This is a genomic window from Streptomyces sp. TSRI0281, assembly GCF_001905125.1.
GTDB lineage: Bacteria > Actinomycetota > Actinomycetes > Streptomycetales > Streptomycetaceae > Streptomyces.
In genome coordinates this window covers 1-57,070 of sequence record NZ_LWLE01000005.1, presented here as the reverse complement: position 1 = coordinate 57,070, position 57,070 = coordinate 1, and the positions used below count along the sequence as shown (strand labels likewise).

General features: G+C 69.8%; 49 protein-coding genes and 3 pseudogenes (1 of these 52 cut by a window edge). 26 read left to right on the top strand and 26 right to left on the bottom strand.

Going from position 1 to position 57,070, the window contains the following annotated elements:
• The 6 genes from A6A29_RS11775 to A6A29_RS11750 all read right to left on the bottom strand — a co-directional run.
• Positions 1–1,341: the 5' portion of an FAD-dependent oxidoreductase gene (locus A6A29_RS11775; protein WP_073720141.1), read on the bottom strand. 882 nt of this gene lie to the left of the window's left edge; 1,341 of the gene's 2,223 nt are visible here — the first part of the coding sequence; its start codon is at positions 1,339–1,341; its stop codon lies beyond the left edge, outside the window.
• An 11-nt stretch (positions 1,342–1,352) separates the two neighbouring features.
• The gene (locus A6A29_RS11770) at positions 1,353–3,644 is read right to left on the bottom strand and encodes a hypothetical protein (RefSeq protein WP_073719991.1); all 2,292 of its coding nucleotides are present in this window, start codon (positions 3,642–3,644) and stop codon (positions 1,353–1,355) included.
• Positions 3,645–3,788: 144 nt separating this feature from the next.
• Entirely contained in the window at positions 3,789–4,667 is an 879-nt protein-coding gene (locus A6A29_RS11765) for a carbohydrate ABC transporter permease (RefSeq protein WP_073719990.1), read from the bottom strand.
• Entirely contained in the window at positions 4,664–5,614 is a 951-nt protein-coding gene (locus tag A6A29_RS11760; protein ID WP_198953048.1) for a carbohydrate ABC transporter permease, read from the bottom strand. Before A6A29_RS11760 ends, A6A29_RS11765 begins: the two co-directional genes overlap by 4 nt.
• Positions 5,615–5,621: 7 nt before the next feature.
• The gene (locus A6A29_RS11755; protein WP_158074385.1) at positions 5,622–6,962 is read right to left on the bottom strand and encodes an ABC transporter substrate-binding protein; all 1,341 of its coding nucleotides are present in this window, start codon (positions 6,960–6,962) and stop codon (positions 5,622–5,624) included.
• A gap of 114 nt (positions 6,963–7,076) precedes the next feature.
• A complete protein-coding gene (locus tag A6A29_RS11750) occupies positions 7,077–8,078 on the bottom strand; it encodes a LacI family DNA-binding transcriptional regulator (protein WP_073719988.1) in 1,002 nt (333 codons plus the stop codon).
• Between the two features lie 234 nt (positions 8,079–8,312).
• Between A6A29_RS11750 and A6A29_RS11745 the strand changes: the two genes are divergently transcribed.
• Both A6A29_RS11745 and A6A29_RS11740 read left to right on the top strand, forming a co-directional pair.
• Positions 8,313–9,455: a mandelate racemase/muconate lactonizing enzyme family protein gene (locus tag A6A29_RS11745; RefSeq protein ID WP_073719987.1), complete on the top strand. Its 1,143-nt coding sequence runs from the start codon at positions 8,313–8,315 to the stop codon at positions 9,453–9,455.
• A gap of 298 nt (positions 9,456–9,753) precedes the next feature.
• Positions 9,754–11,847: a DUF6351 family protein gene (locus A6A29_RS11740; RefSeq protein WP_073719986.1), complete on the top strand. Its 2,094-nt coding sequence runs from the start codon at positions 9,754–9,756 to the stop codon at positions 11,845–11,847.
• Positions 11,848–12,179: 332 nt separating this feature from the next.
• Here the strand turns inward: A6A29_RS11740 and A6A29_RS11735 are convergent, their stop codons facing one another.
• Positions 12,180–12,875, bottom strand: a complete 696-nt coding sequence (locus A6A29_RS11735; protein ID WP_073719985.1) for a TetR/AcrR family transcriptional regulator — start codon at positions 12,873–12,875, stop codon at positions 12,180–12,182.
• Between the two features lie 127 nt (positions 12,876–13,002).
• Here A6A29_RS11735 and A6A29_RS11730 point away from each other — a divergent pair, with 127 nt between their 5' ends.
• The 8 genes from A6A29_RS11730 to A6A29_RS11695 all read left to right on the top strand — a co-directional run bounded on the left by A6A29_RS11730 (position 13,003) and on the right by A6A29_RS11695 (position 22,934).
• Complete coding sequence (locus tag A6A29_RS11730) at positions 13,003–14,685, top strand: amidohydrolase (RefSeq protein WP_073719984.1); 1,683 nt, start codon at positions 13,003–13,005, stop codon at positions 14,683–14,685.
• Positions 14,686–14,874: 189 nt separating this feature from the next.
• Complete coding sequence (locus A6A29_RS11725) at positions 14,875–16,413, top strand: ABC transporter substrate-binding protein (protein WP_241838425.1); 1,539 nt, start codon at positions 14,875–14,877, stop codon at positions 16,411–16,413.
• A complete protein-coding gene (locus A6A29_RS11720; protein WP_073719983.1) occupies positions 16,410–17,378 on the top strand; it encodes an ABC transporter permease in 969 nt (322 codons plus the stop codon). The genes A6A29_RS11725 and A6A29_RS11720 overlap by 4 nt, the downstream gene beginning before the upstream one ends.
• Positions 17,375–18,238 (top strand): ABC transporter permease, encoded by an 864-nt coding sequence (locus A6A29_RS11715; RefSeq protein WP_073719982.1) that lies wholly within the window; start codon positions 17,375–17,377, stop codon positions 18,236–18,238. Before A6A29_RS11720 ends, A6A29_RS11715 begins: the two co-directional genes overlap by 4 nt.
• On the top strand, positions 18,238–19,269 hold the full coding sequence (locus A6A29_RS11710; protein WP_079182704.1) for an ABC transporter ATP-binding protein: 1,032 nt from the start codon (positions 18,238–18,240) through the stop codon (positions 19,267–19,269). Before A6A29_RS11715 ends, A6A29_RS11710 begins: the two co-directional genes overlap by 1 nt.
• Entirely contained in the window at positions 19,266–20,129 is an 864-nt protein-coding gene (locus A6A29_RS11705) for an ABC transporter ATP-binding protein (RefSeq protein ID WP_073719981.1), read from the top strand. Before A6A29_RS11710 ends, A6A29_RS11705 begins: the two co-directional genes overlap by 4 nt.
• A gap of 177 nt (positions 20,130–20,306) precedes the next feature.
• Positions 20,307–21,245 carry a TauD/TfdA family dioxygenase gene (locus tag A6A29_RS11700; protein ID WP_143196976.1) on the top strand — a complete coding sequence of 313 codons (939 nt, stop codon included), beginning with the start codon at positions 20,307–20,309 and terminating at the stop codon, positions 21,243–21,245.
• A gap of 309 nt (positions 21,246–21,554) precedes the next feature.
• Positions 21,555–22,934 carry a DUF6056 family protein gene (locus tag A6A29_RS11695; RefSeq protein WP_241838424.1) on the top strand — a complete coding sequence of 460 codons (1,380 nt, stop codon included), beginning with the start codon at positions 21,555–21,557 and terminating at the stop codon, positions 22,932–22,934.
• 40 nt (positions 22,935–22,974) lie between these two features.
• Here the strand turns inward: A6A29_RS11695 and A6A29_RS47990 are convergent, their stop codons facing one another.
• The gene (locus tag A6A29_RS47990; RefSeq protein WP_385727312.1) at positions 22,975–23,376 is read right to left on the bottom strand and encodes an FCD domain-containing protein; all 402 of its coding nucleotides are present in this window, start codon (positions 23,374–23,376) and stop codon (positions 22,975–22,977) included.
• 408 nt (positions 23,377–23,784) lie between these two features.
• Between A6A29_RS47990 and A6A29_RS11685 the strand changes: the two genes are divergently transcribed.
• The gene (locus tag A6A29_RS11685) at positions 23,785–26,523 is read left to right on the top strand and encodes a SpoIIE family protein phosphatase (protein WP_073719978.1); all 2,739 of its coding nucleotides are present in this window, start codon (positions 23,785–23,787) and stop codon (positions 26,521–26,523) included.
• A 39-nt stretch (positions 26,524–26,562) separates the two neighbouring features.
• Here the strand turns inward: A6A29_RS11685 and A6A29_RS11680 are convergent, their stop codons facing one another.
• Together A6A29_RS11680 and vph are read right to left on the bottom strand one after the other, a co-directional pair.
• A complete protein-coding gene (locus A6A29_RS11680) occupies positions 26,563–27,636 on the bottom strand; it encodes a DUF3533 domain-containing protein (protein WP_073719977.1) in 1,074 nt (357 codons plus the stop codon).
• A gap of 148 nt (positions 27,637–27,784) precedes the next feature.
• Positions 27,785–28,666 (bottom strand): viomycin phosphotransferase, encoded by an 882-nt coding sequence (vph, locus tag A6A29_RS11675; protein ID WP_274535797.1) that lies wholly within the window; start codon positions 28,664–28,666, stop codon positions 27,785–27,787.
• Positions 28,667–29,099: 433 nt separating this feature from the next.
• On the opposite strand from vph, the gene A6A29_RS46400 reads away from it, so the two are divergent.
• From A6A29_RS46400 to A6A29_RS11660, 3 genes are all read left to right on the top strand, one after another.
• Positions 29,100–29,600, top strand: a complete 501-nt coding sequence (locus A6A29_RS46400) for an alpha/beta fold hydrolase (protein WP_073719975.1) — start codon at positions 29,100–29,102, stop codon at positions 29,598–29,600.
• Positions 29,533–29,736, top strand: coding sequence for an alpha/beta hydrolase (locus tag A6A29_RS47985; protein ID WP_079182719.1), 204 nt, complete (start codon positions 29,533–29,535; stop codon positions 29,734–29,736). The genes A6A29_RS46400 and A6A29_RS47985 overlap by 68 nt, the downstream gene beginning before the upstream one ends.
• 172 nt (positions 29,737–29,908) lie before the next feature.
• Positions 29,909–30,601, top strand: coding sequence for an NAD(P)H-binding protein (locus tag A6A29_RS11660; protein WP_073720136.1), 693 nt, complete (start codon positions 29,909–29,911; stop codon positions 30,599–30,601).
• A 62-nt stretch (positions 30,602–30,663) separates the two neighbouring features.
• On the opposite strand, the gene A6A29_RS11655 is transcribed toward A6A29_RS11660, so the two are convergent.
• The gene (locus tag A6A29_RS11655) at positions 30,664–31,062 is read right to left on the bottom strand and encodes a VOC family protein (protein WP_073720135.1); all 399 of its coding nucleotides are present in this window, start codon (positions 31,060–31,062) and stop codon (positions 30,664–30,666) included.
• A 90-nt stretch (positions 31,063–31,152) separates the two neighbouring features.
• On the opposite strand from A6A29_RS11655, the gene A6A29_RS11650 reads away from it, so the two are divergent.
• On the top strand, positions 31,153–32,148 hold the full coding sequence (locus A6A29_RS11650) for a helix-turn-helix transcriptional regulator (protein ID WP_073719974.1): 996 nt from the start codon (positions 31,153–31,155) through the stop codon (positions 32,146–32,148).
• Positions 32,149–32,238: 90 nt separating this feature from the next.
• Here the strand turns inward: A6A29_RS11650 and A6A29_RS47980 are convergent.
• A pseudogene (locus A6A29_RS47980) lies at positions 32,239–32,463 on the bottom strand (DUF2316 family protein); the annotation flags it as partial.
• A 1,288-nt stretch (positions 32,464–33,751) separates the two neighbouring features.
• On the opposite strand from A6A29_RS47980, the gene A6A29_RS11635 reads away from it, so the two are divergent.
• Entirely contained in the window at positions 33,752–34,375 is a 624-nt protein-coding gene (locus A6A29_RS11635; RefSeq protein ID WP_241838423.1) for a hypothetical protein, read from the top strand.
• A 419-nt stretch (positions 34,376–34,794) separates the two neighbouring features.
• Positions 34,795–35,130 (top strand): hypothetical protein, encoded by a 336-nt coding sequence (locus A6A29_RS11630; protein WP_143196975.1) that lies wholly within the window; start codon positions 34,795–34,797, stop codon positions 35,128–35,130.
• A gap of 183 nt (positions 35,131–35,313) precedes the next feature.
• Here the strand turns inward: A6A29_RS11630 and A6A29_RS11625 are convergent, their stop codons facing one another.
• From A6A29_RS11625 to A6A29_RS11610, 4 genes are all read right to left on the bottom strand, one after another.
• Positions 35,314–35,976: a response regulator transcription factor gene (locus A6A29_RS11625; RefSeq protein ID WP_073719972.1), complete on the bottom strand. Its 663-nt coding sequence runs from the start codon at positions 35,974–35,976 to the stop codon at positions 35,314–35,316.
• Complete coding sequence (locus A6A29_RS11620) at positions 35,973–37,220, bottom strand: sensor histidine kinase (protein WP_079182703.1); 1,248 nt, start codon at positions 37,218–37,220, stop codon at positions 35,973–35,975. The genes A6A29_RS11625 and A6A29_RS11620 overlap by 4 nt, the downstream gene beginning before the upstream one ends.
• A 148-nt stretch (positions 37,221–37,368) precedes the next feature.
• Positions 37,369–38,193 (bottom strand): ABC transporter permease subunit, encoded by an 825-nt coding sequence (locus A6A29_RS11615; protein WP_241838422.1) that lies wholly within the window; start codon positions 38,191–38,193, stop codon positions 37,369–37,371.
• The gene (locus A6A29_RS11610) at positions 38,190–39,134 is read right to left on the bottom strand and encodes an ATP-binding cassette domain-containing protein (protein ID WP_073719971.1); all 945 of its coding nucleotides are present in this window, start codon (positions 39,132–39,134) and stop codon (positions 38,190–38,192) included. Before A6A29_RS11610 ends, A6A29_RS11615 begins: the two co-directional genes overlap by 4 nt.
• Before the next feature lie 357 nt (positions 39,135–39,491).
• Between A6A29_RS11610 and A6A29_RS11605 the strand changes: the two genes are divergently transcribed.
• The 4 genes and pseudogenes from A6A29_RS11605 to A6A29_RS47975 all read left to right on the top strand — a co-directional run.
• The gene (locus A6A29_RS11605) at positions 39,492–40,715 is read left to right on the top strand and encodes an alpha/beta hydrolase family protein (RefSeq protein ID WP_073719970.1); all 1,224 of its coding nucleotides are present in this window, start codon (positions 39,492–39,494) and stop codon (positions 40,713–40,715) included.
• 157 nt (positions 40,716–40,872) lie between these two features.
• Positions 40,873–42,015 carry a serine hydrolase domain-containing protein gene (locus A6A29_RS11600; RefSeq protein WP_073719969.1) on the top strand — a complete coding sequence of 381 codons (1,143 nt, stop codon included), beginning with the start codon at positions 40,873–40,875 and terminating at the stop codon, positions 42,013–42,015.
• 512 nt (positions 42,016–42,527) lie between these two features.
• Positions 42,528–43,088: a cysteine hydrolase family protein gene (locus A6A29_RS11595; protein WP_073720132.1), complete on the top strand. Its 561-nt coding sequence runs from the start codon at positions 42,528–42,530 to the stop codon at positions 43,086–43,088.
• 142 nt (positions 43,089–43,230) lie between these two features.
• Positions 43,231–43,353 (top strand): annotated as a pseudogene (locus A6A29_RS47975) (IS5/IS1182 family transposase); the annotation flags it as partial.
• A 19-nt stretch (positions 43,354–43,372) separates the two neighbouring features.
• On the opposite strand, the gene A6A29_RS11585 reads toward A6A29_RS47975, so the two are convergent.
• The 3 genes from A6A29_RS11585 to A6A29_RS11575 are packed head-to-tail and all read right to left on the bottom strand — an operon-like array spanning position 43,373 to position 44,380.
• The gene (locus A6A29_RS11585) at positions 43,373–43,699 is read right to left on the bottom strand and encodes a DUF1048 domain-containing protein (RefSeq protein WP_073719967.1); all 327 of its coding nucleotides are present in this window, start codon (positions 43,697–43,699) and stop codon (positions 43,373–43,375) included.
• A 1-nt stretch (position 43,700) separates the two neighbouring features.
• Positions 43,701–44,057 (bottom strand): DUF1048 domain-containing protein, encoded by a 357-nt coding sequence (locus A6A29_RS11580; protein ID WP_073719966.1) that lies wholly within the window; start codon positions 44,055–44,057, stop codon positions 43,701–43,703.
• Positions 44,054–44,380, bottom strand: coding sequence for a PadR family transcriptional regulator (locus A6A29_RS11575; RefSeq protein WP_073719965.1), 327 nt, complete (start codon positions 44,378–44,380; stop codon positions 44,054–44,056). The genes A6A29_RS11580 and A6A29_RS11575 overlap by 4 nt, the downstream gene beginning before the upstream one ends.
• A gap of 520 nt (positions 44,381–44,900) precedes the next feature.
• Here A6A29_RS11575 and A6A29_RS11570 point away from each other — a divergent pair.
• A complete protein-coding gene (locus A6A29_RS11570; RefSeq protein WP_073719964.1) occupies positions 44,901–46,124 on the top strand; it encodes an MFS transporter in 1,224 nt (407 codons plus the stop codon).
• A gap of 311 nt (positions 46,125–46,435) precedes the next feature.
• Here A6A29_RS11570 and A6A29_RS11565 read toward each other — a convergent pair whose 3' ends face one another.
• From A6A29_RS11565 to A6A29_RS11545, 5 genes are all read right to left on the bottom strand, one after another.
• Entirely contained in the window at positions 46,436–47,710 is a 1,275-nt protein-coding gene (locus A6A29_RS11565) for an MFS transporter (protein ID WP_073719963.1), read from the bottom strand.
• Positions 47,711–47,791: 81 nt separating this feature from the next.
• Positions 47,792–48,322 (bottom strand): carboxymuconolactone decarboxylase family protein, encoded by a 531-nt coding sequence (locus tag A6A29_RS11560; protein WP_073719962.1) that lies wholly within the window; start codon positions 48,320–48,322, stop codon positions 47,792–47,794.
• 111 nt (positions 48,323–48,433) lie between these two features.
• Positions 48,434–49,276, bottom strand: a complete 843-nt coding sequence (locus A6A29_RS11555) for a hypothetical protein (RefSeq protein WP_073719961.1) — start codon at positions 49,274–49,276, stop codon at positions 48,434–48,436.
• A 541-nt stretch (positions 49,277–49,817) separates the two neighbouring features.
• Positions 49,818–52,082, bottom strand: coding sequence for a heavy metal translocating P-type ATPase (locus A6A29_RS11550; protein ID WP_073719960.1), 2,265 nt, complete (start codon positions 52,080–52,082; stop codon positions 49,818–49,820).
• 81 nt (positions 52,083–52,163) lie between these two features.
• On the bottom strand, positions 52,164–52,442 hold the full coding sequence (locus A6A29_RS11545; RefSeq protein ID WP_073719959.1) for a heavy-metal-associated domain-containing protein: 279 nt from the start codon (positions 52,440–52,442) through the stop codon (positions 52,164–52,166).
• A gap of 181 nt (positions 52,443–52,623) precedes the next feature.
• Here A6A29_RS11545 and A6A29_RS11540 point away from each other — a divergent pair, with 181 nt between their 5' ends.
• The 3 genes from A6A29_RS11540 to A6A29_RS11530 all read left to right on the top strand — a co-directional run bounded on the left by A6A29_RS11540 (position 52,624) and on the right by A6A29_RS11530 (position 55,119).
• Positions 52,624–53,571, top strand: coding sequence for a hypothetical protein (locus A6A29_RS11540; RefSeq protein WP_073719958.1), 948 nt, complete (start codon positions 52,624–52,626; stop codon positions 53,569–53,571).
• Between the two features lie 245 nt (positions 53,572–53,816).
• Positions 53,817–54,098, top strand: a complete 282-nt coding sequence (locus tag A6A29_RS11535; RefSeq protein WP_073719957.1) for a metal-sensitive transcriptional regulator — start codon at positions 53,817–53,819, stop codon at positions 54,096–54,098.
• Positions 54,099–54,486: 388 nt separating this feature from the next.
• A complete protein-coding gene (locus A6A29_RS11530) occupies positions 54,487–55,119 on the top strand; it encodes a DUF1326 domain-containing protein (protein WP_073719956.1) in 633 nt (210 codons plus the stop codon).
• 124 nt (positions 55,120–55,243) lie between these two features.
• On the opposite strand, the gene A6A29_RS45205 is transcribed toward A6A29_RS11530, so the two are convergent.
• On the bottom strand, positions 55,244–55,489 hold the full coding sequence (locus tag A6A29_RS45205) for a hypothetical protein (RefSeq protein ID WP_158074384.1): 246 nt from the start codon (positions 55,487–55,489) through the stop codon (positions 55,244–55,246).
• 192 nt (positions 55,490–55,681) lie between these two features.
• On the opposite strand from A6A29_RS45205, the gene A6A29_RS11520 reads away from it, so the two are divergent.
• Positions 55,682–56,794 (top strand): DUF6183 family protein, encoded by a 1,113-nt coding sequence (locus A6A29_RS11520; protein WP_073719954.1) that lies wholly within the window; start codon positions 55,682–55,684, stop codon positions 56,792–56,794.
• Here the strand turns inward: A6A29_RS11520 and A6A29_RS46390 are convergent.
• Positions 56,791–57,070 (bottom strand): annotated as a pseudogene (locus A6A29_RS46390) (hypothetical protein); the annotation flags it as partial. The gene A6A29_RS11520 and the pseudogene A6A29_RS46390 sit on opposite strands and share 4 nt — an antisense overlap.

The window sequence follows — 57,070 nt, the reverse complement described above, 5'->3', positions numbered from 1 at the left end:
GGACGATGCCGTGGCCGTCGCCCGCAGCGCCAGGTCCTCCGGGTCCGTCGAGGCGAGGCCGATGAGCGAGGCATCCTGGCGCAGCAGCGCCCGGTGCAGCCGGGGTACGGGGAGTTCGCGCGGGGTGACCTCGCCGGTGGCGCAGAGTGCCGCCGCCGTGCCGGCCGCCTGGCCGATCGTGGCGCAGGTCGCCATGACCCGGGTCGAGCCGAAGGCGACATGGCTGGCGGAGATGTTGCGCCCGGCGAAGAGCAGGTTCTCGGTGTTCACCGAGTAGAGGCTGCGGTACGGGATGTGGTAAATGCCGTCCGCGTAGAGCTGTTTGGCACCTGCCTCGGTGGCGTACATGCCCTGCGGCGGGTGCAGGTCGATCGACCAGCCGCCGAAGGCGACCCGGTCGGCGAACTCGGTCTGGCCGAGGATGTCGCCCTGGTGCAGGACGTAGTCGCCGAGGAAGCGCCGGTACTCCCGTTTGCCGGGGATCGAGCCCACCCATTCCAGGGTCATGTTCTCCGCGTCGAACTCGCCGGAGTTCTTGATGTGGTCCCAGATGCCGTGGATCACCGACCACAGCTCGTCGCGGATGCGTTCGTTGTCGTGGACGGTGTCGAGCTCGCCGCCGAACTCGATCCACCAGTACGCGCAGCCGTTGTCGCCCGCCTTGATGATGCGGCGCTGCGGGATGGAGGTCCCGGTGATGTCCTTGGCGAAGTTCGGCGGCACGAACTTGACCGGGCGACCGGCGTCCTTCGTGTAGAAGAGGAGAGTCGAGCCCAGGGTGATGTCGTCGGCCGTCTCCGGAGCCCATGCCTCGTTGTACTCGGCGTGTGATTCCCGGCCGATGCGGTGGTGGGCGCCGGCCAGGTGGCCGATGAGGCCGTCTCCCGTGCAGTCGAGGAAGAGCGGGCTCTCGAAACGTATCCGCCGCTCCGAGCCCATCATCCAGCCGGTGACCGAGGTGATCCGCCGGGCCTCGTCCGGACCTTCGGCGTCGACCTCGCGCACGTCGGTGTTGAGGTAGAGCGTGATGCCGGGCTCGGCGCGCACGGCGTCCAGGACCACGGCATCCCAGTAGTAGGGGTTCCCGTCCGGGTTGCGGAACTGGTTCTCCACGAGCAGCTCGCCCATGATGCCGCCCTCACGGGCATGGTGGTTCTTGCCGTGGCCGGTCGCGCCGCACACCCAGACCCGGACCTCGCTGCTCGCGTTGCCGCCGAGGACCGGCCTGTTGTTGATCAGCGCGACGCTCCGGCCGAGCCGGGCCGCGGCGATCGCCGCGCAGACCCCGGCCAGGCCGCCGCCGACGACGGTGATGTCGTGCCGTGCGGTTTCATTCCTCATGTCGTACGTCACTACTTCCAGTCAGGATTGGCGGCGAGCCCGTAGTAGATGCGCGGGGCGCCGTCGAGGGTGAGGGTGATCTTGCCGCCGGCGGCCTTCAGGGAGCGTTCCTGGCCGATGCAGTTCAGCTCCCGCACCGTGCCGTTGACCGTCCCCGAGTGGGCGACGACCGGGGTCCTGGTCGTCCAGGTGTCGACCCAGGGCTCCGGCGAGGCGAACCACGGATCCTCACCGTGCTCGGAGTTGAGGATGTACCCGTCCTTGCGGCTCCAGAGGATCGACACCGGTCCGCCGGGAGTGGTGAAGAGGAGCCCCTTGATGTCCTTGTCCGCGAAGGTGAGATGCCGGACGAACTCGGCCTCGTCCAGGACCCGGGCGGCGGTCGCGAAGGCGAGGAGGGAGGGCTTGGCGCTGGTGTCGCGGTTCATCAGGCCGTAGTGGTACTCGGCGTTGGCCGGATCGGCCTCCTGGGGGTGGTAGAGCACCGAGTCGTGCAGCTGGTACCAGTTGACGGCACGTACCTTCTCGGCCTTGGCGAGAGCGAGTGTGAGCAGCGTGTTCTCGGCCGCGTGCCGGTAGGTGTCGCTCCACCAGGCGTTGGGCCGGGTCGGTGCGTATGCCTCCGTGAGCCACAGCTCCTTGTCGCCGCCGTACTCCTCAAGGACCTGGTTCGCCTTGCGCAGCGCCCCGAGGAAGTTCCAGTAGGAGCCGGCCGAGCCCTGCGTCCACTCCTCGGGCGGCGGCGCGAAGTCGGGCGTGAAATTGCCGCGACCGGGGTGGAAGGCGAAGGCGTCGATGAGGTCCCAGCCGCCCGCGTCATGGAAGTTCTTCGTCCACACGTAGTCCATGCCGCCGAGGCCGGCGTTCATGACCTTCATCTGCGAGCCCGCCGCGTCGAGGCGCGTGGTGACCTGGCGCAGGCCGTCCCGGACATAGGCGTCGGCGCCGCGGCCCGACATCCAGGGCTGGTTGACCTCGTTGCTCACCTCGAAGTACGCGGCCTCGGCGTTCAGGGCCTTGGCGACATTCGTGTCGGCCCAGGCCGTGATCTGCTCCGGACTGCCGCCCACGGGGATGCCGGACAGCTCCACGTTGTGCCCGATGCCGTTGGCGTCCAGAGTCGCCGTGTCGATGCCCGGTGCGCCCGCGTAGGCGATGCGGATCCACTTGATGCCGAGCGTCTTGACCAGCCCGAGGACGGCCTCCTTGCTGGGCTTGAGCAGCCAGGGGTAGTTGGCGAGGCCGAACATCGACTCCTTGCCCGCCTTGTACGTGAACTCCGGGAGCACGCTCAGATTCGTGCGGGCCAGCGCCTTGTCACTTCCGCCGACCACCTCCACCCCGGTGAACACGATGTTCTGCGACGGCGAGGTCACGGGGAAGGAGGCGTCCCAGGCGGCGCCCGCCGCGAGGGTCTTGCAGAGCGTTCCACCGGCGATCTTCGTGCCGCCGAAGTCGCGCGCCCACCACGTCAGGGTCACCTTCCTGGCAGCGGCGGAGCCGTTGACGACCTGCGCCTTGAGCGTCATCGTCTGCCCGGCCGCCTTGTAGAGGTTGAACGGCTGGTCCGTCCACACCTCCACGCCGAGGGGCCTCTTGGCGGCGAGCGCTCCCGCCGCGCGCGGCCGCAGATCGCCGAGGACCAGATCGGCCTCGGTGACGGCGGTGTTCGCACCGGTCGAGGTGCCGGGGGAATGGACCCAGGTGGCGTTCGTGTTCGCGGGGTTGGTGGACGAGAGGCAGAAGAAGCCCTTCGATCCCGCCCAGGTCTCCACGTATACGCCGCCCGCGTTCACCTCGTACGGAATGCCGCCCCGGGCGTCCCGCTCCCAGACGGTCAGCGCTTCGTACGACTCCGCAGCGCTCGCTCCGTACACCGTGCGGGAGAACATGAAGCCGGTCGGGGTGAGCGTGCTGGAGCCGCCGACCTCCCACTTCATGTGCGCTTTGCGAGCAGTGACGTCGAAGGTGCCGCGCACCGTGACTCCGGACGTCCCGCTCGCCATCGTGTACGTGACCTGAATCGCGGGCCGCCCGTCGGGGAGCGTGATCCGGGCGGGCGTACCGCCGAAGGTGCGCTGCTGGCCGAGCGCGGAGTCCTTGAACATGAAGTGGTTGAGCAGGATGCGGTCGGTGCCCGCACCGTCCTGCACGAGGACGCTGCCGTCGCTGCGGCCGATCAGGGTGATGCCGTCGGCCTGGATGGTGACCGGGTCCGCGGCGTATGCGGGAACGGTCGGCAACAGCGCGGCGCCGGTGGCGACGGCCGTGCCCTGGATGAATCTGCGGCGGGCGACTGACATGGAGGTGCCCTTCTCTTGGTGGGGGTGTTCCAGATGCTCCGGATGTTCCGAAGCGGAAGCGGAAGCGGAAGCGGAAGCTGTGGCAGGGGAGCGGAGAGCTCGGCGTCGGCTCCGGCGGAACTCGACGCCCGGCTCCGGGGGATCTCAGCCCTTGACTCCGGTGAAGCCGAGCCCGGCGACGATGTACTTCTGGCAGACGACGAAGACGAGCACCGGCGGGGCGACGGCGAGCACCATCGCGGCGATCAGCTGGTCCTGCGGAGCCTGCGTGGCGAGCTGGGCGAGAGCGACGCTGATCGGCTGCTTCTCCGGGTCGGTGATGGCCACCAGCGGCCAGATGAAGTCCTTCCAGGAGTGCATCACCGCGAGCAGACTGATCACGGCGATCACCGGCTTGCTCATGGGCAGCACGATCTTGGTGAGCAGCTGCCAGGTATTCGCCCCGTCGACCCGCGCCGCGTCGAACAGCTCCTTCGGCAGGGCGTCGAAGAACTGCTTGGCGAGCAGCACCGTGAAGGCGTTCGTGCCGGCGGGCAGCCAGATCGCCCAGTAGGTGTCGCCCAGGTTGAGGTGGAGGAACGGTACATCGATCACGGTCATGAAGAGGCTGACCATGTTCACCGTGTACGGCACGAACATCGTGGCGAGGATCGCCCCGTAGATGACCTTGCCGAACTTCGGCCTGAGTACCGAGAGGGCGAAGCCCGCCGTGGCCGAGACGAAGAGCTGCACGAACCACGATCCGCCGACCACCAGGAAGGTGTTCATCAGATAGCGGCCGACACTCAGATCGGTGTACGCCGTCGCGAAGTTGCCCAGGGCCGGCCGGTCCGGCCACAGGGCCAGGGGCTGGGTGGTGAGCTCGGTGGGCGGTGAGACCGCGCCCTTGACCATCCAGTACAGCGGCCCGATGCCGATGAGCAGCAGCAGGATCAGGGTGAACACCTGGATGGAGCGCACTGCGGCGCGTACGCCGGGGCGTTGGCGGTCGTTGGTGGAGACGAAGGTGGTGAGCGTGGTCATGACGTGCTCCAGCTGCGGGTGGCCCGAAGATAGACCGCGGAGAGCAGGGCGAGGGCGAGCACCATCAGGAAGGAGAGCGCGGCGGCCTGGCCGTACTCGCCGTCCTGGAAGGCGTACCGGAAGATCAGCAGCAGGACCGTGAGGGTGGAGTTCTCGGGTCCGCCGCCGGTGAAGACGTACGGCTCGGTGAAGACCTGCACCGTGTTGATCAGCTGGACGAGCAGCAGCAGTCCGATGACGGAACGGAGCTGGGGCAGCATCACATGCCAGATCCGCCGCCAGATTCCGGCGCCGTCCATCTCGGCGGCCTCATAGAGTTCGCCGGGGATGCCGACCATGGCCGCGAGGTAGATCAGGACGGCGCCGCCCATGCCCGCCCAGGTGGACTCCAGGACCAGCGAGAGCATGGCGCTGTCGGAGGACTCCAGCCACGAGTACGGGCCGAGCCCGACCTTGCCGAGGACATTGTTGAAGAGCCCGCTCCCGGGATCGTAGAACCACTTCCAGAGCAGGATCGCCACGACGGGCGGGATGACCACCGGCAGATACACCAGGAATCGGTAGACGCCCGCGCCGCGCCGCACCGTCGACATGATCGCCGCCAGGATCAGTGGCGCCGGGAAGCCGATCAGCACGCCGAGGACCACGAAGAACAGGGTGTTCCCGACGGCGGTGCCGAGCAGTGGGTCGTCGAAGAGCGTACGGAAGTTGTCCAGGCCGACCCAGACCGCAGGATCGACGAGGTTGGTCTCCTGGAAGCTGAGCAGCATGCTGCGCACGATCGGCCACCAGGCGAAGAGCCCGAAGACCAGCAGCGCGGGGACGAGGAACAGCCAGGCCGTGAACTGTTTGCGGGCGCCGGTGCCACGCTGCCGCAGCGGCAGGGTGCGCGGCACGGGGTCCTTGGACACAGCGGCGGGGCGGCGGGACGGAGTGAGCAGGGCCATGGGCCGGCTACTTCTGGTCCGCGGCGAGCTTGGCATTGACGTCCTTCTCGGCCGAGGCGAGCAGGGAGTCGATGTCGGCGTCGCGCTTGGTGAGCACAGACTGGACCACCGGGTCGAGCGCGGTGTACAGCTTCTGTGCCTGGTACGGCGGCTCCGGCTTCAGCTTCAGCGTGGAGAGACCGTCGATGTACGGCTTGAAGTTCTGCAGCTTCACATTGACGTACGGCTTGATCGCGGCGTCGATCTCGGTCTGCCGCTTCTTGTCGAAGACCGGCAGCGTCGGCACGCCCACCGCGGACTTCGGGTCGGCGGAGAGCACCTTGGCCTGCTCGGCGGCCATGTCGGTGCTGTACTGCGGCTTGGCGTAGGCGAAGGTCAGCCAATCGACCGCGGCTGCCGCATGCTTCTTGTCCGCGGACTTCGGGACCATGTAGATGTCGCCGCCGGTGAGTGTGGCGTCGCCGCCGGACTGCGGCATCGGAGCCGCACCGAAGGCGTCGGTGTTCTCCATGCCGAACTGCATCTTCGCCAGTCGGTACGTCCCCGGGCTGCCCATGAACATGCCGACCTGCCCGGCCGCGAACTGCTTGATCACGTCGTTCTGATTGTTGAGGAGGGTCTTTCCGAGCGAGTCGTCCTTCCAGCGCATGTCCTTGAGCAGCCGCAGCGCCTTCTTCGTCGGCTCCCCGGTGAGCGTGGCGGTGTACGTGCCGCCCTGCTCCTTCTGCAGTTCGCCGCCGAAGGCGTACGTCAGCATCGCCAGCTGCCAGCCGCCCTGGTTGTCCTTGGACTCGTGGACGAAGCCCGCCTTGCCGGTGCTGTCGCTGATCTTCTTGGCGGCGGTGCGGACCTCCTCCCAGGTGGCCGGCGGTGTGTCGGGGTCGAGCCCGGCCTTCTCGAACAGCTCGCGGTTGTAGACCAGGCCCTGGGCGTAAGGATTCTGCGGCACGCCGTACACGTCGCCGGCGCTGTCGGTCAGCGGCTGGAGGACCTGGGGGTTGAACTCCTTGAAGTGCTCCCACTCCTTGAGCTGCCCGGTGATCGGCTGCACCTGCTTCTGCTGGATGAGCCGCTGCGGCTCGGTCAGCGGCACCTTGATGACGTCCTCGACATTGCCGCCGGACAGCTTCGCGGAGAACGTCAGCGGGTCGAAGACCGTGGTCGAGCCCTTGACCTTGATGCCCGGGTTGGCCTTCTCGAAGTCGGCCACCTGCTTCTTGAACAGGGCGAGCCCCGGCTTGTCGGTGGCCGGCGGCATGCCCTGCACCCGCAGTACGAGATCGCCGTCCCCGGCGGCGCTGCTCGGGGTGAGGGAGGAACAGCCCGCGAGGGTAGCGGTCAGCGCCATGCAGCCAAGTACGGTCGCACGACGGGAGTTTCTGGGCATAACGGCTCCAAGAAGGGCAGGAGTGGGTGCGGTGTAGTGCGGTGCTGTGTTCGCAGTGGTGGTGTGCGCCGTGGATCAGTGGGCGGGTGCGGGGCCCGTCGAGGCGCGGGGGATCAGGCGGGAGCCGATCTCCACGAAGGGGGAAGTGACCTCAAGTCCTTTCCCGGTGCGGCCTGCTTTGCTCGCGATCGTCTCGATCAGGAGGTCCCCCGCCCGCGTGGCGATCTCTTCGGGGTCGATCCTGATCGTGGTGAGGCTGGGGGTGGAGACGGAGGCGAGCAACGTGTCGTCGATGCCGATGACGCTGACATCGCGCGGCACGCTCATGCCGAGGTTGGCCATCTGGTGCAGCACGCCGAGGGCGACCAGGTCGTTGTGGGCGATCACGGCCGTCGCTTCGTGGGCGGCGACGAGGGTGGCGGCATGCACGCCCGTCTCGAACCGCGGCTCGTACGGTCCGAGCTCGGACAGGGAGAGATCGAGCGCTTCGAAGGACTCCTGGATGGATTTGCCGCGGCTCAGCTCGGCGCGGGACGCGTTGATGAAGACGCAGCGCCTATGACCGTACGCCTTCAGCTGTTCGGCGGCCTGCGCGATGCCGGCGGACAGAGAGATCCGAACCTCGGGGATGCCCGGTACGTGGCGGTTCACCACCACCAGTGGCATCCGGTCCGCGAGTTCGTGGAGCCGGTCCTCGGTGAGGGTGGAGGCCCACAGGATCAGGCCGTCGACCCGCTTCGACACGGCCGCGATGGCGGCCAGCTCGTCCGCCTCGCGCTCGTCGCTGTCGGCGACCAGGACCGTGTAGCCCAGGTGTCGGGCGCGGGCCTGCATCGCCTTGATGATCGGCGGGAAAAACGGGTTGGCGATGTCCGGGACGATCAGGCCGAGCGTTCCGGTGCCGCCGCCGCGCAGTGAACGGGCCGCCGGGTTGGGGGAGTAGCCGAGCTTGGTCGCGGCATCGAGGATGCGCTGCCGTGTCGTCGGCTGCACCTGGTCGGGTGCGGTGAACGCACGGGACACCGTCGACACCGAGACGCCTGCGGCGCTCGCCACCTCCCGGATCGTTACTGCCACGAACGGCCTCCTCGTCGTTGTGAGCCGGGGGACCCGGTCGTCTCGCATCGGAACCCTGCGAGTGCGGTTGATGTTTGCGAACGTTCCCATGGCGTGTCAAGAGATGTGTCCGGAGTATTTCATCGAGGGAAACCTTCTGTATGCACGGGTCTTGCGCTTCGGCCCGACTGCTGCCGATGATGTGCTCTCAAGAACGGCACTGAAATTGCGGGAACGTTTTCATAGAGGAGTGGAATGAAGATCACCGGCCTGGAAGTGCTGACTCTCCCCGACCACGGCGACAGCATGATGCTGGTCGTGGTCGACACCGACGAGGGCATCCACGGTCTGGGCGAGGTCGGCATCAGGTCGCGCCAGCGGGCGGTCGCGGGGGGTCTCGAACACCTCGCGGAGCTGATCGTCGGCGAGGACCCGCGACGGATCGAGCACCTCTGGCAGGTCATGTTCCGGCGCGGGTTCTTCCCCGCCGACCGCATACTCGGCGCCGCCATCGCAGCAGTGGACGTGGCCCTCTGGGACATCCGCGGCAAGGCGCTCGGCGTACCGGTGCATGAGCTCCTCGGCGGCCGGGTGCGTGATCACGTGCCCGCCTATGTGCATGTCGGCGACGGCTACCACGACCGCGCACGGTTCCTGGACCGCTGCCGCGACCTGGTCACCGAGGGCTGGCGCCATCTGCGGTTCGCCTCGCCGCACGACGAGGACGGCACGCTCGACGCCCGCCGCTGCCTGCGCGACTCGGTCGACCTCTTCCACCAGGTGCGGGACGCGGTCGGCGACGAGGTGGAGCTGATCCTCGACGTCCATACGCGTCTGGATCCGCCGGAGGCGCTGACCCTGTGCCGGGAGATCGAGGCGGCCCGCCCGTACTTCGTGGAGGACCCACTGCGCTGTGAGAACCCGGACAGCTACCGCATGCTGCGGGCCCGCACCGGCGTACCACTGGCCGCAGGTGAGCAGTACGGCTCCAAATGGGAGTTCAAGACCCTCATCGAGGGCGACCTCATCGACTACGCGCGCGTGGACATCGGGGTGGCGGCGGGCCTGACCGAGGCGAAGAAGATCGCGGCGATGGCGGAGACCCACCACATCAAGCTCGCCACCCACAACCCGCTCGGTCCGGTCACCGCCGCCTCCTCGCTCCAACTCAACCTGGCCTGCCCCAATGTGGCGATCCAGGAGCACCAGACCGATCCCGATCCGGCGATCGCCGCCCTCTTCACCGCGCGGCCGACGATCGTGCCGGGGCGGGTGGAGCTGAGCGAACTGCCCGGCATCGGCGTCGACATCGACCGGGAGGCTGCGCGCCGGTACCAGGCCACGGCGGACGAGCGCCCGCACCTGCGTACGGCGGACGGGGCGTTCACCAACTGGTAGCCGGGCAGGGCGGGCCGGCCGCGCCGGTCCACCCCTGCGGAATCCAGGGCCACCTACCACCCTTGTGGCCCATCCGGCGGAGAAGCACGACGCCGGACAGGGAGCAGGCCCTTCCGGCTACTGGCCGGGAGGCCGTACACCGTGACAACGGGACAGGTGCGTCACTGCCCCGGCGGGCGCACAGCCCGCGTCCGCACACTTAGCACGAATTCCGACTCCAGGAAGTGAGGCGATTTCCGTCGTGTCGTTCAGAGGAGCCGCGAGACCAGTCCAACTGGGCCTTGCCGGCATAGCGTTCATGGGCGTGCTGGTGGGCGCGTCGGCCACGCCGGCCGGCAGCCAGGAACTCGAGAAGCTGCAGGTGACGGCCGTGTCGTCGCGGCCCGGCACGGTATCGGGAGACGACGCCCTGATACGCGTGGAGGTGCCCGCCTCCATCCTGGTCGGCTCGGTCCGGGTCGAGGCGGACGGCCGGGACGTGACGTCGAGCTTCCGCCCCTTTGGTGACCACGCGCTGATGGGCGTGGTGAAGGAGCTGTCCAAGGGCGCCAACACACTCACGGCCAGGGCCCAGGGCGCGGACGCCGGACAGCTGGCCCTGAAGAACCACCCGATCACGGGGCCGATCTTCTCCGGGCCGCACGAGCAGCCGTTCGTCTGTGACACCGCCGAGTTCAAGACGGTCACCGGCGTCACCCTCGGGCAGCCGATCGACCAGGACTGCTCGGTCCAGACCCGCGTCGACTACGTGTATCGCACCACGGCCGGCAAGTTCGTGCCGCTGCCCGACGAGAGCGCCCGTCCCGCCGACCTGGCGACCGCCACGACGAGTGCGGGCAAGAAGGTGCCGTACATCGTCCGCGTGGAGACCGGCACCATCAACCGCGGCATCTACGAGACGGCCGTGCTGCACGACCCGAGTGAGGGCACCCCCGACCCGCTGCAACGTGGGCCGGGCTGGAACGGGCGCCTCGTGTACGGCTTCGGCGGCGGCTGCAACGGCGGCTGGTACGTCCAGGGCCGCAACACCGTCGGCATCATGAACGACGCGTATCTGAGCAAGGGCTACGGCGTCGCCTCGTCCTCGCTGAACGTCTTCGGCAACAACTGCAACGACGTGCTGGCCGCCGAGACCATGAGCATGGTCAAGGAACACTTCGTGGAGACGTACGGCGACCCGGCCTTCACCATCGGAAACGGCTGCTCCGGCGGCTCGTACCAGACCCACCAGATCGCCGACAACTACCCGGGTCTGCTGGACGGCATCCTCTCCGGCTGCAGCTTTCCCGACGTCGGCTTCGGGACGATTCAGACGCTGAGCGACGCCCAGCTCCTGAACCACTACTTCAAGGACGTCGCGCCGGACGCCTTCACCCAGGAACAGCAGAGGGCGGTCTCCGGGTTCGGTAAGTGGGAGAGCATCGGCAGCCTGGCCAGGGCCAGCGGCCGCATCGACCCCACGGTGTACTGTCCGGGGCAGCTGCCCGCGGCGCAGCGCTACAACCCCGTCACCAATCCGGACGGTGCCCGCTGCGATGTCTACAGCCACGCCGTGAACGTCTACGGCGAGGTGCCGGAGACCGGGAAGGCGCGCAGGCCGCTGGACAACACCGGTATCCAGTACGGACTTGAGGCCCTGAACAAGGGGTCCATCGACATCGGCCAGTTCATCGATCTGAACCGGCGCGTCGGTGGTCTCGACGACGATGCCAAGCCCGCCGCCGAGCGCACCGTCGCCGATCTCAAGGCGGTACGGCTCGCCTACCGCACGGGCCGCATGCTGAACGGCGGTGGCGGCCTCGCCGACGTTCCGATCATCGACTACCGCGACTACACGGACGACGCGGCGGCAGGCGACATGCACATGCGCTTCCACTCCTTCTCCACCCGGGCGCGCCTGGACAAGGCCAACGGAACCCACGCCAACCAGGTCATGCTCACCCGCTCCAGCGGGCACGGATTCACTCTCGCCGGGATGCTGTCCGACATGGACCAGTGGCTCACCGGCATCAAGGGCGACTCCGGCACCGACGCCCCCATCGACAAGATCGTCCGCAACCGGCCGCAGGGTCTCACGGACGCCTGCTGGACCCGTGGCATAGGGGCGAAGAAGATCACTGAGCCCCAGGTCGAGGGCATCAACAACACCGAGTGCAACACCCTCTACCCGGTGTGGACATCCCCGCGGATGGTCGCCGGAGCCGACGTGGCGAACGACATCGTCAAGTGCCGCAAGCGTCCCGTGGTCCGCACCGACTACCAAGTACCCGTGACCGACGCCCAGTTCGTGGATCTGCAGTCGATCTTCCGAACCGGTGTCTGCGACTGGTCCGTGCCCGGGGCGGGTCAGCAGGGCATCACCGGCACCTGGCAGTCCTTCGACCCGAAGTAACGGACCGCCGCGGGCGAGCCGGAGCGGGGGCAGGCTCTCGCTCCGGTGCCCGCGGTGGTGAGTCCCCGCGTTCGTCCGGGCCGTCACCTGGGGTGAGGAGAGCAGAGCGGGTCAAGAGCGGGGCCGGCGGGCGGATCATTTCGGTCCGGGCGCCGGCCCCGCCTCCGCTCCCCCGGACCCTGATGCGGGCTGAACTCCGGGATTCGGTGACGGTCGGCCGTTGCCCGCTCCCCGATCCGGCAGAAGGGGGGCGGGCAACGGCCGCGTCCATGACCGCCCCACGCGTGTTCCCTGAGGTGAGGTCCGCCGGGAGGGGTGCTCGGCGTGCTGTGCTACGCCTCGCGCAGGGCCTCGACCCGCTGCTCGATCGCGGAGATCAGGGCCTCGACCCTGACCTCGAAGATCCGTTCCTCCGTCACCTCGGCGAGCTCGGTGCTCAGGTGGGTGATGTTCGGGAATCCCCGCGCGTCGACCAGGCGGTACTCGCGGTCCCAGGAGGACTCGTCGGCCGCCCGGATGTCCGCGTCGAACAGCAGGTAGGCGGCGCGCTGGCCGACGAAGGCGAGGATAGAGTCGCCGACCATACGGTAGTGGACGGCTGCCTCGGCGCCCTGGAGTCCGGCTTCCATGACGGCTCCCAGGATGAGCTCGACGACCCGGAACTCGTTCGTCCGCCGGGTGGTACGGCTGGCCATGGCCGATCCCACCACCGGATATCTGAGGGCGACCTCCAGCGAGCCCACGGCGAGTGCCCGGATGCGCCCCTTCCAGTCGAGGCCCTCGGGGATGCCGTCGAGCACCTCTCCCAGCGTGCGGTCCGCGACGGACAGCAGCAGCTCGTCCTTGTCGCGGAAGTGCCGGTAGATCGCGGTCGGGTCGGTGCCGAGCTCCTCACCGAGGCGCCGGACGGTGAAGGCGTCCTCGCTTCCGCGAGCTGCGATGCGCAGGCTCGCCTCAATGATGGCCTCGGGCGTGAGCTGGCTGCCCGCACGCTTGTTCCGTGCGGGGGCGGCAGATGACTTCGGCATGATGCGGCCAGTGTATCGATCCGGAACCGGGCCAGCGCAACACCGTTGACAACAGCGTTGCGCTGCCGTTCACTCCTCCTCAACAACAAGCCAGCGGGTCCGCCCCGCCGAGCCGGAGGATGCGTTGATGGCGAACACCAGCCAGCGGGCCGACACCATATTCGTGGGAGGACGGGTCTTCACCGGGACCGGGCCGGCTCCGGTGGACGCGGCCGTCGCCGTCGGGGGCGGCCGGATCCTGGCCGTCGGCGACGCGACCACGGTCCGGTCGTTCGCGGGACGGGCCACGGAGGTCGTCGATCTCGCGGGCGGCCTGCTCGTCCCCGGCTTCCAGGATGCCCATGTCCACCCTGCGGTGGCCGGGGTCCAGATGCTCGGCTGCGACCTCAGCGACGAGCACACCGCCGACGGGTATCTGGCGGTGGTCGCCCGGCACGCCGAGAACCACCCCGACGCGTCCTGGATCCGGGGTGGCGGCTGGTCGATGGACAGCTTCCCCGGAGGTACGCCGACCCGCGGCATGCTCGACGCGGTGGTCCCCGACCGGCCCGTCATGCTCACCAATCGCGACGGCCACGGCGCCTGGGCCAACACCCGCGCGCTGGAACTCTCGGGCATCGACCGCCACACCCCCGACCCGGCGGACGGCAGGATCGAACGGGAGCCGGACGGAACCCCGGCAGGCACCCTCCAGGAAGGCGCCGTGGACCTGGTCGGCCGGCACCTGCCCGTCGCGACGGCGGACGAGGCGCACGCCGGACTGCTCGCCGCACAGGAGCACCTGTTCGCCCTCGGGGTGACCGGCTGGCAGGACGCCATGATCGGTGAATTCCCCGGTAACCCTGACAACTTCGACGTCTATCTGCGCGCGGCGCGCGAGGGTTCGCTGCGCGCCCGCGTCGTCGGCGCCCTGTGGTGGGACCGCGACCGCGGCCTCGATCAGCTCCCCGTACTGGAGGAGCGCCGACGTACCGGGCAGGTCGGCCGCTTCAACGCGACCAGCGTCAAGATCATGCAGGACGGCATCGCCGAGAACTTCACCGCCGGAATGCTGGAGCCCTACCTCGACCGCTGCGGCTGCCCCACCGCCAACTCCGGGCTGAGCTTCATCGAACCCGGCCTGCTCGCCGACGCGGTGTGCGCGCTCGACCGCTCGGGCTTCCAGGTCCACTTCCACGCGCTCGGTGACCGCGCCGTCCGCGAGGCCCTCGACGCGCTCGCCGCAGCCCGCGGTGCCAACGGCGTCAACGACAACCGGCACCACATGGCGCACCTCCAGGTCGTCCATCCCGATGACATCGGGCGCTTCGCGAGCCTGGGCGTCGCCGCGAACATCCAGGCACTGTGGGCCGCGCACGAACCGCAGATGGACGAGCTGACCATTCCGTTCCTCGGCCCCGAACGCGCCGCCCTGCAATACCCGTTCGGGGATCTGCGGCGCGCCGGAGCCCGACTGGTCGCGGGCAGCGACTGGTCGGTGAGCAGCCCCGACCCGCTGTGGGGCATTCACGTCGCCGTCAACCGGGCGGTACCCGTCGAGACGCCCAACGCCCCCGGCGGCCCCACGCCGTGCCCGCCGTTCCTCCCCGGACAGGCCCTGACCCTGAGCGAGGCGCTGACCGCGTACACCGCGGGCAGCGCCTGGGTGAACCATCTCGACGACATGACCGGAACCGTCGAGGCCGGGAAGTACGCGGACCTCGTCGTCCTCGACCGCGACCCCTTCGCGCACCCCGCCCCGGAGATCGCCGACACCCGGGTGAGCCGGACCTACGTCGAGGGGCAGCTCGTCCACTCCGCGACCGGCTGACCCCGACCGCGTACGTTCCCCAGCCACCCCAGACAGAGGTAGACGATGTCCGCAGCATCATCAGTCGAAGCCGGATCGCGGCGCGGGCCACGGAGAATCCGGCGCACCGCGGGGACCGCCCTCGCGACGGCCACCGTACTCATCACCGCCGCGTGCAGCGGCACCGCCCAGCCGGACCGGGGCGCCGGCGTGAGCACCGCCCACCGGCTCACCGACCGGACGCCCGCCCCCACCGGCGCACTGGACTCCTTCACCTGGTCGATCTACGCCGAGCCGACCTCGATCGACTACGCCTACGCGTTCGACTACCCGCCCAATCAGATCCTGTCCAACGTCTGCGAGAGCCTGCTGCGCTGGAACCCCGACCTGACGACCTCGCCGAACCTGGCGTCCTCGTACACCAATCCGACGCCCACCACCTGGGTCTACAAGATCCGTCCCGGTGTCCGCTTCCACGACGGGACGGTCCTCACCTCGAAGGACGTCGTCGCCTCGCTGCGCCGCCACCTCGACCCCGCGACGGGCAGCGCCTGGGCCAACTCGTTCCGCAATGTGGAGTCGGTGGCCGAGTCCGGGCCGCTGGAAGTCACCGTCAAGCTGACGAAGCCGGACTCGACCTTCAACAAGCAACTCGCCGCCGGACCCGGCACGGTCGAATCCGCCGCCACCCTGGTCCAGCAGGGCAAGGAGTACGGCAGCCCCCAAGGCGGTGTGAACTGCACCGGCCCCTTCTCGTTCTCCTCCTGGGCCCCGGGCCGGTCGCTGGTGCTCAAGAAGTTCGACGGCTACTGGAACCCGGCCCTCAAGGCACGGTCCGGCCAGGTCAAGTTCGTGTTCCTGAGCGATGCGACGACCCGGGTCAACGCACTCCAGAGCGGTGAGGTGGACGGCGGCTGGGCGGTCCCGTCCGACGCGTTCGGTCAACTCGGCTCCTCCCGGGCGGGAAAGCTCTACTTCGGCCGCAACACGACCGTCGCCGCCGAGGTGGTCGGCAACCTCAAGGGTCCCCTGGGCGATGCCCGGGTGCGCCAGGCCCTCCTCATGGCCATCGACCGCAAGGGCATCGTCGAGGCGGGAGCCGGCGGGGTCGGCGAGGTCGCCGATTCCCTGGTCACCGACAACCTCTGGAGCGAAGCGCCCGCCGGGACGCGCGAGGCCCTCCGCGCGAACCTGCCGACATACGCGTACGACCCGGCCAAGGCCAAGAAGCTCGCCGAGAAGGCCGGCGTGCGCGGCCGGCCGATCGTCATCTCGACCAGCCCGCTCGACTCCCAGACCACGATCATCACGCAGGCCGTCGCCCAGGCGGCCACGGCCATCGGGCTCAAGCCCCGTATCGACACCCTCTCCACGGAGAAGTACTCGACGCTCTTCACCGACCCGGCCGCCCGCAAGGGAACCGATCTCTTCCTCACCTTCTGGTACACGTCGATCACCGACCCGCTGGACATGTACAGCTCCCTGGAGACCGGCGCGTTCACCAACTACGGCGGCTGGTCCAACCCCCGCTTCGACGCGGCCGTCGACCGGGCCGTCGGAACCTACGACCCCGCCGCGCACGCCGCCGCCAACGCGGAGGCCCAGCAGATCGCCATGGAGGAACTGCCCTGGCTGCCCCTGTACACACAGCCCGTGAGCGTCTTCCTCGGCAAACGGATCACCGGCGTCCAGCCGTCGATCGCCTACCTGTACTACCCGTGGGCGGCCGAGATCGGGGCGAACGGATGACGACCGCAGTGACGCGGGCGCTACGGGTCCTGCGCAGGCTGGCCGGTATGGCCGGAACCCTCCTGATCACCTCGTTCCTGGTGTTCTCCTCGCTGTACCTCGTGCCCGGCGACCCGGCGAGCTTCCTGGTGCGCGGCCGTAGCGCGAGCCCGGAGGAACTCGCCCGGATCCGGCTGCAGTACGGCTTCGACGAGCCGTTCCTGGAGCGGTACGGGCACTGGCTGGAAGGCGTGTTCCACGGCGACTTCGGCCGGTCCTACCTCCTCCACCAGGACGTCGGCCCGGTCATCTGGTCACGCCTGCCGTCCTCCCTGCTGCTGGTTGCGGTATCGGCCCTGCTGATCGCGGTGGTGGGCGTCGCGGCCGGGATCATCGGGGCACTGCGGCGCGGCACGCGTACCGACGCGACCCTGATGCTGCTCGTGACGGTGGGGGCCGCCGCCCCCGCCTTCGTGGCCGCACTGCTGCTGAGGTCGGTGTTCGGGGTACGGCTCGGCTGGTTCCCCACCATCGGGAACGGCACCGGAGCCCTCGACAGCCTGTACCACGTGGTTCTTCCCTCGGTGGCCCTGTCCGTGACCTTCATGGCCCTGGTCACCCGCGTGACCAGGTCGGCGATGCTGGACGAACTGGGCCGTGAGCATGTGGAGGTCGCGCTGAGCCGCGGCACACCCCGCCGGACCGTGATCCGGCGTCATGTCCTGCGCAACGCGCTCGGCCCGATCGTCACGGTCTCCGGGCTGCTCGTCTCGGGAATGCTGGTCAGCACCTCGATCGTGGAGACCGCGTTCGGCATGTCGGGCGTGGGCTCTCTCCTCGTCCAGTCGGTCAACCAGATGGACTTCCAGGTCGTGCAGGCGATCGTGCTGCTCGTGGTGACCGCGTTCGTCGTGGTCAACGCACTGGTGGATCTGGTGCATCCGCTGATCGATCCGCGGGTGACCGCAGTGGGGAGCGCACGATGAGCGCACAGATCGCCGACGTGGTGCGCGGCCCGGTCACCCGGATCAGGTCGCTGGGCGGCAGCCGGCTGCAACACCTGTGCCTGCTGCTCCTGATCCTCTTCCTCCTGGTGTCCATGTTCGCACCCTGGCTGGCACCTCAGGACCCGGCCTTCGGTGACCTCGGCGCAAGCCTGCGGGGCCCGAGCGCCGAACACTGGCTCGGCACCGATCAGGGAGGGCACGACACCCTCTCGGCCCTCATCGAGGGGACCCGTACCAGTCTCGCCGGACCCCTCGCGGTGGTGCTGTTCTCCACCGTTACGGGCACAGCCATCGGTCTGTTCACCGCCTGGCGGGGCGGCTGGGCCGACACACTCATCGGCCGGATGCTGGACATCGTGTTCGCCTTCCCCGCACTGCTCGTCGCGATCCTCGCGGTGGCGGTCTTCGGCAAGGGGATGACCGCACCGGTGATCGCCATGGCCATCGCGTACATGCCGTACACCGCGCGCCTGGTGCGCGGCCTGGCCATGCAGGAGAAGGCCAGGCCCTACATCGCGGCCTACCGCGTGCAGGGGCACTCCGGGGTGTTCATCGCGGTCCGCAGACTGCTGCCGAACATCGGCCCGACCGTGCTCGCGCAGTCGACCGTCAACTTCGGCTACGCGCTGCTCGACCTCGCGGCCCTGTCCTTCCTGGGCCTGGGCGTGCAGCCACCTGCACCCGACTGGGGCGCGATGATCAACCAGAGCCAGGCCGCCGTTCTGCAGGGCGAGCCGCTGTCCGCGATCGTGCCCGCGACCGCGGTCGTGCTGGTCGTCGTCGCCTTCAACATCGTCGGGGAGAACATCGGCGACCGGCTCGCGGGGAGGGACTCCTGATGACACTGCTGGAGTACGAGGACCTGAGCGTCGAACTGCCCGGGATGGCCCGCCCGGTCCTCGACCGCGTCGGCCTGACGGTCTCGGCGGGCGAGGTGGTCGCCCTGGTCGGCGAATCCGGCTCCGGGAAGTCGGTCACGGCCCGAGCCGCACTCGGCCTCTTCCCGGCGGGCGCCGGCATCGAGGGACAGGTCCGTGTCGACGGCACCGACCTGGTCGGCGCCGATGCCGCGAGTCTGCGCACCGTACGTACGGCCGCCACATCCATGGTCTTCCAGGATCCCCGGGCGGCCATCAATCCGGTGCGCCGCATCGGGGACTTCCTCACCGAGTCGCTGCGCACGGGCCACCGCTGGCCCAAGGACCGGGCGAACGTCCGGGCCGTCGAACTGCTCACCGCGGTCGGTCTGCCGGACCCCGCCCGGCACCTGAACCAGTACCCGCACGAACTCTCCGGCGGAATGCTCCAGCGCGTCATGATCGCCGGCGCGCTCAGCACCGAACCCCGACTGCTGCTGTGCGACGAGCCGACCACGGCCCTCGACGTCTCCACCCAGGCCGAGATCATGGCCATCCTGGGAAGACTGCAACGTGAACGCGACCTGGGTCTGCTCCTCATCACCCACGACATCGAGCTCGCAGCCGCCGCCTGCGACCGCATCTACGTGATGTACGCCGGGCGGATCGTCGAGACGGCGCCCACGGCCGCACTCTTCGCCGCCCCCCGTCACCCGTACACCGCCGGTCTCCTCAGCTCGTCCCCGCCCCTTTCGGCGCCGGACGGTCCGGTCGCCCGCCTCACCCCGATCCCCGGAGCGCCGATGGGCCTCCTGGACTCCGCGCCCGGCTGCTCCTTCGCGGCCCGCTGCCATGCCGTCCGGCCCGGGCTGTGCGACCAGTCACCGCCGCCCCTGGAACGACACGGCCCGGCTCTGGTCGCCTGCCACCGCACCGACGAACTCACGGATACGCACGGGGCGGCCGACGCGGCGGCGGCCGGATCCCTCTCGCCGAACAAGGAGGACCGTTGACCACCGATCCCACACCCTCGGCGCGAACGCTGCTGGAGGTGAGCGGTCTGCGCAAGACCTACCGGAGGGGAGCGAAGGAGGTCGTCGCGGTCGAGGACCTGTCGTTCTCCGTACGGGCCGGCGGCGCACTCGGCATCGTCGGGGAGTCGGGTTCCGGCAAGACCACCACGGCCCGGATGCTGATCGGCCTCGAACGCCCGGACGCGGGACGGATCCTGGTCCAGGGCGAGCCGCTGGCCGCCACCGTACGCGGGAAGGACGCCCGGCTGGCACGGGCCAAGGCGGTCCAGATCGTCTTCCAGGACCCCTACCTCTCGCTGGACGCACGGATCAGCATCGGCGCGACCATCGACGGGGTGCTGCGCCTGCACGGGCTCCGGGACCGCGCGGCCCGGGCGGCCCGGACCGGGGAACTGCTGGCCCGGGTCCGCCTCGGCGACCGCGAGGCGGCCGCGCTGCCCCGCAGGCTCTCCGGCGGGCAGCGCCAACGTGCGGCGATCGCCAGGGCGTTGGCCGTCGAACCCACGGTGCTCGTGCTCGACGAAGCGGTGTCGGCCCTGGACGTGTCGGTACAGGCACAGGTGCTCAACCTGCTGTCGGACATCCGCCGCGACACCGGCATCGGCTTGGTCTTCGTCAGCCATGACCTGGCCGTCGTCCGGTACGTATGCGACGAGGCGCTCGTCCTGTACCGGGGGAGGACCATGGAACACCGGCCCGTCGCGGACCTGCTCGCGACACCCGGACATCCCTATACCCGGCTGTTGCTGGCATCCGTTCCCCGGCCGGGCTGGGACCCCGACTCGATCAGCCGCCGACGCCGGGAGCTCGATCCCCTGAAGTCGCACGGTCCGGGGTGACGGGGGCGGTGAGAACACGACGGCGCGGAAGGTGCCCCCACAAGTCGGCGGCGGGCCCATCCCATTCCGCTTGATGCCCGTCGGACGGGGGGAAGCTGTTACTGATCACACGATGCCGTCAGCTTGTTCCGGCCTGCGTCATGGGGAACGCCTGTGCGCAGGACGCAGGGGGTGTTCATGGAAGAAGAGTCCGTCGCTGCCGAACGAATTCACCTGTGGGACCGGGACACGCTGGAGGAAGACGCCTGGCTGATCCACCTGCCACCGTCCTGGCTCGCGAGCAGCCTCACCGTCACAGAGCTGACGGACACCGCCGTGCGAGCACCGGAAGATGCGAAGTCCTCACCAGGCTCTCACCCGTTCGAAGAACTGACGGGCCGACTTCTGTCGGCCCTGTGTGACGGGCCGGGACTGGCAGTTGTGCGTGGCCTTCCGCTGGACGGACTCAGCGATCGGGCCTGCGCGGACCTGTGCCGATCGGTCCTCTCCCTGGCGGGCACACCCCGCCCACCGGAGTCCGCCGCGCCGATGGACCATCTCCTCACCACCGTCCGAACCTCCCCGGTATCCGAGGGCGCTGACCGCGACGACCTGCCTCAGGATCCGGTGGAAGAAGCGGCACTGGCTCCGCACACCGACCGTGCGGGGCCATCCGGACCCCCACGCCTGCTCGCACTTCTCTGTGTCAGGCCGGCCTCGACGGGAGGCGAATCTCTGCTGGTCAGCGGTCATACTGTGCACGACCGGCTCTCGGCCGACCGCCCCGCGGTGCTGCCGACGCTCCACCGGGACTTCCATTTCGGCGCGGAACGGAACCTGGCACGCTCCGGGCCCGTCTTCACCCGAACCAACGGCCGGCTCACCGTGCGGTACAACAGGTACCAGATCGAACGCGGCCACCAGGCGGCTGGCGAGCCACTGACCGCAGCGCAGGTGGAAGCCCTCGACGCCTTCGACGAAGTGCTCGGCGACGAAAGCCTGTTCCTGCGCCTGCCCCTGCGCAGGGGAGACCTTCTCATGCTGGACAACAACACCGTTCTGCATGGCCGGACCTCCTTCACCGACCATTCCGATCCGCTCCGGCACCGTTGCCTGGCCCGCGCCTGGGCGGACTGAACCGCTCTCCGGCAGCACCCGTGGTGGCACCGAATGGGCGAAGCCGTCGGGCACTTCCCCGAACCGGCCCCAGGGATGCCGCCGCGGGAGCGGGCGGGCTGCTAGCAATGTTCCTGCGTCGGGGAAGCCGTGTTCCCGTGGCCGGCCCGGTTCGACCGCTCGTCCTGGCGGCCGGCACTTCCTGTGATCCCGATGCGGAAAGGGGCACCAGCCGTGGAGTGCGTGCAGGAGAGGTCCGATCAGGAGCGAAGTACGGAAGGTGCTCAGGACCGTAGTCCGAGGCGGTGGTGGGGGCCGCTCCCGGTCGGAGTGCTTTCGCTCCTGCCGATCCTCCTGCTCGCGGCAGCGGCCTGGGCCGGGCGCCGGGTCCGTCCCAGCGGTGACGACTGGTGCTTCCTGCCCGTGGTCCGGGAGGGCGGGCTGTCCGCGATCGTGGACACGTTCTACTCCATGGACAACGGGCGTGTCGTGAACGCGGTGCTGGTCTGGTCCTACGCGCGGTTCGGCGTGGCAGGCCACCAGTGGTTCGGTCCGGTCAGCGGTGTGCTGATCCTCTGCCTCCTCTGGGCGTTCATCGCCACGGTCCTGCCAAGAGCGCGACTGAGCGCCCCGCGGGGAGTCCCGCTCCTGGTGGCATCCATGGTGACGGCACTGTTCCTGCTCGGTTCCCCCAACACCTACAAGACGTTCTACTGGCCCGCGGCATCCGTTTCGCACACCGTGCCCCCCGTGCTCGCCTGTGCCGCGGCCATCCCCCTGCTGCGTGCCGCGTCGCGGCGGGGGAGGACCTTCGCCCTGCTGACGGTCTTTCTCGCGGGGCTGCTCCTGGGCCTGCTGTCGGAGGAGACCTCCGTCGTCGCCGTGGCCGTCCTGGGCGCTCTGCTGCTGATCAGCGGCCGGGTCCTGGCACCGGCGCGACGCCGCTTCGTCCGGTGCTGGTGCGCCGCCGGGATCGCGGCCGTCCTGATCTCCGGGCTGATCCTCTTCACATCGCCGGGTGCACGGCATCGCCGTGAGAAGCACGGCGCCGCCTCGATGCTCGACCCCGAATCGCTCCTCGCGTCCCTGCGAGGCTTCGCCGACATCGCCGTCGCGTGTGTCACGACGTGGCAGTACCTGGGCGCCGTCGCGGTCGGCATCCTCCTGGCGCTGCTGGACCGGCGTCCCCGAGGCCGGACCGCCCCCGCGAAGGACCTGGCGCTATGGGCCGGGGCGGGCATCTGCGCCCTGCTGGTCTCCGGCTACGTCTGTACGGTCATCACGTACCCCGCATTCGGACAGAGCGTCGCGACGTCCACGCGCCTGTGGAACGACTACCTCCTGCTGTATCTCCTGCTTCTCGTCCTCGTGGGAGTTCTTCTCGGTCGAGGGTGGCTGCGCCATGGGCAACGGATCGCACTGCCCCTGGCCACCGGGGCAGCGATGTGCGGCCTCGTCTGCCTTTCGCTCGCCATGTCGCTCGGCAGCCTCGACAGCGACATGGCGGCACGGGCACAGCAATGGGATGCCCAGGACAACTGGCTGCGCAGCCGATCCGCGGCCGGTGCCCAGGTTCTTCCGTACCAGCGGCTGCCCATCAGCAAAATGACCGAACCGTTCAGCCGTCGCATGGCCTGGCCCGCCTCCTGCGTCGCCGACTACTACGGCCTCACCGGCGTCACCCGAGCTGCCGGGCGCTCCTGGGAATGAGCACATCGGGCTGCGCTGTCGTGAGGTGCCGGGACGTACCTCAGGCCCCGTTCTCCTGCCTGAGCCGGCGCTGGAGGCTGAGGGTCAGATGTTCCGTCATGGCCTCGGCGGCGCGGTCGGCCTCCCCGCGCACAATGGCGCGCACGACACGCTCGTGTTCGGCCAGCGTCGGATCCTCGGCGATCAGATGTCCAGCGTCTTCATCTCGTCCGACGCCTGCCGGTGGTACGAGTCCGGCCCCGTCCGCGACGTCCTGATCAGGAACAACGCGTTCCTGCGCCCTGCGAGCCCGGTGATATTCGTCGAACCCACCGACCAGGTGACCGACGAGGCGGACGCGGTGCACCGCAACATCCGAGTCGAGGACAACGAGTTCAGGGCCGGTCGCCGCGGTCGACCGGAACGGCAAGGTCACCGCCAGGGCAGCCGGCACCGTCACCATCACCCCCATCATGAGCAGCCGGCTCGGCGATATCAGTGGTACGCCGGTCACGCTCAGGGTCGGGGCGGAGACCGGGCCCGCCGACCGTCGCCCACCGCCACCGCGTGGACCGTCATCCGTGACCAGGCCGCCGACCGCTCGGACGGTGCGCTCGCGCTCACCCCGTGACCACTCCTCAAGTCCCGTCGTGAACCCGGCAGCCGCGACGGAGGCCCTCCCCGCTCCGGTACACGCGGGGATGCCGGCCATCCCTGCCGGCCCATCCCTCCGGCGTATCGGCCAGGCACGCGCGCCCCGTCCGATCCCGCCCCGGAACCGCCGGTGGGCCGTGACCCCGACGTGTGAGGCGGTTGCCGCGCACGGCGCGGTCAGCCGCGCTGCGGACCCGCCCTCGGTGATGCTGGGCGGATGGGCGAGCATCAGTATCCGCGGCGGTCTCCCACCTGGCGTCCTCGCCGGTTCCCCGGCCCGCTGGTTCCACGGAGTGTCGCAGGACAGGTTTTCCTGCTCCAGGTGGTCGTGGCGGTCGTGCTCGTCGCTGCGATTCTGCTGGTGCTCGTCGTCCAATCCCGGCAGCGCGCCACGGACGAGGCGCGGGACAAGTCGCTCGCCGTGGCCGTCGTATTCCGGGACGCGCCCGGCACCGCCGCCGCGATGAGGTCGGCCCACCCCACCCTGGTGCTGCAGCCCAGTTCGGAGAAGATGCGCAAGGACGCCCACGTGGGCTACGTCGTCGCATTCGACCCGAACGGCATCCGCTGGTCCCACCCCGACCCGAACCGCATCGGCGGCCATGTCACCGGCACCTTCGGACCCGCGCTCACGGGCAAGCCGTTCCAGGAGACGTTCGACAGCGCTCTGGGCCGAGCCGTCGACACGACGGTCGCCGTCTTCGACGACAAGGGCCGGGTCGTCGGACTGATCTCGGTGGGGATCTATGTCAAGAGCGTGAACGAGATGGTCGGACGCGAGTTGCCGGCTCTCCTCGCGGTCGCCGGCGGGGCACTCCTGCTGGCCGCGGCCGGCTCGGCGGTCGTGAGCAGACGGCTGCGCCGCCAGACCCGTGGACTGGGGCCCGCCGAGATGACCCGGATGTACGAGCATCATGACGCGGTCCTGCACTCGGTCCGGGAAGGTGTGCTCATCATCGACGACCGCGGAGTGCTCACGCTGGCCAACGACGAGGCGCGACGCCTGCTCGACCTGCCGCGCGACGCCGAGCAGCGCGAGGTGGCCGGCCTCGGCCTGGCCCCGGACACCACACAACTCCTGGTCTCGGGCAGAACGGCCGACGACGAGGTCCACTCCACCGCAGACCGGTTGCTCGCCGTCAACCTCCGTACCGTCGAGGGCGGAGGGGGCCCGACGGGCAGCGTGGTCACGCTGCGGGACACGACCGAGCTGCGCGAGCTGGCGGGCCGGGCCGAAGTGGCACGGTCACGGCTGCAACTGCTCTTCGACGCCGGGACACACATCGGCACCTCCCTCGACGTGGTGCACACAGCCGAGGAACTGGCGGCCGTGGTGGTGCCTCGGTTCGCCGATTTCGCCACCGTGGAGCTGCTGGACCCGGTACTGCACGGGGAGGAACCGACCGGAGCCGCCACCGACATGCGCCGCACGGCGATTGCCGGTATCCGCGACGACCACCCCCTCCACCCGGTGGGGGAGATGCTGCACTTCCCTCCCGGCAGTCCTGCGGCGCTCGGTGCGGCCGACGGCCGGGCCGTCCTCACGGCCGAGCTCCCGGCCTCCGACGGCTGGATCGCCCAGGACCCGGCACAGGCCCGTGCGGTGCTGGACTACGGCATCCACTCCCTGGTCTCCGCACCGCTGCAGGCACGTGGTGCGGTGCTGGGCAGCGTCGGCTTCTGGCGCAAGGACAAGGCCCCCTTCGAGCCCGAGGATCTGTCCGTCGCCGAGGAACTGGCAGCCCGAGCGGGTGTGGCCATCGACAACGCGCGCCGTTTCACCCGCGAGCACACCATGGCGGTCACCCTTCAGCGGAGTCTGCTCCCTCGCGTCCTGCCCACGCCCTCAGCCCTGGAGGTGGCCCATCGCTACCTTCCGGCCCAGCCCGGAGTGGGTGGGGACTGGTACGACGTCATCCCGCTGCCCGGAGCCCGGGTCGCGCTGGTGGTCGGCGATGTCGTCGGCCACGGCCTGCACGCCGCCGCCACCATGGGCCGGCTGCGCACCGCCGTGCACAACTTCTCCACCCTCGACCTGTCCCCGGACGAACTCCTCGCCCGCCTCGACGACGTCGTCAGCCGTCTCGACACGGAGGGGGACAGCGACGTCGAAGTCTCCGGCGCCACCTGTCTCTACGCCATCTACGACCCGGTCACCGGCAACTGCACCCTGGCCAGGGCCGGTCACCCGGGCCCCGCCCTGGTACTCCCCGACGGTACGGTCACCTATCCGGAGATCCCCGGGTCCCCGCCGCTCGGAATCAGCGAAGGACTGCCGGTGGAGACCACCGATCTCGTGCTGCCCGAAGGGAGCAGGCTGGTCCTGTTCACCGACGGACTGGTCGAGCGGCGGGGCCGCGACATCGACACCGGACTGGAGTTGCTGCGCACCACGCTGGATCGCTCCGGTCACCTCGGTCCGGAGGCCACCTGCCAAGTGGTCCTCGACGCCCTGCTGTCCGCCCGGCCCACGGACGACGTGGCCCTGCTCGTCGCCCGCACCCGTCTCCTGGACCCCGGCCACGTCGCCGACTGGGACGTACCCGACGACCCGACCGCTGTCTCCGGGATCCGGGCCGAGGCGGCTCGCGTGGTGAAGGGGTGGGGCCTGGAGGACGTCGCGTACACGATGGAACTCATCGTCAGTGAACTGGTCACCAACGCGATCCGCTACGGGAGTCCGCCGATCCGGCTCCGTCTGCTGCACGACGACGACACCCTGATCTGCGAAGTCGCCGACGACAGCAGCACCGCCCCGCACGTACGCCGGGCCGCCACCACCGACGAGGGCGGGCGCGGCCTGTTCATCATCGCCCGGCTCGCGCACCGCTGGGGCACGCGCTACACCGCACGCGGCAAGGTCATCTGGGCCGAGCAGTCCCTCGTCACCGGGGTTCCCGACAGCAGCGCGGACGGCGAAGCCCTCCTGGACCAGTGGACGGACGACGAGTGGTGAGCGCCCGCAGACCGGGAGCGCCGTTCCGGTGACTCGACATCAGGGGCGGCGACGGCCCTGCCCCGCAGGAGCGCCGGCCCGTGACGCGAGAACTCCGCACAGCAGTGCCACGGCCGCGCCGCCGGCAGCCCAGACGGAGAGCGTCCGCAACGGACCGCCGGCGCCGTTGCCGCTGAAGTAGGCGATCGAGCGTGCGGCATCCAGGCCCGCGCCGGGAGGCAGCGAGGGGCCGATCGTGCGCCAGAACGTGGGCAGCAGCTCGGTGGGACACACCCCGCCCGCGCTCGGCACACCGAGGACGACCACGAGCAGGAGAGCCAGACCGATTCCGAGCACGCCCGCCAGTTCGTACAGCGCGAGCGTGAGTGCTCCGACCGCCAGAACCAGCAAGGATCCGAGCCCCCACAACGCCCAGAAGTTCCCCGGAGCCGCGTCCATAAGAGGCCCGGCGACCAGCGTACCGAGCAGTCCCGCAAGGACCGAGTACAACAGCAGCACCCCCAGGGCGGCTGGAGCGAGATGTGCCCCTGCCCGGCCGCCGCCCGCCCTGAAAGCCAGTACCAAGGCGCACAGGATGCTGCCCGCACACCAGCCCACGACGAGCGAGAAGCAGGAGAGGGAACGGGGGTCGCCCGGTGCGGTGGGGACCACGTCCCGGATGCGGACCGTGCGCCCGTGGAGTTTCTCGGCCGCGGTGACGTGCGCGGCGAGTTCCTCGGCGAGCAAGGGGCCCGCGCCACCGGCGACCAGCAAAAGGTCGGCGGTGCCGTGCGGGGCGAGGACGAGCGCGCCGGCCACCTCCCGATCGCGGATCTGTTTCCGGGCGGCGGCCTCGTCGGCCACCTGGCGCGGATCCACCGGCTCACCGGGGAGCAGCGCGAGCCGGTAGAACGCGTCGTCGGCGATCCGCGTGGTGGGGGCCGTGACGGCCAGCGGAATGCGGTGCGGGGTGTGTTCGAGGAACGCGTCGATGCACGACAGGACAAAGGCGGTCTGCAGCACCAGTACCCCGAGGAGCAGGAGCGCCGATCGCCCGCTCCCAGCACCTCTGATGCCGCGGAGCCCGATCGCCGAGTGACCGCCGAGTCCGCCGTCCGAGCTCTGCGCTGCCATACGCCCAACTTCGGCGCAAGCCGGTGCGGGCGCAGCCGGGGCGGGGCCGAACGGCTGATCACGTACAGCAGCGGCGCCTACGCACGAGCGGGTGTCACCGACCCACTGGGAGCGCCACGGATCTGACCGGCGCTCCCGGCTCCCGGGCCTACCGGTAGCCGATGAGACCGTCCGTCAGCTCTTCCTCGTCGCCGTCACGCTGCGCGTACAAAGCTTGCTGGAGGGCGAAGGTGCCGCGGATCGCGGCGATCCGCCCGGCCATCTCGTGGTCGGCCCAGCCGCCGAGCGTGAGCACCCGGCCCAGCAGTTCCTCGCCGTGGCCGGCCCCGACCGCGGCCAGGTCCTCGGCCGGGTCTCCGACGGTGACCTCGTCCCAGTCGACGACACCACTCAGGCGAGGCAGACCGCCAGAGGTTTCCCACAGCACGTTCTCGCCTCCGAGGTCGCCGTGGACCACGGCGGCGGTGAGGTGGGGGAGCGCGTCGAGCGCGATGAGCTCGCGCGCGGCGCGCTCCCGCCCGCTGTCGGACATCAGCGGGAACAGCTCGGCGCGCACCCCCGCCCCGAACTCCTGCCACTCCCTCTCGGGAGCCAACGGCAGCGCGGCGCGCACACTCTCGTCGCTGCCCGCGGCGGCGAGAGCGGACAGGAGGGTGACGTACTGCGTTGCCACTGCCTCGGCCACCGCGGGGCTGTCGCACGCGTCGTCCTCCAACGGCGCCCCGGGGATTCGGCTCAGCACCAGGTACGGAGGTCCGTCGGAGGCCCGGCAGCCGGACTCGGCAAGCGGACGCGGAGTACGGAAGCCGAGGTCAAGCCCTGCGAGGGCGCGCAGTACGCCCGCGCGTGCGGGCAGCCGAGCTGCGGCCGCTTCGGTGCGGGCGAAGCACACCACCCGGTCCGAGCCGATCACCACATGGTGGAACTGCCCTTGGTGGAAGGTGAGTTCGTCCACCCTGTCACCGGGCAGCAGCCGGCTCAGCACATCGTGGTGCGTCTCGATGATTCCCATGGTGGGTGAACTCTCCACTTCTCAGGCTTCCGCAGGCTCTCCAACGGTGTGCAGTGACATGCTGAACCAGTAGCGTTCCGGATCATGAAGAAAGCCGCAGCTCTGGGCGTGTTCGCCCTCTCTGTCGTCACTCTCGCCACGACGGCCGGGCCGCCCGTTTTCGCCTCCTCGTCCGGCGGAGGGGACGGTCTGGGCCGGTTCCGCAGCCAGTCCGTCGACTGGGCCGGGTGTGATGACACCTCGCTCGCCGCGAGCGGGACACAGTGCGCGCGGGCCAGGGTTCCGCTCGACTACGGCACGCCGGAGGGGCGCACCATCGAGGTCGCCGTCTCACGTCTGAAATCGTCTGATCCGGCGAAGCGGCGTGGCATTCTCCAGACCAACCCCGGCGGCCCCGGGGTCCGGGGGCTCGGCATGCCCCGGGACCTGCGGAAGGTGATGAGTCCCCGGGGTGGCAGCGGTGTACGACATCATCGGCATGGACACCCGTGGGCTCGGGAGGAGTACCCCGGTGGACTGCGGGCTGACCCGCGGCACCTGGCTCCACGCCCCGGGGGCGGACCGGGCGGGATTCGACCAGAGCGTGCGGCTGTCCCGCATGGACGCCCGCAGGTGCTGGGACAAGCACCCCGATGTGCTGCCCCACCTCTCGACCCGCAATATCGCCCGGGACGTGGACATCGTCCGCAGCGTGCTGGGCGAGCGGAGGACGTCGCTGTTCGGGCAATCGTACGGAACGGTTCTGGGCTCCACCTTCGCCCAGATGTTCCCCCGCAGGGTCGACCGGCTGGTCCTGGACAGCGCACCGATCCCGCCGAGTACCCGCTCCGCATGGTGCGACGCGCGGGACCCGCCAATGAGAAGGCGCTCGACGACTTCGCGGCCTGGGCCGCACAGCGGCACCGCGAGTACGGACTCGGCAGCACGCCCGCCGCGGTACGTACCGGCGTAGAGGGGACGATCGAACGGGCGGCACAGAAGCCGGTCCCGTCTACGCGTACTACCCGAACGGCTGCGTGAACCGGACCGTCAACACCTACCTGCTGAACGGCACCCTGCCCGCCCGGGACACCGTCTGCGACGCATAGCGCGACCCCGGAGCGATCCCGGTGACGTGGTGTACCCGTGGCTCCCGGTCCCGGTGATCCAGCAGGACGGGCGGCCGCACGGCCCGGCGGCCCGCTCGCGGAGGTGTGTCATACAAAGGTTCTTGGAGTGATGGACGTGTACGAGCAACGCCGGAGTGGGCACGGGCATGACGTGCATATCGTTATCGCCGGCGGCCACGGCCGCGTCGCGCTCGCGCTCTCTCGTCTGCTCGCAGCCCGGGGGCACAGGATCTCCGGGATCATCCGCCGTCCGGAACAGTCCGACACCCTCCGGGCGGCAGGTGCCCGAACGCTGCTCCTGGACCTGGCCACCGCCACGGCAGCGCAGCTCGCTGTCCTTCTCGCCGGCGCGGACGCGGTCGTCTTCGCCGCCGGTGTCGGGCGGGGAGACGCGTGCCGGGCGCACCCCGTCGACCGCGATGCCGCCCTGACGATGGCGGACGCCGCAGAGCGTGTCGGCGTTCGCCGCTACATCATGCTGTCCGCCCTGGGCGCCGATCCCACCATGGAGTACCCGGTGGACCCCGTGGTCGAAGCGTTCATGCGGGGCAAGGGCGAAGTCGACGAGAACCTTCTGTCCCGCCCCGCTCTGGACTGCACGATTCTGCGCCCCAGTTGGTTCCGGGACAGCGCAGGCACCGGCAGGGTCCGCCTCGCGGAGTCCACCGGTCCGGGCGAGGTGAACCGCGCCGACGTCGCGGCCGTCCTCGCCGCATTGCTCGCCACTCCCGCGACAGCGGGCCGGACCCTGGAACTCATCTCCGGCACCACACCCATCCACGCAGCCGTCGCCGCTGCCTGCCGACGCTCCTACCGGGCGCCCCGCCCCGCCCCTTTCGAATGACCAGGCCGCGCCCGTCTGCGGGGCCGGAGGCGAAGCCGTACACCTGCGGGGTCGTGTTGCCCTCAGCGGGTGAACTTCTCGACGGCGGCCGGTGTGACGGGGGTGAAGAAGTTGACGAGGTTGCCGTCGGGGTCGCGGAACAGGAGCGCGCGGTTACCCCAGGGCATCGTGGTGGGATCGTTGACGAAGTCCTCCACGAAGGCGGTCAGGTTCTTGTGCACGCTGTCCACGTCGGCGACAAGGAATTCGAGGATGACGCTGTGATTGTCGGCCGGGCGGGCGGAGCCGGGCGCGAACAGAGGGACGGTACGGGTGCTGCCGATCGCGAGGGTGGCCGAGGGGGTCCTGAGCTCGGCAAAGTCCTCGTTGGACCAGGCGGCAGGTACTCCGGTGGCGCGCTCGTAGAAGTCGACGAGGCGGGCGACGTCGTCCGTGATGATGCGGACAGAGACAAAGTTCATGGAGATTCTCCTGGTCGGCCGGTGCTCTGATCGCACGCTACGACGAATACCGGGCGGAACCCGCCCGGTATGTGCGGGAGACTTCTGGGCATGCCCCGCCCCATTGCCCGCGTGCTCACCCTGCTGGAACTCCTGCAGTCGGGAGGCCTCCGGACCGTGGCCGAACTCGCCGAGCGGCTCGACGTCGACGAACGCACCGTACGGCGCTACGTCGGCCACCTCCTCGACCTCGACGTGCCCGTCGAATCGGTGCGCGGCCGCTACGGCGGCTACCGGCTCGCCCCCGGATACCGGATGCCTCCGCTCATGCTGAGCGATGACGAAGCGCTCGCCGTCCTGCTCGGCCTGCTCGCGGGCCGTCGCGCCGGCCTGGCCACGGACACGGCGAGTGAGACGGCGGCGGCCAAGATCCGGCGGGCGCTGCCCGAGCGGCTGAGCCTCAGACTGCGCGCCGTGCTCGGCTCCCTGGCCTTCACGGCTCCGCCGGGCGAAGCGGTCGCCCCGGAATCCGCGGTCCTGCTCCCCCTCGCCGACGCGGTGAACCATCACCGGCCCGTCTCGATCCGGTACGCCGCCGCCGACGGCCGGCGCAGCGAACGCACACTGCACCCGCACGGGGTCGTCGCCCACTCGGGCAGGTGGTACGTAACGGCTGCGGATCTCACGACCGGCGAGGACCGCACGTTCCGCCTGGATCGCATCACCGGTGTGAGAACGCTGCCCGGATCGTTCGAGCCACCCGCCGGTCTCGACCCGGCGAAGCGCGTTCTGACAGGGCTCGCCACAGCTCCGTACCGGCATGAAGTGAGCCTGCGGATTCAGGGGACGGCCGAGCAGATTCACTCCCGGCTTCCCGAAAGTGTCGCGCTCGTGGAGGAACTGCCCTCCCCGAGCGGCGCGGATCCGGGGACCGGGCGCTGGTCCCGTGTCGAGCTGCGTGTGGACCGGCTCGACTGGCTTCCTGCTGTACTCGCCTCGCTGGACCGGCCCTTCGTCATCGAACGCCCGGATGAGCTCCGCGGCCTCGTCGAAGCTCTCGCCGAACGGCTCACGAACTCCGCCCGGCGAAGCCCGCCTCACGTATGACGGACCGGAAGCCCCCGTACTGGTCAGCGCTGAGTCCCTTCGAGGGCGGTGCTCCTCGCCCGGCGCGCGGCGCAGGGGGAACCAGAGGGCGGCGGCGAGGCGTGCTCTCCGGGTGAGGACGCTGTAGGGGTCGGGGGTCGCGCCGCGGGCCTGGACCAGCTTCTCCAGGTGGTCGCGCAGCAGCCACACATCCTGCGGCTTGCACTGTTCGCGCAGGTTGATCGTGTCGTCGAACTGCTGGGAGGTGACGTCCAGGTGGGCCTGGATCTCTTCGGGGGGTGGTGCCCGCCAGACGGAAGTTGGCCGGCGACTCATCCTTTGTCCGGGCCCGTTGTTCGTCGTTGAGAGACATGGTGTTCCTTCGGAGAGTTCGGCGGGAGTGGAGTCGTGTGCTGTTCGCCGTGCGGACGGGGGAGGCGCAGGGAGAGCGATGACCGGCGAGCGGGGCTTTCGCCGCGTGGGGGCTCAGCGTTCGCTGTCGGGTTGGGCGGGCTGCGGGGCGGCGCAGCGATCGCCCACGGCTGCGGGAAGGGCTTGGGCGATGCGGTGGGGGCGCCCGGCTCCGATCAGGGCGACGAATGTCGCCGTTCCGTCGGCCCTGGGCCAGGATGCAGGCGATCGCGGCGTGGATGGTGGCGACGCCGTCCACATTCTGCGCCGGGCCGGTCATGTGCGCGGCGGCGCGGCGGTCAGCGCGGGTCGTCGGAGAGGGGCAGGACGTTCAGGGGAACGCCATTGCCGGGCGCGGCCGGATGATCCGGCGCGGGCGTGGCCGTCATCGCCTGATGATACGAGGTTGGCCTCCTGCGACCGGTCCCTCCAATGAGCCTTCGACGCAATCGGCGACCTGGCTGTCGGGATCCGGGGTGACGGGCTCGACCTCGTGGTGACGAACCGGCTGGTCCGTACGCTGTGCGCCCCGGTGCCGGTCCGTCCCCCGGCGGCCCCGTCCCCGGTCGCCGGCACGCCCTCGGGGGTGTGGCGTCCGGTCGCTTCGGCGTCCTCAGTTGTGGGCGGTGCGGCCGCGGTCGGGGGTCATGAGGTAGGCGATCGCCATGTCGCTGAGTTCGCCCGCGTACCGGCGTTGGGCGGCCGCGCCCGTAGCGGGGTCGGGGCGTACGGAGTTGTGGAAGCAGGCGCCGAGGGACGGCGCGGGCCACGGTGTCCAGCGCCGCCTGTGCGTCGGAGCGCCGGATCTGGTCGGCGTACGGGGCTGCCGCTTCGAGCAGGAGGCGGTGCATCTCGGTGATGGTGCGGGCCCCGCGGTCCAGGGCGCGCGTTCCCCGCGCCCGCATCAGTTCGGGGAAGAGCTTGCTGCCGTCGGCGAAGGACTGCAGCAGTGCGTTCGCGTAGGCCTCCATGACGCCGGAGAGTGACGGTTCGGCCGCGCGCAGCCGCTCGGCCACGTACTCCTCGCGCCGTTCCAGCATCCGCTCGGTCAGGGCGGTGATCAGCTGTTCTTTGTCTTCGAAGCGGCGGTAGATCGTGCCGACCGAGACGCCGGCGCGTCGGGCGACGCCGGTGATCGTCATCTCTTCCAGACCGGACGAGGAGGCGATTTCCTCGGCAGCCCGCGGTACGCGAGCCAGTGTCGCGGCGCTGCGTGCCTGCCTGGGTTCCCGGTAGGGCGCTGGACGGACACCGCTTCCGGACGCTGCTGGGACGCCAGGGGCTCCTCGAACTCCTGGCCGAGGACATCGAGGAGGGCAACGCCTTCCTGCGCGAGTGTGCTCGCACCTCCGACGGCAGCTTCAAGGCAGGCACGACCGTGCTCGCGACGCAGGGCCTCACCCCCGGCGCGTTCCTGGCCTGGATGGACAGCGCATTCGCGGGCGACGAGAGCGCACTCCTCGCAGCGCACCCCGAGCACTACGTGAGGGGCACCGATGCCATCGGAGCGCGCGTGGTGGAGAACATCGGCACCCACGTCAGTGACTTCTACATGGGCGGCTGGGGAACGGACGCACTGGCCTGGGCAGCGGACGCGGACGAGGTTCTCCCGGAGTCCGCGTATCCGCGCAAGATGTCCTCGAACCTGTTCCTGGCCGACGGCACCGTCGTCGGGCGGGCGCTGATCCAGTTCGGTGACACCGCCGACGGCTTCACCGCAAACCTGACGGTCTACCTGCCCACCACGTGCCCGGACGACGTCCTGGAGCATCACCTCCGGCACTACGCCGTCGAGTTCAGGAACTGGATCGTCGCCGCGGCGGCGGCCCGCGCCTGAGGATCACGGCCGGGCGTCGGGTCTCGGTCACAGCCCACCGGGGCCGAATCGGCCCGATGTCCGGCCCACGGGCCGCGCGGCCGGCGACCGCATCGGGGCCGTACGGACCACCCGCTGCGGCGTACGTGGCCGGGGCGCCCAGCGCAGTCCGGCCTTCTGCACCACCCCGGCCCGGACGGGGGCTCCGTCCTCTCCGCGCACGGCATGAAGCACAGAAAGACTCACTATGAATCTTCCCCGCCCTGATCCTCAGCAGCGTCTTCCCCGGCCACCGAGGGCTGCGAACCCGCCTCACGGGAGCTCTGCTCTTCTCCGTCGCGGCGGGCGCCGCTGTCGCCGCCGTCCTTCAGTTCGCCACCCACTCGGTCGACGGCAACTACTGGCTCACCGCCCTCGGAGTCACCCTCGGCATGGCCGCCATGTCCACCACCCTCCTGGGGCTCCAAGCCCTCCTCGGGATGGCCGGCTTCGCCCTCGGCAGCGCACTCATGATGCTCCGGGGCAACCCCCTCTCGGGCCTCGCCATCGGCCCCCACTGGCTCCCCACAAGCTGGGCCGCCGTCGGTCAACTCCTCCCCCCCCCGGGCGCCTCCGGCAGCCTCGTGCGCACCAACGCCTTCTTCGACGGCACAGGCGCCGGCCTCCCCGCCCTGGTGCTCACCGCCTGGGTCGTCATCGGTGTCGCCCATGCCTTCTTCGCCGACCGGCGTGGCAAGCGCTCCACTTCCGCCCGCCCGGGGACCGCCACCGCCTGACGGCAGACACGTGCCGCGACCTGACCAGCAGACAGGCGCGGCACCTGCTCCGCGTCATCACCCGCCGCAGCGACGCCGCTCCAGGGCCGACGTGGTCGGGACCGTGGGTCCCGCCGGGCCGGCGTCCAGGGCGAGTACGGTGCGAAGAGCCGGCCGCCAGCGGTGCGACGTCCCTGAACGTCCTCATGCCGGGCGGATGAGGCGGGTCTCGTAGCCGAAGACGACGGCCTGCACTCGGTCGCGTAGCTCCAGCTTCGTCAGGATCCGGTTCAGATGTGTTTTCACGGTGGCCTCCGCGAGGTGCAGGGCGGCGGCGACTTCGGTGTTCGACAGGCCGCGGGCCACCTCGACGAGTACTTCGCGTTCGCGTGGCGTGAGCCGTCCCAGACGCTCGTCCTCCACCTGCTCGCGGTCCGCGGGGAGTTGGTGGGCGAAGTTCTCCAGCAGGCGACGGGTGATGCGTGGCGAGATCGCCGCGTCGCCCGCGGCGACGTTCCGGACGGCCGCGAGGAGTTCCTCGGGCAGGGCGTTCTTCAGGAGGAAGCCCGACGCCCCGGCTCTGAGTCCGGCGAAGGCGTATTCATCGAGGTCGAAGGTGGTCAGAATGAGGACCCGGGTCTGTGGACAGTCCCGGGTGATCCGGCCGGTCGCCTCGATGCCGTCGGTACCGGGCATCCGGACGTCCATCAGAACGACATCGGGGCGGAGCAGCCGGGCGAGTCGTACGGCTTCGGTGCCGTCCCCCGCCTCGCCGACCGGCTCCATGTCCGGCTGGGCCTCCAGGACCATGGTGAACGCCATACGCAGCAGTGGTTCGTCGTCGGCGAGCAGGATACGGATCGTCACGCGGCACCGGTCCCTGCTGCTCCTGCTGCTCCTGCTGTGCTCAGGTCGAGGTGGGCCGAGACCCGCCAGCCGCCGCCCGGTAGCGGTCCCGCCCGCAGCGTTCCGCCGTACGCGGCCGTGCGCTCGCGCATACCGGGGATTCCGTGCCCGCGCGGCGCGTCGGGATCCTGCGCGGTGCGGCCGTGGCCGTCGTCGGTGACATCGAGGGCGATGGTCTCGGCGGAGCAGCACACCCGCACCTCGGCGCGGGTGCCGGGAGGGGCGTGCTTGAGGGTGTTGGTCAAGGCTTCCTGTACCAGTCGGTAGACGGTGAGCTGTGCGGCGGTGGGGACGTGGGAGGGATCGCCTGCCAGACGGAGGCGGACGGGCAGCCCGGCGGTGCGCACCTGGTCGAGGAGGGACTGCAGTTGGGCGATGCCGGGTATCGGGTGACGAAGGGCGTCCGGTTCATCGGCACGCAGGATCCCGAGGACTCGTCGCATCTCGGTGAGGGACTGGCGCCCGCTGTCGGCGACCTGCCGCATGGCGGTGGTCGTCTTGTCGGGCGTGCGGTACTGGGCGTAGACCGCGGCATCGGCGAGAGCGATCATCACGGACAGGTTGTGGCTGACGATGTCGTGCATGTCGCGGGCGATACGGGCCCGTTCCTCGGCCACCGCGAGCCGAGCCCGTTGGTCGCGCTCACGTTCCAGACGTACCGCACGGTCCTCCACGGACGCGAAGTAGGCACGCCTGGTGCGCATGTTCGTGCCGATGACCGCGGCGGCGGTGGCCATGGCGGTCAGGCTCACGGCCGCGCCGAGGAATCTCCCCTCGGTCGACCAGCGCACGGATGCCATCAGGATGCCCGCTTCGGAGACAGCGCCGGCCAGCAGCAACTGCCGGCCGCCGGTGTATGCGGCCACGGTGTAGAGGGCGATCAACAACGCGATGTCGGCCGGTAGCTGGACGTCGACGAGCCACTGGGCGAAGGCCGCCCAGGCCACTGCGGCGAACACCGTCAGGGGTGCCCGACGCCGCCTGATCAGGGGCAGGAGCAAGGCCGCCTGGAATGCGAGGAGCCATGGGCGTTCGTGCAGGTCGATGCGGACGACGAGGGCGGTGAGGATGAAGAGCGCGGCCACCAGAATCGCGTCCACCGCCATCGGCGGTAGCTGGGCATGCGCCCGCAGCATTCGGGCACACCCGGTCAGGGTGCGCCACGGCTGCCCGACCGGTGCGGTGGCGTGCTCGGTCGCCGTCATCGACTGCTCACCATGGTCCGGCCTCTGGGCGGTGCCCCGGCAGCAGGCACCCAGGCCGGCCCGCCGCGGTGTCCGGCCCGTCGGGAGGCGGCGACCTCTCCCGTCCTGCCCGGCCGGTTGACGAATCCGACCGCGCCCTCACCGACCACTACGCGTCCCGTCGTTTCAGTGCCACCGCGGCTCCGCCGAGCGCCACAGCCGCGTACAGACAGAACACGGTGAATCCGGTCCATGGCGCCAAGGTATGCGGATCCGACTGGAGGACGGCGAGCGCGTGTCCGGCGTTGCTCGGCAGGTACGGACCGATCCGGTCGGACCAGGAGGAGGGGAGGGCCTTGACGAGCTCCGGCAGGACCAGCAGCAGACCGAAGACGGCAGTGATGCCGCCCGCGGTGTTACGGGTCAGTGTGCCGACAGCGACGCTGAGCAGTCCCACAACGGTCAGGTACAGACCGGTACCGAGGACGGCGCGAGTGACACCCGGGTCGCTCAGCGAGGCGCCGGCTCCCGTGGAGGACATCAGGGCCTGACCGGCCAGGAACGCCGTCAGGGACATGGCAGTCATCAGCCCCCAGGTCACCGCCGCGTACACGGTGGCCTTCGCCCACAGGACCGGGAGCCGTCGCGGCACCGCCGAGAAGGTCGCACGGATCATGCCGGTCGAGTACTCGCCGCTGACCACGAGCACACCCATGACGCCGACCGCCAACTGCGCCAGGAAGAAACCGATCAGGCTCAGTGCCGTCGGGTTGACGCTCGCCCGCTCGGCCACGCTCATGTCCGACCAGTGGGAGGCGGTGAGGGCCGAGAACAAGGGGCCCATCCCGGTCATCGCCACGGCGGCGGCGAGCAGGGCGAAGAACGTCGAGCGCAGGGTGCGGAGTTTGACCAACTCCGAGTGCAGCACCCGCGTCCGGGTGAGCCGGCCGCGCCCGGCGGGGGCGGTGAACCGGTGCATCGTATCGGTGCTCACGCCGCACGTCCTTCGGTGCCGGAACCGGCCGGAAGCCGGTCCGGGGTCTGGTACTCGACAGCGTCCCGGGTCAGCTCCATGAACGCCTCCTCCAACGACGCCTGGCGAGGTGTCAGTTCGGCGAGCGCGATCGCGTGGTCGGCGGCGATCCGGCCGATCCGATCGCTGCTCAGGCCGGTGACTTCCAGTACGCCCCGGTCGGCCGACGCCACGGCGACATCCGGCCCGGTCAGCGCCGCACGCAGCCGCTCCGCCTCGTCGCTGCGTACGAGCACCGAATTGCGGGCGGCACGCCGAGTGAACTCCCCGACCGAGGTGTCGGCGATCAGCCGGCCGCGCCCGATCACGATGAGGTGCTCGGCGGTCAACGCCATCTCGCTCATCAGATGCGAGGAGACCAGCACCGTGCGCCCTTCGGCGGCCAGGTCCTTGAGCAGACTGCGGATCCACAGCACGCCTTCGGGATCGAGCCCGTTCACCGGCTCGTCCAGGACGACGGTGGCCGGGTCACCGAGCAGAGCGCTGGCGATACCGAGCCGCTGGCCCATGCCCAGGGAGAAGCCGCCGGCCCGCTTCCCGGCCACCTTCCGCAGCCCGACGATGTCGATCACCTCGTCCACCCGGCTGCGGGGGATGCCCGTGGTGACAGCCAGCGCCAGCAGATGGTTGAAGGCGGAGCGGCCGGTATGGATCGAGCGGGCCTCCAGCATCGCCCCGACCTCATGCAGCGGTGAGCGGTGCGCGGCGTAGTGCTTTCCGTTGACCACGACCCGGCCGGCCGTCGGGGCGTCCAGTCCCAGGATCATCCGCATCGTGGTGGACTTCCCGGCGCCGTTCGGCCCGAGGAATCCGGTGACAACACCGGGCCGGACGACAAAGCTGAGATCCATGACAGCGGTCTTGTCCCCATAGCGTTTGGTGAGCCCATGGGCTTCGATCATCGGATGTCCTCGTCGGGGTCGCAGTGGCGTCAACTGACCACCACGCTAGATTTCCGGCCCGGCGCGGCACATGAACCCACGGGTTGAACCCACCGCCGAAGATGCGCATCCCGGGGTGGACACCCCTCCACCCGCAGGGGTAGACGTCGGCGCACCGGGCGGCTCCGCCGCACCCGTCGCAGATGGACACCGGTCGCCACCGGGGGACGGCGGGAGGACGGGCGTAGCGGTTCGACCTGGGGAAACGGGTCTGGGAAACGCGGCTCACGAGGCCGGGACGGGGGCGTACGGGCGGGGCGCCAGAACGCGACCGGCGGTTGACGCGCTGGACCGGCCGCGACCTTTAGCGTCCGGGACATGACCAGATTCTCCGCAACCCCGACCGTTGCCCTGCTCACGCTGGCCCTCGCGCTGCCGACCGCCGTGGCACGGCCCGCCGCCGCGGCTCCGACCCCTACGCACGAGTCCGCCGCTCCTTCCGTTTCCTCGTCCGTCGCCTCTTCCGTCCGCAGAGACACGGACCCCCGGACATCGCTCCCTCGTCCCACCGGCCCGTACGCGGTCGGCCGCGACACCCTCCACCTCGTCGACCATGCCCGCCGCGACCCGTGGGTGCCGGATACGGCTCGTGAGCTGAGGGTCGGCATGTTCTATCCCGCCCTCCCCGGCACCGGTACGCCGACGCCGTACGCCACAGTGCCGGAGGCCCGGCTGTTCCTGAAGAGCTACGGGCTGGAAGACGTCTTCCCCGCCGAGACCTTGAGCGCCACGATCACCAGCGGCCGCGTCGGCGCTCGGCCCGCCCGCGGCCGGTATCCCCTGGTGGTGCTCTCTCCGGGGTTCGGTGTCTCAAGTTTCACCCTCACCGGCCTTGCCGAGGAACTCGCCGGCCGCGGATACGTGGTCGCCGCAGTGGACCACGCCTACGAGTCCGTCGGCACCGCCTTCCCCGGTGACCGGATGCTGACCTGCGTCGCCTGCGCGAAAGTCCGGAGCGAACAGGACATGGAGGCTCTCACCGCCGGCCGGGGTGCGGACGTCTCCTTCCTCCTGGACCGGCTCACCGGGCCGCGCCCGGCCTGGCGGTACGCCGGACTGATCGACCGGAACCGGATCGGCATGGCCGGTCACTCGGTCGGCGGCGCGAGTGCGGCGGCAGCCATGGCGCGCGACCGCCGCATCCGGGCGGGCATCAACATCGACGGTGCCTTCCACGCCGCCGTACCCGCCGACGGACTCGGCGGCAGGCCGTTCATGATGCTCGGCACGGACGACGGCACGCACCGTCCCGGCGGTACGGACACGAGCTGGGACCAGGCGTGGGACCGGCTGGATGGCTGGAAGCGCTGGCTGACCGTCGCCGGGGCGACGCACTACAGCTTCTCCGACGTCCCCCTCTTCCTGGACGAACTCGGTCTGTCCGGCACGCAGTCACCGCCGGTCCTCTCCGGCAGCCGCTCGCTGGACATCAGCCGTGCGTACGTCGGGGCCTTCTTCGGCCTGCAGCTGAAGCACACTCCCCAGCCGCTGCTGGACGGCCCGACGCCGACCGAACCAGAAGTTACCTTCAACAACCCGTAAGTGGGGTTCGGCGGGCGAGCGGTGTCCCGTCGAGGCCCGGCCCGTCGCCGAAAGGAGACCGAAAACCTCTCAACCACCCCAAGAGAAGCAACTGTCGCGCATCGACCTGCGTCCTGTTTCCCGACCAAGCTGATCACCGGCCCAGTTGGGGGAAGACATGCTTGTACGCACGACACTGGTGGCCGCCACGGCCGTAGCTCTCACAGTGACCCTGGCGGCACCGTCGCTCGCCGCGGCGGACAGCCACGCGGACGACCACTCCGCGACGAGAACCGCCGTCCGGGCGGCGGTGACGGCGGGTATCCCCGGCGTCACGGCGACCGCACGGGACGGACACGACACCTGGTCGACGACGGCCGGTGTGGGCAATCTCCGCATCGGCAGCCCACGTTCGGCCGACGACCGCTACCGGGTGGGCAGCATAACCAAGACGTTCGTCGCCACCGTCATGCTCCAGCTGGAGGCGGAGGGACGCCTGTCGCTCGACGACACGGTGGACACATGGCTGCCGGACCTGGTCCGGGGCCACGGCCACGACGGCCGACGCATCACCCTCCGCCAGCTTCTCAACCACACCAGCGGTATCTACGACTACCTGGGGGACCCGGCATTCTACCGCGCGTACTTCGTGGCCGACGGCTTTTTCCAGCACCGCTACGACACCCGTACGCCCCGACAGCTGGTGGCGACCGCGATGGCCCACGGGCCGGAGTTCGCGCCGGGAACGTCGTGGAGCTACTCCAACACCAACTACGTGATCGCCGGGATGGTGATCGAGAAGGCGACGAGGCACACCTTCGGCGAGGAGATCAGCCGTCGCATCATCAAGCCCCTGCACCTGAAGGCGACATCGGTGCCGGGCACGAGCCCGACGGTTCCGTCCCCGAATAGCAGGGCGTACTCGAAGCTGGCGGAGACGACGGAGGGCCGGACGTACGACGTGACGTACCTGAACCCGTCGATCGCCTCGTCCGCCGGGGAGATGATCTCCAGTTCCGCCGACCTGAACCGCTTCACCTCCGCTCTCCTGAGGGGCGAACTGCTGCCGCCGAAGCAGCTCAAGGAGATGAAGACGACAGTGAAGGTGGACGGCGTTTCGAACGCGTCCTACGGACTCGGACTGATGGACCGCACCCTCTCCTGCGGTGTCCATGTCTGGGGTCACGACGGCGGAATCCATGGCTCCTTGTCCTCGGTCACGACAACGGCCGACGGCCGCCACTCCCTCTCCGTGAACTTCAACGGCGACTGGACCGGCGACATGGACAAGGTGATCGAGGGAGAGTACTGCGGGAAGTGACTGACCCTGCTTGATCCGAGATCCGCCTCTCCGAGGGGTGGCGGACCCGTGTCGGGAGCGCGCGGTCGGGGTCATCGCCAGTGACGTCGAACCGGTTGATCAGGTCGCCCCGCCCGCAGGGCATCGAGCGATGCGGCGGCGAACCCGCGGTCGTCCCCGGCCGCAGGCAGCCTGACGTAGCGGCGGCAGCGGTGCCGCGCTGGTCACCGCAGGAGACACGCTCGCACCCGGCACGGGTCTGCTGGACGAAGTCGGGGCATCCGCTACCGCTTCGGCCGCGGCCTCGCTCCGTACGCACGGGCAGGGCTCGCGCCCGGTCCGGTTCACGGTGCCCAAGACATTGCTGACCGTGCCGCCGTGCTGCTGACGGGCCCGCTCGGAGGTGGTGAAATCCATGAGCTCACTGGTCCGGAGGCGTTGACACAGGAGATCGCAGCGAAGCGCGGATGTCGTGGCGGGCAGCATTCCTCGTGATCACGTCGCTGCCCCGAGGGGGCCGCTACCGTGAGCCCATGTCACACGCTTCCGCACTCCTCGTCATCGACATGCAGAACGACCCGGTGGCCATCGCCTACCGGGCCGCCGAGACCGTCGCCGTGATCGCCGGATTGCGCGAACGGGCCAAGGCCGTCGGCGTACCGGTGATAACGATTCAGGACCGGGGCTCCGGGATGGAAGCCGGGACCGAGGGCTGGCGGATCGTGCCCGAACTCGCGCCCGCTGCCGACGAGACGGTCGTCCACAAGAGCAGCCCGGACAGCTTTCTGGACACCGACCTCGACAAGGTCCTGAAGGCGCTGGGAGTCACCGAGGTGGTCGTCACCGGGTTCGCGACCGAGATCTGTGTGGACACCACGGCGCGGCAGGCGCTGAGCCAACGGTACGACCTCGTGTTGGTCGCCGACGGGCACACCACGTCCGTCCGGCTCGACAGCGGCGAGTACGCCTCGCCGCGGCAGTCGATCGCGCATCACAACGAGATCTTCCGGAACATCGGCTTCCCCGGGCGGAGCATCCGGGTGCTGCCGGCGTCCGAAGTGGCGTTCGCTCCCGCTGAGGAACTGCTCAGGTAGGGCACCGTAGCGGCCCACCCTGGACGCGGCGAAGGAGCAGATCGGCGCGATGCCGGAAACCGTCAACGTCAACCTCGGCCGCGGCTGCGACAGTGCCAAGTCCCGTGCGCTGCGCTGCGCCTCGCCGCTCGCTGAGAGGAGCGGCGAGGTCGTGGACTTCCACGTCAACCTCGCCGCCGTACTCGTCATGCTCCGCACGCTGCTCCGCCGAGCTGCCTGCCGCTGTCGCTGGGACGGCCCTCCCACCACACGCCGCCTCAGGTGATCCATCCCGCCGGTCGGTTCTACGTCTCGGCCGTGCCGGGCTTTCCGCTGATGGACTCCTGATAGATGTCCGCGTAGGTGCGCGAGTCCTTGACCAGGTCGTCGCAGAAGGCGGCGACGTCGTTGCCGATGAGTTCCAGTACTCCCTTGCCGGACGCGACGCCCTCCTCGAAGAAATCGGCAATCTCCGAGAGCAGGGCCCCGTCAGGCAGGTCGATCGGTCCGACCTTGAAGTAGTACTTCTGAATCTCCTTGTAGACGATTCGATAATCCGGTGGGAGCGCCTTGATGCGCGCCATGTGCGCTCGCCACTGCTTCTTGCCCTCGACGATGTCCTGGATGCCCATGTCAGCCTCCTAGCCGGCCCAGTTTTCTGGCGACGTTCCGGTTCAACTGCTCGCGCCACCGGTCGCGATAGTTCCGAGCCCCTTCTCCGCCGGCCAGCGCCGCGCAGAAGCCCTTGATGTCGTCGCCCAGCACCTCGTGAACGCTCTGCCCATCTGCCGCCGTTTCTTCGAGCAGTCCCAGGGCGCCGTCGAGGATCGGCATCAGGTTGCGGCCCGTGAAGCCCGAATAGGGGGAGAGGTGACACTTGATCTGTTCCCATGCCGCCCGGTAGTCGGCCGGCAATGCCTCGGACCGGGCTTCGTACGCCGTCCATTCCCTGGTGAGGTCGCTGCCGGTAACCGTCTCCCAGAAATTCATCGCCCGCCCTCCTTGAGCTTGTCGATTCGTGATGAGAGGTACTCCCACTTCGCCCAGAACTTCCCGAGCTCTTCGCGCCCCGCGTCGTTGAGCGCATAGAACTTGCGCGGCGGGCCCACCCCGGACGGTCGTTTCGTCACCTGAACGAGTCCGTTCTTCTCCAATCGCAGCAAGATGGTGTAGACCGTCCCCTCGATGACGTCGGCGAAGCCGAGTTCATTCAGCCGACGCGTGATGGCGTACCCGTAGGTCTCCTCGCTGCCGACGATTTCGAGCACGCCGCCCTCAAGCGTGCCCTTCAGCATCTCCGTCAGGTCGTCCATCGCGGCTCCCCTCCTCGATCCGCCTTCCCGGTACTGCGTAATACCGAGTACCGCTACACGGTATCACGGAGTAGTCCGGTGGGCGGTGAGCGTGGGGCCATGGAAGCGATACGAGCGGTGCGTGACCCGGGCGGGCGGCGGCCGGTTCGTCACGCGTCCGGCACTCTTCGGGGGCCGCGATGGCGATGCCGAAAAATACCCTAGGGGGGTATGCTGAGGGTGTTGTCGGAAACCGGTGATCGAATGGCTGACCAGGAGAAGAGGCCACGCCGCACCGCCTGACCGGACACGCCATCGGTGAGTTCGGCAGGCGGTGCCATGCCAAAACCGGTGCGGTTGCGGTCGATGATCCCTTCGGTCCTTCGACGGCATCGGCCGGTGGACAGCCACGCTCCGCAGCCGACGGAAAGCCGCAGTGCGCACCGTCGCCACCGCTCGTTCGGCACAGGCCGGACAGCGGTCCGAACCCATCCGGTGGGCGGGCCCCGCGCCCGACCAATCCCCGGGGAGAACGCCTTCCATGCCCACACATGCCCGCACCGCAGCCCGTCGGGGGTTCGGCCTCGCCATCGGCGGGACCATCCTGACGATGGCTTCTGCCAGCGCACCGTCCCTCTTCTACCCCCAGCTGGCTGAACAACTGGCCCTGCCCCCGGTCGCGACGACCGCGGTGTTCGCGGTCTACGCCTTCACCATGCTCGCGACACTGCTGTTCCTGGGGCCGCTGTCCGACACCAAGGGGCGGCGCCCCGTCGTCACCGTCGGCGCTCTGCTGCTCGCGGCGAGCCTGGTCCTCTTCTGGCGTTCGGAAAGCCTCGGCCTGCTGCTGGTCGCCCGCTCACTCCAAGGTGTTGCCGCAGGCCTGCTCATACCCGCTCTCTCGGCGGTCACGGTCGACTTCGAACCACCGCACCGGCCGGGACGTGCCGCGTTGTGGAACACCATCGCCCCCATGATGGGCCTCGGAACCGGTGCCATGACGGCGGCGCTCCTCCTCGACGTCACGGCGAACCCTGCGGGGGCGGTGTTCGGAACGCTGACCGGCCTGTCCGCCCTGACCGCCGTGCTCGTGTGGCTCGTTCCGGAGAGCGCGGGGAAGACGCCCGCCTCCGCCGGACCGGTGCGTCCGCGGTTCCGTGCCTCGCCCCGTCTTCGCGGCGTGCTCCTCGTGGCCGCGCCTGCCATCGTCGCGGGCTCGGCGACCAACGGACTGTTTCTCGCGCTGGGTGCCGGGCTCGTCAAGAGCGAGTTCGGCGCCGTCACGCACACGCAGGCGGGCACCGTCATGCTCACGTTGGCCGTCTCCGGCATCCTCGCCTCCAGGCTCGTCTCCCGCCGCTCCTCGCGTGCCATCACCGTCTACGGAACGTCCGCGCTGGCCATCGGTACGGTGCTGAGCCTGGCCGCACTCGCGGCCCACTCGTTCCCCGCGTATCTCGCGACCGTGGTCATCGTCGGTTCCGGCTTCGGCACCTCGTTCATGGGGGCGCTGCGCACACTCATGCCGTACACCGTTCCCGCCGAGCGGGCGGCCATCATGGGGGTGATCTACAGCATCTCCTACCTCGCGCTCGGAGTGCCCACCATCGTCGCCGGACTTCTCGTTCCCGTCCTGACGGTGCAGGGCGCCATGGCGGTTCTCGGCGTCGCCATCGCCGTTCTCGGCGTCGTGGCCACGATCGCCCGGCTCCGCCTGCGCTCCGATGAGCCGGCCAGGGAGCCGGCGGCCGCACGGCAGCCCTGAGACGCCTTCCCTCCGGGTGCTCGCTGCAACTGGGCGACTCTGCCGGGAGTTTGAGGTTCCGTGGCCCACTATCCGCGCTACGGGCGATCGGGACCGCTCCCGGTGCCCGGCTCGCGACGCTGAGCGTGCCGTCCGTCCTCCGGTAGCGGCTCGCCGGACACGGCTTCCCGGAAACCGCTTCCCTGACGCTCCGTTCGGTCCCGTACGAGAAGGCCGTGACCGCCGCCCGCGCGGAGCGGGACGGCGGTTACGGCCTTCTCATGCGCCTGACCAGGAGCGTGTGCGGGTGCGGCGTAGACGGTCGGAGCGTTCTACGCGGCCTTGGACAGGGTGGACCTGTCCGTCCGGCGCGCGGGCCGGACGAGCGTCGCGGGTCGGGTCACGGCTCCTCGGCTGTCGTGGCGCGGCCACAGGAGGAGAGCGCCGATGGCGCCCGCCCCGGCGAGGACCGCGAGGACGGACCAGGCGAGAGCGAAGCCCGCGTTCGTACCGAGCCCTCCCGCGATGGGGTAGGTGATCAGCCAGGCAAGATGCGACAGGGAGAACTGGGCTGCGAAGGCCTCGGGGATCGCGTTCGGCGCGACGGAGGCGCGCAGGACGTTGCCGGTCGGTGTGATGATCAGCGCCATGCCGATGCCGATCACGGTCCAGACGATCGCCGTACCGGTCCATGTGGTCAGGCCGGCCGCGATGAGAGCCACCGCGGCGATCGTGCCGCCGACGAGGACTCCGGCGCCGGTCACCATCACGGTGCGGGCGGTGATCCGGTCGAGTATGGGGGGCAGCGAGAGGGCGGCCAGGAGGGTTCCGCCGCCGGAGGCGGCGAGCATCCATGAGACGTCCGACTGCGAGCCGCCGAGTTCGTCACGGACGTAATTGACGGTGTTGACGACGACGATCGATCCCGCTGCCGCGACCACGAGATTGAGCGCCAGGACGCCGCGCAGCCGCGGAGTCCTGAGGAATGTCCTGATCCCCGCCGCCGCCTTGTCCCATGCCTTGGTGTGGGCACTGGGGCGGGCGTCGGGGATGCGCGTCGACAGGACGAGCAGGCCGGAGAGGAGGAATCCGGCGGAGGTGCCCAGGAACAGCCAGTCGATGCTGATGAATGCCAGGGCGACCGCAGTCAGTACGGGGCTGAGCAGGCTTTCCATGGTGGAGGCGACCTGGGAGGCGGACAGGGCACGCGTGTAGTCGGACTCATCGGTGACGATGTCGGGGATGACGGCCTGGAACGTCGGGGTGAACGCCGCGGACGCGGCTTGGAGCAGGCCGATCAGTACATAGATGTGCCAGACCTCGGTGACGAGCGGCAGCGCCAGGACTACTGCGGCGCGCATCACGTCGAGGAGGACCAGGAGGGTTCTTCTGGAGAAGCGGTCGACGTACGCGGCGGCGAGCGGAGCTATGACCACGTACATGACCATCTTGATGGTCAGCGCGGTGCCGAGGACCACGCCGGCGCGCGGGCCGGCGAGGTCGTAGGCGAGCAGCCCGAGGGCCACTGTTGTCAGCCCGGTACCGAGCAGGGCGATGATCTGGGCGCCGAACAGACGGCGGTAGTCGCGGATGGCGAACAGGCGCATGGCGTGTTCCTTCCATGTCCATGCGGCGGGGCACGGTCTCGGGCCGGAGGCCGTGCCCCACAGAGGGAGGCCGGGATGTCTCTACGCATCGGTGCCGCTCTCCGGCGTGAGGCCGGCGAGCAGGTTGAAGGCGCCGGTGAGGATGTTGAGTGCGACGACGCCGACGACGTCGGCTATCGCGCGGTCGCTGTAGCCGTGCGCGCGCAACGCGATGAACTGGTCGTCGGTGATCGACGTCGGCTCGCGGTAGACCTGGAGGGCGAGGGTGATGATCGCCGCGATCGCGGGATCGGCCGAGGTGCCCGCTCGGGCACGCTCGATCTCTTCCTCGTCCACTCCCATCGCGCGGGCAGCGCTGACATGCGCGTCGAGACACAGCCCGCAGCCCTGAAGGACCTGGATGGCGATCGAGATCCGTTCGCTGATCTCGCGGTCGAGTTTGGCTCGTCCCATGGCCCGGCTGAGCTGTAGATAGCCGCCCAGAACAGCGGGCGAGTGCGCCATGGTGGAGACCATGTCACCGATCTGGCCGTGGCGTGAGGCCAGCTCTGCGAGGAGGTCGCGCGAGGCGCCGACCGCTGTATCGGGCGTGAGTCGGGTCAGGCGGGGCATGACGGTCCTTCCGACGTGGAGGATGGAGCGGGGGCGGCGGGGCGCTCGACGAGTCGAGCGCCCCTTGACCGCGTCGTATGTCGCGGCAGCTGGTCAGTGACGTTCCTGCGGTCAGTGGTGTGCGTGGTCGCCGGGGTGGTGGCTCGTGTGCTCGGGTGCGGCCTGGGATGCCGTGTCCGAGTGGGGGGCGGTGGCGGTGGTCCGCACCGTGAACTCGGCCGTCCGGACGACGTCGTTGTGCTGGAAGTCCAGGTAGAGGCGGTAGGTGCCGCCCGACGGCGCGGCGGCCATGAAGGTGATCTCGGGCCCCGGCGCGGTGGCGCCGTCACCGGGCTCGCCCTCCGGGTGGACGTGGAGGTAGCCGAGGTCGCCGACCCGCAGCGCCACCAGATGCCCGTACGCGCCCAGGTAGGGCTGCAGATCGGTGACGGGCTGCCCGTTCCGGCTGACGGTGAGCGTCAGGTCGCTCGCCTCACCGGGCGCGAGTTCGCCGTCGAGGGTGACGGTGTACTCGGCTACGTGGGCGGTGCGGGTGTCCTCGGAAAGCGGCTGCGGCTCGTACTGCCCGGCGACCGAGGCGTCGATCCCCAGCGTCATGGTCGCGTCATGGCCGACCGGGTGGACGTCGGCGAAGAACCTCCAGTCTCCGGGTTTCAGGGCCACGTCGATGCTCCAGGTGCCCTTCTCGTCCATCACCGGGTGCACGTGCTGGAACCCCGTCGTGTCGCGCCGGACGGCGATGAAGTGCAGTTCCTTCTCGTGCTCGGGCGTGAACTCGGTCACCGGCTGTCCATCGGGACCGATCACCCGGAAGGTGACCGTCTGCGCCCCGGTGGAAAGGATCGTCGAGTCGAGGTCGAGGGTGTACCCGCTCTCGGAGACCGACAGCCCGCCGGGACGGGCTCCGCCGTGGCCGCTGTGGCTGGTCATGTCGTGGCCGGAATTGTTCTTCATCGTGTCTCCACCTGTGTGATGTGTGCTGGGTGATGCACCTTCGGTGCGGTGTCCGTATGCGGTACACCCGCCACAACAACATACCCCTAGGGGGTATTCCCATCAGGGGTGTCTCGACGGGTGGCGTGTCGTCGTGGGAACCCGCACCGGGTGCGGCGCCGCGCCCGGGGGCACGCGGATCGCAGCCGCACGGCCGGACCGGCGACGGTGCCGCGGTGCGCGGCGTGCACGCGTGAGTGCGTCTACCGACGGGCAGCAGGCACCTCGGAGCGACCGGCCGGCACACGGGCGCACGCGTCCGTGCAGGACGTCCAGGCCTGTCCTGCTGGGTGAGATGGGACGCCAGAGCTTGTAGTGTCGCGGCGGCTGCCATCCTCACGACGGGATGGCCGGCTATCCGGCCTACCGTGCTGGTCCATGATGATGCGGCCATGGGGAACCTCCTTGTGTGTCCGACCGGCTGCCCTCCGGGGAGCCGTTACGCGAACGAGGGGCGGGCCCGGCGGGCCCGCCCCTCGTTCCTGTGTGGCGCGGGCGGATTTCAGGCGGCTGCCTTGAAGCCGCGCAGGCGCAGGCTGTTGCTGATGACGAAGACCGAGGAGAACGCCATGGCGGCTCCGGCGATCATCGGGTTGAGCAGTCCGGCCGCGGCCAGCGGAAGTGCGGCCACGTTGTAGGCGAAGGCCCAGAACAGGTTGGACTTGATGGTGCCCAGCGTCTTGCGGGCCAGGCGGATGGCGTCGGCGGCGGCCCGCAGATCGCCGCGGACGAGAGTCAGGTCGCCGGCCTCGATGGCGGCGTCGGTGCCGGTGCCCATGGCGAGGCCGAGGTCGGCCTGGGCGAGTGCGGCGGCGTCGTTGACACCGTCACCGACCATGGCGACCGAACGGCCCTCGCCCTGCAGTTGCTTGACGACGTCGACCTTGTCCTCCGGCATGACCTCGGCGATCACCTCGGCGATGCCGACTTCCGCGGCCACCGCCTCGGCGACGGCCTTGTTGTCGCCGGTCAGCAGGATCGGTGTCAGCCCCAGGGCCTTGAGGCGGGTGATGGCCTCGGCACTGGTGTCCTTGACGGCGTCGGCGACCTCAAGGACCGCCCTGGCCTCGCCGTCCCAGGCGACCGCGATCGCGGTGCGGCCCGCGGCCTCGGCGTCCGCCTTGGCCCGCGCCAGGCCGGCGGGCAGGTCCATGGCCCACTCGGCGAGGAGCTTGGTGCGGCCCACCAGGACCGCGTGGCCCTCGACCACCCCCTGAACGCCGAGGCCAGGCACGTTGACGAAGTCCTCCGGCGTGGGAAGCGTACCGACCCGTTCGACGGCACCCGCGGCCACCGCCCGGGCGATCGGGTGCTCGGAGGCGTGTTCCAGGGCGCCCGCCAGGCGCAGGACGTCCTCCTCTCGCGTACCTTCCGCGGTGTGTACGGCCAGCAGGGCCATCCGCCCGGTGGTGACAGTGCCGGTCTTGTCCAGGACCACGGTGTCGACCTTGCGCGTGGACTCCAGCACCTCCGGGCCCTTGATCAGGATGCCGAGCTGAGCGCCGCGGCCGGTGCCGACCATCAGCGCGGTCGGCGTGGCCAGGCCCAGGGCGCAGGGGCAGGCGATGATCAGGACCGCGACGGCGGCGGTGAACGCGGCCGTCAGACCGGCACCGTTGCCCAGCCAGAACCCCAGGGTGCCCAGGGCCAGAGCCATGACGACGGGGACGAAGACGGCGGAGATCCTGTCGGCGAGCCGTTGGGCCGCCGCCTTGCCGTTCTGCGCGTCCTCGACCAGCTTGGCCATGCGGGCGAGCTGCGTGTCGGCGCCCACTCGCGTGGCCTCCACCACCAGGCGTCCGCCGGCGTTCACGGTCGCCCCGGTGACGGCGTCGCCCACACCGACCTCGACGGGTACGGACTCGCCGGTGAGCATCGAAGCGTCGACCGCCGAGGTGCCCTCGACGACCGTGCCGTCGGTGGCGATCTTCTCGCCCGGACGGACCACGAAGCGGTCCCCGACGTTCAACTCGCCGACCGGTATCTGCTCCTCACGTCCGCCGCGCAGCACGGTGACGTCCTTGGCGCCCAGGTGAAGCAGGGCGCGCAGGGCGGCGCCGGCCTTGCGCTTGGAGCGGGCCTCGAAGTAGCGCCCGGCCAGGATGAAGGCCGTGACTCCGGCGGCCGCCTCGAGATAGATGTTCCCGGCGCCGTCACTGCGGGCGATCGTGAACTCGAAGGGGTGCGTCATGCCGGGCGTGCCGGCGGAGCCGAAGAACAGTGCCCACAGCGACCACAGGAACGCGGCCGAGGTGCCGACGGAGATCAGCGTGTCCATCGTCGCGGCGCCGTGCCGTGCGTTCGTGAACGCCGCCTTGTGGAAGGGCCAGGCCGCGTACGTCACCACGGGCGCCGCCAGGGTCAGCGACAGCCACTGCCAGTAGGCGAACTGGAGCGCCGGGATCATCGCCATCGCAATGATGGGGACGGTCAGGACCACGGCCGTGATCAGCCGCTGCCTCAGTGGTTGCAGCTCGTCGGCCGCCGCCCGGTCCGGCCCGCCCTCCCCGGAACCGGCCGCGCCGGACGCGGATTCCGGCCGGGGCTCGCGGGCGGTGTAGCCGGTGGCCTCCACCGTGGCGATCAGGTCCGTCACGGCGATGTCCGCGTCGAATGCGACCTTCGCCTTCTCGGTGGCGTAGTTGACAGTGGCGGTGACCCCCTCCATCCGGTTCAGCTTCTTCTCGATCCGGGCCGCGCAGGAGGCGCAGGTCATGCCGCCGATGGCGAGTTCGACCTCGGCTGTCTCAGGGACCGTGGTAGCCATCACCGCTCCTCGGGCTGGGCGGGTTCTAGGGGGAAAGAAGGAGCCGGGCCCGAGGACGGGCCCGACCGGTGGGCGGAGTCGTCAGGCCGCGCGGCCGTTGAGTTCGTAGCCGGCGTCGTCGACGACCTTCGCCAGCAGCGCGTCGTCGGGCTCGCCGGAGGTGGTCACGGAGACCCGGCCGGCCTCAACGTCGACGTCCACCATCAGGACGCCGTCCAGGGCGCCGATCTCCTTGGTGAGCGTGGCCTTGCAGTGCCCGCACGTCATTCCGGAGACGTTGTAGACGGTGGTGGTGCCCTCGATGACGTCGACCGTGACGGTGTCGGTGGAGCAGCTGCCGTCGGGGGTGCAGCAGGACATGGTTCCTCCTGAAGGATGCGCGCCTACAGGTACCCATGGGGGGTACCAATGGTGATCTCCCATGTATACCCCCTGCCGGTATATTCTCCAAATGCTCCGACGTTCTTGCTCATACCCCCCAGGGGTATATAGTCGAGGGTGCTCGTCGCGGAAAGTGCGACACCGCAGAGAAAGGGCCCTCATGAACACGGGCGTTAAGATCACTGCTTTTGCCGCCGCGGTCGCGGCGACCTTCGGTGCCGCTTATGGCGTCGGTACAGCAGCTGACCCCATCAAGCAGGATCCGCCGTCGGCGGCCCACGCGGCTCACGACAAGCCGTCAACCCCGGATCGCGACAGCGGCCGGGTGGACGCGACGCCCGCAGGCCTGCAGATCTCCCAGGCCGGGTACACCCTCGACCTGAAGACTCCTCGCGTCGCCGCAGGAGAAAAGAGCGAACTCCGCTTCGCCATCCGTGATCAGCAGGGGCGACAGGTCACCTCGTTCCAGCGCGAGCACGACAAGGAACTGCATCTCATCCTTGCCTCACGTGACCTGGTCACCTACCGGCACCTTCACCCCACCCGGGCCGCCGACGGAACCTGGAGCACCCCCGTCACCCTGCCCGCCGCCGGCTCCTACCGCGTCTTCGCCGACTTCACTCCGGCCACCGGCAAAGCGGCCAACCTCACTCTGGGCGCCGACCTCGCGGCCTCCGGCCCCTACAAGGCCGCCGCCTTGCCCGCGCCGGCCACCGTCTCCACCGTCGACGGCTACGCCGTCACTCTCAACGGCGACCTGACCCCGGGCAAGACGTCCGGCGTCACCCTCGGCGTCAGCCGCGACGGCCGTCCGGTCACCGACCTGCAGCCCTACCTCGGTGCCTACGGCCATCTGGTCGCCCTGCGCTCCGGCGACCTCGCTTACCTCCATGTCCACCCCAACGGTGAACCCGGCGACGGCACCACGAAGCCCGGCCCCGGTATCTCCTTCAGCACCACCGTGCCCAGTTCGGGCAGCTACCGCCTCTTCCTGGACTTCAAGCACAACGGCACTGTCCGCACCGCGGCCTTCACTGTCCAGGCCGGGAAGTCCGCCACGCCGGAGACGGCGGCGGACGCCGATGAGCCCGGCGGGCACCAGCACTGACCGCCACTGCCCGTGGCGGCGGTCGGCCCGGGTGTCCGGCAGATCACCACGGCCCGTACGGCCACCGAGCCCCCGACACCGCGGCCACGTCAGGAGATCCGAGCAACGAACCCTGGTTCACTCGCCGGCGCGCAACCGCACCTGATCTCCTGTCGTCCCGGCCCTGCCGCGGTCGGCCGACGGAGGGCAGGTGCGTTGCGCACGTCCACAGCAGCACAGGAGCCCGCAGCGGCAAGGAGGAATCGATGGCCGGCTACAGCACTCACAAACAGAATGAGCTCAAACGGCTGCGGCGCATAGAAGGGCAGGTGAGAGGTCTGCAGAGAATGGTCGAAGAGGACACCTACTGCGTCGATGTCCTCACTCAGGTCGCGGCCACCACGCGCGCCCTGCAGTCCTTCGCCCTGCAGATGCTCGACGAACACATGGACACCTGTGTCCGTGCCGCCGTCGCGGAAGGCGGCGAAGACGGGAACATGAAACTCAAGGAAGCCGGCGACGCCATCGCCCGGCTCGTGCGCTCGTGACTCCGCAAGGCTGGTGACGGCCGGTCCGGGCCGGCTGCGACCGAACCGATCAGCAACTGGAAGCGGAGCCCCGCTTCGGCGGCGTGAGATCGAGACCGTACAGGGGTCAAACGCGCAGGCGTCGCCGCAGTTGCGCAACGCCGATGGCGGCGTACCGCGTGCTGTCCGCCCACCGGAGCGACGAAGCGCCGCCCCGAACGCCCAGGCCACGCTGTCAACTGAGGTACCCCCAGGGGGTAGTTGCCGTGGGGACTTGCCGAGCCTTAGTCTTTCTCTTGTCCACGAGATACCCCTTAGGGGTATGAGTGATCTGGAGGTCACCATGTGTACCACTTCCGCCGCATCGCCAAGCGTGCCCGCCGTCGTCCGAGCGGGCACGAGTGATGGCATGCTGCCCGACTGGCACTTACGGGGTGAGTGGTTCGACGTGTGCAGCTGCGCACTGCCCTGCCCCTGTACGTTCGCCCAGACGCCGACCCACGGGGACTGTCTTTTCACGCTCGTCTGGCAGGTTCACGAGGGGCACTTCGGGGACGTGCGCCTGGACGGCCTGGGAGTGGTGGCACTGGGAGAGTTCGCCGGGAACATGTGGGTCGGTGACCCGGACGCCACGATGAAGGTGATGCTCTACATCGACGCCAAGGGCGACCAGGCTCAGCGTGACGCGCTGGAACAGATCTTCGCTGGTCATGTCGGCGGCTGGCCGGGTCAGTTCGGCTCGCTCATCAGCGAACTGCGCGAGGTGCGGTACGCGCCGGTCCACTTCGAGGCCGCCGAGGATCTCTCGTACTGGCGGGCCCGTGTCGCCGACAAGGTCTCCGTCGGCGCGACGGCGCTCACCGGCCCGACCGCCGACCCCTCCCGCCGCGTCCAGCTGATCAATTCTCCGGGCGCCGAGGTCGGCCCCGGCCAGATCGCCACCTGGGGCGTCGTCGAGAGCGACCATGCGGAGGGGTTCGACTTCTCCCATGAATACCGCGGTGGATCCAGCAAGCACTTCCCCTTCGACTGGCGCCCCTGACCGCGACGCAGAAGCGGGAAGGCGGTCAGGGGCCTCGTCCGACGGCTGATCGCTGGAACCGGGACCCGAACCCCTGGCGCAGCACTCATCCTTATCGGCCCGCTCCCACCGGAGGAGGCGGGGGTCAGGGTGCGTCGCCGGACCAGTCCCACAGGCTGGGGTCGTCTGCGCGCGGCTCGTAGTCGGCGTGGCAGCCGGGCCCGTACCGGTTGTCGTTCGTGATCGGTACGGGCCCGGCGGCCCGCTCCTCGCGCGGCCGGCTCGTGACATCCACGAGCCGGCCGCCCAGCGCGTCGCCGACGAGCTCGACGCAGGTGCGGTCCGGTCCGGTCCGGGATCCGGGACGTCTGGGACGACGCCCTGTCCTCATCCTCATCGGACAGGCCGGGGATCAGGGCCTGCCCGGCGGCAAGCCGATATGGTGATCTGCGGGGCAGGCGGCGCTCGACCGTGTTCTGGCATCGCTCTGAGCGATAGGTGTGCGGCAGAGGTGCGGCGCGTGTGCGGGTGCCCTCACCCCCGTCCTGCCGGTGGATCCCAGCGGGCCATAGGGTGATGGATCATGGAAGACGTCACGGACGAACTCGGCGGACTCGTATGGTCCCAGGCCGAACAGCGTGCCGCGCAGGGTGACGTCCGGTACGTACGCGAGCTGGGGTCGCAGCTGGCCGACCGGTACGCGTCCGCTGCCGAGCAGCTGCGGGATTACGAGCGCCAACTCGCCCACGTCGTGCGGGTGCTCGCCCTCACCCCCGGCCGCGACAGCCTGGAACAGCTGCTCCAATTCCTCGACGAGAAACGTCCGTCCGGCCACGGCGTCCTGCCACGCTTCGTCGCCTCGCTCCTTGCGGAGCACCACCGGGCCGCCGACCTGGCAGCGACTGTCTTCGACCGCCGCGAAGGGGACCGGCTGGACGATCTGCGCGCCTGCCTCTTCCACGAGTTGGTGCTCCGTGGCGTGGACATCGACGTCTTCCCGCCGCTGCGCTCCTGGCCGCTCGTGCGACCTGGCTGGCACCCGCTGGCCTGGCTCCCGGTACATCGCCGCGACCTTGAGGCCAACGTCGACTTCCCCAGCCGCTCGATGAACGGCTCCGCCGCCGGAGTGCCGGGCGGCCTGCCCGCCGAGGGCCGGATGGACCCGCCGACGCCCCGTACGTCCGAGCGGTCGGCGCTTCGGGACGTCGCCACCACGGACGTCCACGAGAGCATCGTTGCCGCGGTGCAGGCCGGCGACTGGGGGGACTGCGACGCCTGGGTCTTCATGCTGGACGAGGCCGTCGCACCCGAGCGGGTACCCGCGTTGCTGCCGGCTCTGCGCATGCGGTGCGTCGACGGGCTCGGCCCCACGGACCGCTTTGAGATCGCCATCCGCCCGGTGGACGAAATCTGGCGGCTGCTCTTCGCCACCGCCTCGATGGGCGGCATGGGCAACTCGGGCGTGCAGGCGGCCTACGGCCGACTGTGGGCATGGCGTTCGATCGCAGGGCTCAGCGGCACCCCAGCGGGCGCGAGCGCGGAGGAGGTGGAGCGCCAGGCCCAGCAGAGCACGTGGTTCCACTTCGAGGCCGATACGGACTGGTTCCACAACGACATCGGCTCCGGCTACGGCATAGCCGCCCTCTCGCCCGACTGCCGCCGACTTGCCGTGCTGGCGGCGATGGACACCGACTAGGGATCTGGTTCGGAGATGCGTGCGCAGCAGCGGCAGATCCGGTCGAGGATTTGGTCGGCGGTCCTGGTCCATTTGAAGGGCTGGGCCTCGTCGTTCCAGCTCGGCGAACCACCGCTCGACCTGGTTGATCCATGACGAGTGGGTGGGAGTGAAGTGCGGGTGGAACCGGGGGTGCGCGAGCAGCCGCTTATGCACCACCGGTGCTTTGTGGGCGGAGAGGAAGCCCCTATGTTTCGTCAAGCGGCAGAAGGGGGTTGACTCGCGGCCAGGGGTTGG

Excerpts from the sequence above, each read along its gene's own strand:
- A6A29_RS11610 (WP_073719971.1), bottom strand. The coding sequence starts at position 39,134 with ATGATCGAAGCCCATGGGCTCACCAAACGCTATGGGGACAAGACCGCT.
- A6A29_RS11550 (WP_073719960.1), bottom strand. The coding sequence starts at position 52,082 with ATGGCTACCACGGTCCCTGAGACAGCCGAGGTCGAACTCGCCATCGGC.
- A6A29_RS11770 (WP_073719991.1), bottom strand. The coding sequence starts at position 3,644 with ATGTCAGTCGCCCGCCGCAGATTCATCCAGGGCACGGCCGTCGCCACC.
- A6A29_RS11605 (WP_073719970.1), top strand. The coding sequence starts at position 39,492 with ATGACCAGATTCTCCGCAACCCCGACCGTTGCCCTGCTCACGCTGGCC.
- A6A29_RS11595 (WP_073720132.1), top strand. The coding sequence starts at position 42,528 with ATGTCACACGCTTCCGCACTCCTCGTCATCGACATGCAGAACGACCCG.
- A6A29_RS11580 (WP_073719966.1), bottom strand. The coding sequence starts at position 44,057 with ATGAATTTCTGGGAGACGGTTACCGGCAGCGACCTCACCAGGGAATGG.
- A6A29_RS11680 (WP_073719977.1), bottom strand. The coding sequence starts at position 27,636 with ATGGCAGCGCAGAGCTCGGACGGCGGACTCGGCGGTCACTCGGCGATC.
- A6A29_RS11540 (WP_073719958.1), top strand. The coding sequence starts at position 52,624 with ATGAACACGGGCGTTAAGATCACTGCTTTTGCCGCCGCGGTCGCGGCG.
- A6A29_RS11710 (WP_079182704.1), top strand. The coding sequence starts at position 18,238 with ATGACACTGCTGGAGTACGAGGACCTGAGCGTCGAACTGCCCGGGATG.
- A6A29_RS47990 (WP_385727312.1), bottom strand. The coding sequence starts at position 23,376 with ATGGTGACGGTGCCGGCTGCCCTGGCGGTGACCTTGCCGTTCCGGTCG.
- A6A29_RS11655 (WP_073720135.1), bottom strand. The coding sequence starts at position 31,062 with ATGAACTTTGTCTCTGTCCGCATCATCACGGACGACGTCGCCCGCCTC.
- A6A29_RS11560 (WP_073719962.1), bottom strand. The coding sequence starts at position 48,322 with ATGCCCCGCCTGACCCGACTCACGCCCGATACAGCGGTCGGCGCCTCG.
- A6A29_RS11630 (WP_143196975.1), top strand. The coding sequence starts at position 34,795 with ATGTCCACCACCCTCCTGGGGCTCCAAGCCCTCCTCGGGATGGCCGGC.
- A6A29_RS11530 (WP_073719956.1), top strand. The coding sequence starts at position 54,487 with ATGCTGCCCGACTGGCACTTACGGGGTGAGTGGTTCGACGTGTGCAGC.
- A6A29_RS11575 (WP_073719965.1), bottom strand. The coding sequence starts at position 44,380 with ATGGACGACCTGACGGAGATGCTGAAGGGCACGCTTGAGGGCGGCGTG.
- A6A29_RS11565 (WP_073719963.1), bottom strand. The coding sequence starts at position 47,710 with ATGCGCCTGTTCGCCATCCGCGACTACCGCCGTCTGTTCGGCGCCCAG.
- A6A29_RS11570 (WP_073719964.1), top strand. The coding sequence starts at position 44,901 with ATGCCCACACATGCCCGCACCGCAGCCCGTCGGGGGTTCGGCCTCGCC.
- A6A29_RS11545 (WP_073719959.1), bottom strand. The coding sequence starts at position 52,442 with ATGTCCTGCTGCACCCCCGACGGCAGCTGCTCCACCGACACCGTCACG.
- A6A29_RS11650 (WP_073719974.1), top strand. The coding sequence starts at position 31,153 with ATGCCCCGCCCCATTGCCCGCGTGCTCACCCTGCTGGAACTCCTGCAG.
- A6A29_RS11600 (WP_073719969.1), top strand. The coding sequence starts at position 40,873 with ATGCTTGTACGCACGACACTGGTGGCCGCCACGGCCGTAGCTCTCACA.
- A6A29_RS11535 (WP_073719957.1), top strand. The coding sequence starts at position 53,817 with ATGGCCGGCTACAGCACTCACAAACAGAATGAGCTCAAACGGCTGCGG.
- A6A29_RS11760 (WP_198953048.1), bottom strand. The coding sequence starts at position 5,614 with ATGGCCCTGCTCACTCCGTCCCGCCGCCCCGCCGCTGTGTCCAAGGAC.
- A6A29_RS11745 (WP_073719987.1), top strand. The coding sequence starts at position 8,313 with ATGAAGATCACCGGCCTGGAAGTGCTGACTCTCCCCGACCACGGCGAC.
- A6A29_RS11765 (WP_073719990.1), bottom strand. The coding sequence starts at position 4,667 with ATGACCACGCTCACCACCTTCGTCTCCACCAACGACCGCCAACGCCCC.
- A6A29_RS11685 (WP_073719978.1), top strand. The coding sequence starts at position 23,785 with ATGGGCGAGCATCAGTATCCGCGGCGGTCTCCCACCTGGCGTCCTCGC.
- A6A29_RS11740 (WP_073719986.1), top strand. The coding sequence starts at position 9,754 with ATGGGCGTGCTGGTGGGCGCGTCGGCCACGCCGGCCGGCAGCCAGGAA.
- A6A29_RS45205 (WP_158074384.1), bottom strand. The coding sequence starts at position 55,489 with ATGAGGACAGGGCGTCGTCCCAGACGTCCCGGATCCCGGACCGGACCG.
- A6A29_RS11620 (WP_079182703.1), bottom strand. The coding sequence starts at position 37,220 with ATGACGGCGACCGAGCACGCCACCGCACCGGTCGGGCAGCCGTGGCGC.
- A6A29_RS11555 (WP_073719961.1), bottom strand. The coding sequence starts at position 49,276 with ATGAAGAACAATTCCGGCCACGACATGACCAGCCACAGCGGCCACGGC.
- A6A29_RS11700 (WP_143196976.1), top strand. The coding sequence starts at position 20,307 with ATGGAAGAAGAGTCCGTCGCTGCCGAACGAATTCACCTGTGGGACCGG.
- A6A29_RS11715 (WP_073719982.1), top strand. The coding sequence starts at position 17,375 with ATGAGCGCACAGATCGCCGACGTGGTGCGCGGCCCGGTCACCCGGATC.
- A6A29_RS11585 (WP_073719967.1), bottom strand. The coding sequence starts at position 43,699 with ATGGGCATCCAGGACATCGTCGAGGGCAAGAAGCAGTGGCGAGCGCAC.
- A6A29_RS11755 (WP_158074385.1), bottom strand. The coding sequence starts at position 6,962 with ATGGCGCTGACCGCTACCCTCGCGGGCTGTTCCTCCCTCACCCCGAGC.
- A6A29_RS11730 (WP_073719984.1), top strand. The coding sequence starts at position 13,003 with ATGGCGAACACCAGCCAGCGGGCCGACACCATATTCGTGGGAGGACGG.
- A6A29_RS11520 (WP_073719954.1), top strand. The coding sequence starts at position 55,682 with ATGGAAGACGTCACGGACGAACTCGGCGGACTCGTATGGTCCCAGGCC.
- A6A29_RS11720 (WP_073719983.1), top strand. The coding sequence starts at position 16,410 with ATGACGACCGCAGTGACGCGGGCGCTACGGGTCCTGCGCAGGCTGGCC.
- A6A29_RS11735 (WP_073719985.1), bottom strand. The coding sequence starts at position 12,875 with ATGCCGAAGTCATCTGCCGCCCCCGCACGGAACAAGCGTGCGGGCAGC.